Below are 57,671 nucleotides of genomic sequence, written 5' to 3'. Positions count from 1 at the left end.
CAAGGAAATGAATGTGTTATACATATAATAGCGTTCCCTGTATAATCAAGCTCTTCCAAATACATATAACCATCATAAGAATGAACTACTGACGGCGTAAATCCCTTATATATTCCTATATCATGAAGAAGCCCTGCGCAATAGGCGATGTCGCAATCAAGAGTGAATCCCTTTTTTACAACTCGGAAATAATATATTCCGCAGCTCTAGCTACGTTAAGTGAGTGTTTATACCAAGGTCCAACGTTTTGCAGGTAGGCTTGTCCAAGTAATTCAGTAGCATAGATTCTATCCGTAATATAGTTCATATCCCGTTTTTCATAGCGAGTTCATTAAGCAACTGTTTTAATTCGTGGATTTCTTTCATTATTTGATTTGGTTTTGTAATAAATTCAGTGGTTTGATAATCTTCTAACCATTGTACTCCGATTGTGTGAACACCTGCGGACACCCCAGCTGCTATGTCTGCCTCGCTATCTCCTACAAACATCACATCATTTTTGTTTACCTCTAGTTGAGATAAAGCCTTCATTATTCCTTCGGGATGTGGTTTCGGTTTAATTACATCATCACCTGTTATTATTACGTCAAATAGATTGTTCATTTGAAGAGCTTTTAATGAAATCTCTAAACTCCTTCTCGCCTTACCAGTAACGATACCTAGTCGAAGTCCTTTCCCTTTTATAAAACCGAGCAAATCATCCATCTCTCTGTTATGTTCAACTAATTGCATATGCATCTCTAAATACTTCTCATAATATAGTTCAATTGCCTCTTCTTTATTCGAATGAATAAGATTATTACTAATAATCCCTGTTTCTGATGGACCAAACATCGCTCGTATTTCTTCCGCAGAAAGGGTTTTATTATCATATTTTTTAAAGACATTTTGAAATGCATAATAACAGATTGGCAAAGTATTGGCTATAGTTCCGTCAAAATCGAAAATGATTGCTTTCATATTTATTTCCTACCCCCAGATAGTCTCAATTCACTTCAATTTTACCAAATACTCAGAATTAAAAGTACTCTATTTTTCTAAATTAATATAGACTTTTTATTAAGAAACTCTTTTCCCTAAACCAAAAAGCCCATTCTCTCTGCAAATAAAAAGAGAATGGACTTTTCTTTACATCTTTAAATTATCAAAAACCTGTTAACAACATGTATTTTAGTTATTATGCTCAAGAAATTGGTAAATAACCATCATTTCTTGCTTATTCAACTCACGTATACGTTTGAAAATTTGAAGATCCATAATAGGGTCAGAGTCTAGACTTTCGGTACTAACATCACTAACTTTACCAGTTAGCCATGTTTCAACATCTATACCTTCGACAACCTCTTTAAGTCCTTCGTTATTAATACCAGTTTCTTTACAACTTACACAAGGTATCGTTAATTTAAATACACCATCATGGAGGTTATCCTCCGTAATGACTTTCTTTCCATTGCAGAATGGGCATGGATGACTTTTCTTTATTTTATTTATTAAAGTGACAATTTTTTTATACCTCAATGCTTCATAGACATACGTTAGTTTTTTGTATTTTCCAGTGGTGAAGTACTTATCAATGATGTTTTCTCTTGTCTCTGTGATATTAGGAAAATCACAGATCGTAATTCGATTATTCCTGCTGATTTCCTCGATATTGCTGCTAATACTATTCCAAAATGGCAAAGCATTTTGTAAAACAATTTCATAGTGCGCAAAGCTTGCTAACTCTAGTTCGAACATTTTCAAAGCGACTTGTGTTTCTCTAGGTAGTAAGGAGACATCTTCTATCAATGTCATTTTTCCTCCGACAATAGATTTTAATTTAACTAGTTCAGGTAACGCTCCTACTGTTTTCAATACTACTTCAAGCGGTTGCTGTATGATTTCACGAATATCTGTATCGCTAAACTTAAGTTGTTTATGATGCTTCAACACAGATCCTTCGCAAATCGGACAAGTAATCATCTCTTTGGACTCTTTCATATGCTCTTTAATAATCGATTTCGAAATGAACATATACATCCCGATAATATTATTAAAGCCTGTCCAAGTTCTACGTGTCTTTCCTGCTTTATCATAAAAAGACTTTTCCCAATATCCATATAAAAATGTATGCTTTTCTGCATCGGTCATCTCGTTATAGCTTTTACTTATATCTTGACCAAGCTCATTCTTAATCTCTTCAAAAAGGAATTCCAATTTTGGGTATTGATAATGCTTTAATACTTCCATCACATCAGGATGCAATAATCCATCCCAAAACGGTGTATTCTTGTCTTGAATTACGACATCAAAATTGAATTTTTCTATCACCCCTCGTCCTGAGCAGCTTGGACAATGATTGTCTTGATAATAGAAATCGAAGCTTCTAGTATCTCTATTGGTTGAATGTGACGCCACAATGTGATTGATTAATCCACCTATTTCATAGAGAAAAGTATATTGACTATATAGGTGACGTTCAAGATCAATAGCGATAACAGGTGCAATTATGTCCGAATCATATTCACCGTAGATCAAGCGAGCCATTGAAGATAAACTTTTTAAAATACCGCCTTTATAAACATTTTCTGCTTCTTTAAAATAGTTAATATGATTGTCTTTTAAGTAATTAACCCCATTTTGTTGATTGATTGTTGAAGGAATATGCAATGAAGAAACTTGATCCTCACTATGTTGGCTGTGAAAATAATCATCATGACTAACAACGTCAAGCCGTTCTATAGGTTCAAGCTGCCTTTTACCAAAATCGATAATGAAATCAGAGTTCTCTAGCATGTAAGCATTATGTTCAATCATTATCATGGAGACAGATTTATCTTGCAGAATGCCCCTTACACTATCAATAAATTGATTTAGAATGTTTTGTGATAAACCTTTTGAAGGCTCATCAAAAATAAAAAGTGTATGTGGGTTTCTGGAGTTGGTAAAAAGCTCAGAAACTAAATGAACACATTGAAATTCACCCGTCGATAAAGATTGTGTTTTTCTTTCCAGCGTCAAATAACCAAGCCCAAGTTTGATCAATAAACTTAAGCGTTTATGAACAATATCTTCCTTCGGCAGTTCCTCAATAATATCTTCTATCGAGCGCTCGAAAATATCATTAATATCTTCACTATATTTTGTAAGTTTCTTTTTAATATCAAGAAACGTCGCAACTGTAGACCTACTAGTAATCGATTGGTTTCGATCTTGTCCAACCATAACTAGCTTATCTTTGGGATATCGCTTTTGAAAATCTTTCGCTATACACTCATTGACAAGTGTTGATTTGCCACATCCAGACTCTCCGGTGAATGTGACAATTCTGTTTTTAGGAATCTGCATTTCAGCCATTTGAATATTTCGACAGTAAAGGTCATGAAACTGATAGAATTCTATTGGCATTTCCTGATTTAGTTCACCGACAATCGGCTTTGGTCGCGGAGATTCTTCCACGATTTTCCCGCCGTATTTACCACTACCAGGTCCAAAGAACAATTGAGTTTCCGCTGCGTTTAGAACAGTGTCAGAATGGTCTATAACCCAGATTTGATTCTTACATCCTAATTGTTGAATCTCTTCTAAAATTTTTAATAGGGTTTGATGATCCAGACCAACTGAAATCTCATCGATAATTATTACGGTATTTTCACTGGAAGACATAAATTCTGCCAAGTAAAGTCTTGTTAACTCTCCACCTGACAATGTACCCATAATGCGATTTAATGTTAAATAGCCGATATTCATATTAATAATGTTTTTAAGAATATGTTGTTTCGCTTCACTAATATGTAATTCTTCTCCAAGCGAAAGTATTGTTTCGATACTTAAGTTATTGATGTCGGATATACTATGTGGCCTCGTCAATAATTCAATCTTTCTTTGTTCTACTTCAAGATTATAACGCTTGCCCTCACACTTTTTACATTCAACATTTTTGGTTGTGCCGCGTCCTTTACAATCAGGACACCAGCCTAACGCATTATTAAAGGAGAAAACTTCAGGAGACAGATTAAACTTTTCAGCAAGCCTCTCTCGAATCTCTTTAAAAACTCCAGTATGCGTCCCAATCGTCGAACGTGGATTGGAAGAGATAGATGATTTTCCAAGGAAAAGTACTAAAGGAATTTCTTCCATCTTTATGCTACTAAAATTGGTTTCCATAATATCGGGAAATAAATACTGATATTCTGCTTTTGGTAATAAGGAAACGAGACGTTTCTTGGATTCTTCTCCAATTGTCTGACAAAAAGTTGTTTTCCCAGACCCCGACAAACCAGCAATTCCTAATGATTTGTCTACTGGTAGGACTGCATCTAATCTGTTGATATTATTCGCAATTAATTGATTTATCTTCATAGGAACATCCTCTCTATTGTCTAATTTAGTATCGCCATTTTAGTTAAATTTAAATGAGCTGCATGTATACTTTTATTTTTAAAAATGGTTTGCACTATAGGGATAGCGTGTTTTAACAGGTAACCACTATGACTTTCTCTGCTTGCGGACGTTTTCCGTCGGATGAGCGATGAGCCACCCCCCGCCGCTTAGGCATCGTTGGGCTGTCTCATTTGCCCACAGCGGAACAAAGGCTAAGATCGCCACATCGTGTGGCAACGCCTTCGTGACCAACATCTTGTTGGTCTCGGCAGGAGTCGCCTCCAGCAGAGAAAATCAAATAAATGGACTAGGGTAACCAATCGGTTATCGAAAATTACTCGTGAAAGCAACTAATTCATAACTTAGCAAGTTTATTGGGAGAAAACCGATTATGATTTCCCGATTTGATAGGGGCAATGTGCCACAAATTTATTGCTATCCGAGCATAAAGTTCCATCCGTTCAAAATGTTGCGCATCCGGTCTATAATGTTGCGAGTAACGACTGAAATGTTGCGCAATATTGAATGGACCATCTTACACATGTTGATTAAGCAGATACTATAGGGGAAATGCATGGTTATCAATGTCCGCAAGCCTTTCTGTGGAGAATTGGTTGCGCTCGTTGTCGATCTGGTTGCTTTCAAGCGCAAACTGGTTGCGTTGCCTATTGAATTGGTTGCTTTCAAGTGACAATTGGTCTCGCTAAGCCATTTCCTAACTTTTAATGGCTAATAAATACAGATAAAAGCGCCTATTTTGATGGATTGGAGCGAAAAGGGCGGCGACTCCAGTGGGATCAAGTGAGTAAGATGAGACTTCACATCGACCGCCGAAGCGGACGGTGAAGGCTCATCACTCATCCCACGGAAAGCGTCCGTCCTTCAGCGGAAATCCAAGCGGACACTTCCTTAAGACGCATTATCTCAATACTGTGTTTAATGTAAAATAGAGAGGCTTACTTTTATGATTGGAGAATATTATTCGCATAACGCTATTCTTAAAATCTACAAAGCAACGAAAAAGCACAATTCTTACTACGGAATTGCGCCCTATTGTTTATAAATAGTTTAATTGTGTAAAATAATTAAAAGAAATCATAGTATATTTCTATTTAACTGATATTTTTTAGAGAAGCTGACATCCATTACAAAGTAGCTAACAATTTTTCAAGCTTATCATTCATATTAGACCAACCATATTTAGCTCCCTCAATTGCTCCTTTTCGAGCTTTTGTTTCCTCGCTAAATCCTGTTTGATCAAGATGGAGATGAATAGTCCCATCAGAACCCTCACTCAAAGTCCATGTAACGGTAGTGCTTTCTCCAGCACTTAGCCAAGTATAAGATAATTTATGAGGCTCTTCCACTTCAAGAACTTCCCCATTTACAATTCCGTCCCACCATTCGGAAGGCTCTGCTCGAAATTGAAATTTATACCCAACAATTGGTTTAAAATTATTATCCCATATCCATTTCGCAAGCATATCCGAGTCTATTAAAGCATTCCACACCTGTTCGATTGAGCTTGTATATTGAAAATCTAAAGATACGTCTGGTTTCATTTTTCTTCCTCCAATAATAGATTTAATTTAATCATTCTTTCTCTCCAGAATCCTTCATAAAAAGAAACCCAATCTTGAATTTCTCGGAGAGGAGTCGCATTCAACCGATACCTTGTTTCTCTCCCAACTTTTCTAGCAATTACGAGATCAGCTTCTTTAAGAATAACCAAATGCTTAGAAACTGCTGTACGTCCCATTTGAAAATGAACAGTTATTTCATGTAGTGGTAATTCCTCAACGTCTGCCAACAATCGAAGTATTTTACGTCTTGTTGGATCCGCAACTGCACCATAAACATCTCTCACTTGACTATCTTCGTTCAAAATCACCCCCACCTTTTCTTTAATATTTCCTGTTAGGCCAATACTTATACCAATAGGACACCATTTGTTGTCTCATTCATCATACGCAACCAATTGGTGTCCAGTCAAGCATCTTTGCTTTTCTATTTCTCTGAGCAGCAGAATCTACAATAAGGCTAACGAAAAAGGCAATTGGGTATAATCGTTCCATTCTAATGGCATCCTATCTAATCTCTTTAGATGAAGCAATTTACAGTAGAACTAGTTGGGAAGGTAACCGATATTCTTTCTTTTACATATTGTAGAGTGATACATGGAATAAGGAGGATACTTCTAGTGGTTAACCCTATGTATGGACAACGAGTTTCCGTTGAACAGGCAGTACAAATTGCGTTACAAAGAATCCCAGGGCAAGTTATGCATGTAGATTTGGATATGGAAAATGGACTTTTAGTATACGAGGTCTTTATTGCCACTGCTCAAAACAGAGTATATGAAGTGGAAGTTAATGCGAAAACAGGAGCAATAGTCGATATCGATGAGGAAAGCAGTATATTCTAAACACACTCTTACTCCCCCTTCTATTTATTGAAGAGGGAGTATTTTTTATTGAATATAATATTTTAAAGAGTCCAAAAAGCAGCACCTAATAATAGGTGCATATATTCATTTTAAGCTATTTTAATTAAATCACATATAATACCTCGTTAATCGCAATATACAGGCTTTAAAAGATCTAAAAATAGCGTTTAAGACTGTATTTAAACTACAGAAACTCTCACATTTAACATTAATTTATGGTATATTAGTAATAGGAGTTTTATCATTTCATTATAAAATCAATATCAAAAAAGTACCTGGCTCTAGGAGGAATTTAATGACTATAACTATTATTACTCTAGCAATCCTTGCAGTGTTTGTAGGAGCATTGATGAGAACAGTGTTTGGTTTTGGGGAAGCAATCGTGAGTATGCCTTTACTTGCTCTTCTTCCAATCCCTCTTCATACTTCTGTATCTTTGATTGGACTAGCAGGGCTAACCGTTGCAGCACTTACAGTCGTCAGTGGCTGGCGCCATATCGAACGACCTGTTTTGATTCGATTAGCTATTTCTACAGTAATCGGCATTCCAGTTGGGCTAGTAATGCTACACCTAGCCCCTACTATTGTAATTACAACGGCTCTTGGAATTTTCTTGGTTTCTTACGGTGTATACTCATTGCTTAAGAAAAGGATTTTTAAAGCAATTGATCGTCCTTTACTTCTTGCCAAGGGGTGGGTGCTACCTTTTGGCTTTGCCTCGGGTGCTTTAGGCAGTGCCTATAATTTTAACGGGGTACCAATTGTAGTTTATGGTACTTTACGTCAATGGGACCCGAATCGTTTTCGAGGTACATTACAAGCTCACTTTCTTATATCCGGTCTATTAATTGTAACTGGGCATGCACTTGGGGGATTGTGGACGTTTGATTCTTTAAAACTTTATGCGTTTTCTCTACCCGCAATTCTTTTAGCTACAATGATTGGTGTATTCTTCAATAAACGCATCCCTGCTAAAAAATTTGAACATTACTTATTTATCATGATAATTGGACTTGGAATTCTCCTGCTAATACCTAACGGGCAGCATTAACGTTAGATCAACTTTCTTTAGACTCTTCTCTCGAACGGTTAATTTATTTGTAACCGTTGACCTTCTTCCTACATATTGTAAGATGATACTTTCTGTCGAGGAGGATATTTAAATGGTTAACCCTATGTATGGACAACGTATTTCAACAGAACAAGCTGTGCAAATTGCACTTCAACAAGTATCCGGAGAGGTAATGCATATAGATTTAGACATGGAAAATGGTCTCTTAGTCTATGAAGTGTTCATTTTAACACCACCAAATACTATTTATGAAGTAGAAGTTAACGCTAAAACAGGAAAGATAGTAAAAATAGAACAAGAAAATGATTTTGATTAATTCATTTTATAAAGGCAATGGTGCAAAAGTTAAAATTAATCCTTTTAGATAAATTATATCTAAAGGGATTAATTTTTTATAAATAGATTTTAAATTGTTATTTAAAGAAAATCATATGATTTTTTTCTTGTTTGTAATAATTCATCCTGTCTTCTAAAGTGCCAGTATGGAATTCAAATTTATGCCCGTCCGGATCAGTAAAATAAATGGATTTTTTATCTTTTTCGTCTCTAGCACGCCCTTGAAGAATATTTATGTTCATGCCCATTAATTTTTCATATGTATGCTCAAATTCTGCTTCGTCAATGGAAAAAGCTATATGTGTATATGATTCCTTTATTTCATTGCGTGGAATGGCTTTTTCCTCATTTAAAGCAAGCCACATTCCTTGAAGATCAAAATAGGCTGTGCTGTTTCCTCTCATTAAAAGTTGTGCATTGAATACGTTTTGATAAAAGTTGATGGAGTTTTCTAAATCAGAAACAGAAAACAAGAAGTGACTCAAACCTTTAATCGTCATTCAAACATCTCCTGGCTTTCTCTATTTCTATTTATTCTTTTAACTAAAACTAAATCTTTTTCATTAAAAGCAAGTTTGTAAATATCCGGAATTTTAAGCTGTTCCCAAAAGTGCATATTATATTTTCGGTCGAAATGGTTCATTATGAGCACCATGATATTACCATGTGTACCTATCGCAATATTTTGCCCTTTATATTTTTCTATTATCTCCAAGGTTGCGTGAACTCCTCTTGCTTGAGCAAAGTTGTTTGACTCTCCTCCCTCTAAAGAAAGATTGAAATCAGACCATACTTTTAAAATAGCCTCGTTAAAGTTTGCAATAGGATATTTAGATAACATACGCTCCCGAAGATCTTCCACAATTTCTATTTCTTTATTCAGGTTTTTGGCAACCCCTTCGACGGTTTGTATTGCACGTTTATATGGACTAGATATGACATGATGAATATCCTCTAATTTTAATTGTTCTGTAATTAGCTTCGCATCTTCAAAACCTCTCTCGGATAAAGGTCTTTCTAGTTCATCAGGTGTAAATGTAGAATGGGCATGTCGGACAAAATATAAATTCGTAATCAACGCTTTTCAACTCCTAAGTTTTATATTTTCATACACTGCATAAATTATTTTTAGACTTTTGCATTCCTCTTCATACTCTTAGAGCGAATGTTTGCTCTGTGCTTATAATTACTCCCACTCATAAGGTGTTTCCTGGTATACATAATAGTTTAACCAGTTCGAAAATAATAAGTGCGTATGTGAACGCCATGTATTTAAAGGCGATTTAGTTGGATCATCATGCGGAAAATAATTTTTGGGAACATCGATAGCAATCCCTTTATTAATGTCCCGATTATACTCTTCTGCAAGTGTTGTAGCATCATATTCTAAATGTCCAGTAATCATGATATTTTTTTCATCATTTGAGATAACTAAGAAAACTCCCGCATCGTCTGAATAAGAAAGAAGATTAAGTCGTGAATCGTTTTTAATTTTGTCATAGGAAACTGAAGTGTAGCGAGAAACTGGGGCATAAAATTCATCATTAAACCCTCGCACTAGGTTGACGGTTGGATCAGATAATCGATGGTCAAACACCCCAAAACATTTTTCTGACAACTCATTTTTATTAATTCCATAATGATAATATAATGCAGCTTGAGCACCCCAACAAATATGTAAAACGGACGTCACATTGGTTTTCGTCCACTCCATAATCTGAGTCATCTCATCCCAATAATTCACCTTTTCAAATTGTAGATGTTCTATGGGAGCTCCCGTAATAATCATACCGTCATATTTTCGCTGTTTGACCTCTTCAAATGAAGTATAAAATGTGTCTAAATGGGTTCTACTTACATTTTTCGATTCATGTGTTGCAGTATGCATAAAAGTAACATTCACTTGTAATGGGGTATTTCCCAGTAGTCTCAGAAGTTGTAGTTCTGTTTTTTCCTTTTCAGGCATTAAATTCAAAATAATTATATTCAGCGGACGAATGTCTTGTTTACCAGCTCGTTCTTCATCCATCACAAAAATCTTCTCTTCTTTTAATAATTTTGTTGCGGGCAATTGCTTTGGCACATTAATCGGCATTGTCTGTCTCTTCCTTTCTTTATTTTACTATGTAACTTAAAAAAACCTCCTTTCTTAAAGATAAGAAAAGAGGGTTTATTGATAGCTCTCCATTCTTATCTCTCAAGACAAAAAATCTCGTAGGAGTTAGCACCTTTCTGAAATGTCAGAGGTTGCTGAAGCTTCACAGGGCCATTTCCCTCAGCTTCTCTTGATAAGAATATTTAATTTGTGTAGAAACATACTGAATCGACTTAAATCTACTAAATATTATCATGCGAAAAATGGTTGCGCAACTATTAAAAATAATTAGGAAATATACAGTTAAAGATTATTATTCCTTTCTTCTAGTTAGCTTCTTCAACCGTTTCTAAAATTTGATCAGTAGATGCAGCTGTACCTGGCAAAGAGCGCTTAGTTAAATGTTTGGCCGCTTCGATGGTAGACGTTGCTTTTATTTAATCAGGAAACTCTCAACCCTTTTATTGCAAGGATAAATTCATATACAAAGTACCCTCCAAAACCTATTAATATAAATCCAGCAATGATGGATATCCATTTTATAACAGAACGATTCATGACCTTCCTTGTAAGGGCGATAATAGTAAGCAAACCAACATCATGTAATAGAATACCTGCTAATATACCTGCTCCTACTATTAAAAACTTTGTTGGCTGGGTCATATCATATGAATCGGAAAGCACAGCTCCAAAAACGGAGATCCAAAATACAAGATTTCCTGGTGAAATTGCTACAATTAAACCATTAAGATAGGAGCTAAAGAAAGATTTATTTGGTTTTTCTCCTTTTAATGTAATATCCTGATCTGAATTTTTTATAGAATCATAGCCCAAAAATACTAAGAAACATGCACCAATAAGCCACATTGGTATTTGAATGTAAGGAATAGAAAGTATGGATGCTAAACCCATGTATAATGCAATAATTAAAAGAAAATCGATTGTCATTCCACCTAGTCCTACAGCCCATCCATGCATAAACCCGTTTTTTAGGCCTTGCTTTGTCATTTCGACGGTCATTGCCCCCACAGGCATTGCAATTGCAAGACCTGCTAAAAGATACGTAAAAAATAAACTCAACCAAAACACTTCTTTCCCAAAGGATCCCTTCATACGTCCGTTTATATTCATATATTAGCACAAAATTTTTAATAGTTAATCTAATTTTTGCATTTTAATTCAATAGGAGATTATTTTAACGAGTTTGAAGTAATTGTTTCATAGTACGCAATATAGGGATAATGCGTCTTAAGGAAGTGTCCGCTTGGATTTCCGCTGAAGGACGGACGCTTTCCACGGGGTGAGCGATGAGCCTTCACCGCCCGCTCAAGCATTCGATGTGAAGTCTCATTTAACTCACTGGATCCCGTTGGAGTCGCCGTCCTTCAGCTCCAATCCGTCCAAATAGACGTTTTTATCTGTATTTATTAGCCATTAAAAGTTAGGAAATGGCTTAACGAGACCAATTGTCACTTGAAAGCAACCAATTCAATAGGCAACGCAACCAGTTTTAGCTTGAAAGCAACCAGATCGACAACGAGCGCAACCAATTCTTCAAGTAAGGCTTGCGGACATTGATAACCATGCACTTTACTTAAGTTTACGCTTAATTTACATGGATTAGATCGTACATTAAATTTGCGCAACATATCAGACGATACTCGCAACTTTATAGACCGGATGCGCAACATTTTGAATGGATGAAGCTATTATACTCGGATAGCAATAAATTTGTGACACATTGCCCCTATAATGCTGGGAAATCATAATCGGTTTTCTCCCAATATACCTGCTATGTTATGAATTAGTTGCTTCCACGAGTAACTTTCGATAACCGATTGGTTACACTAGTCCATTTATTGGATTTACATACAAAAAAGTGATAATTTTTTTAGCAAGTCGATACTGGGAGATAAGCATTTTCTTTGATTTTCTCTGCCGGAGGCGACTCCTGCCGAGGCCAACAAGATGTTGGTCACGAAGGCGTTGCCACACGATGTGGCGATCTTAGCCTTTGTTCCACTGTGGGCAAATGAGACACCCCAACGACGCCTAAGCGGCGGGGGTGGCTCATCGCCCACCCGGAGGAAAGCGTCCGAAAGCAGAGAAAATCATAGTGGTTACCTGTTAAGACGCACTATCCCTAATCAACGTCCTTTTGATAAAAACTGTTTTTTTATAACTCTTTTTCCATCCATGCTTCCAATAACTTATCTAAAATTTCTTCTTTTTGTTTCTTACTTTCCACCAATCGCTCATAGTTCTCCCAATCATCTTCCTTTTCGATTTGTTGAACTAATAATTTGATTTCTGTTTCTACTATAGCAATTTTCTCATCAATTGCTTCGTCTTGTACTGTTTTTAAATTGGTCGGTTTAAACCGTTCTTTTATTGTAACTAATTCTATTGGATCTAGATCCTTTTTTAATTCCTCCCATTTTTCACGAGCCCATTCATATGGGCCTTCAAAAGTCGTTAATTGTCCTTTTTCTAACCAAGCAGTTCTAGGAAAAAGCTTATTTAGAAAATAGCGGTCATGTGACACCGCTAATATTGTGCCTTGGAAGTCTTCCAGTGCATCCTCCAATACTTCCCTAGAATCTATATCTAGATGGTTGGTCGGTTCATCTAATATTAAAAGATTGATATCTTGATGCATGAGCTGAGCAAGACGGAGACGCATACGTTCCCCACCACTTAGGTCACCAACTCGTTTAAACACATCCGGTCCATAGAACATAAACTTTGCTAAAATATGACGAGCTTCCCCTTCAAATACATTTACTTCACTTCTAAAAACATCAATGAGCCGTGCTTTTGTATCAATCACTTCAAAATGCTGTGATAGAAACCCAACACGGACATTACTACCTAGACGTGCTTTTCCGCTATCCAACGGTATGTCACCGCGAAGCACATTTAATATCGTCGATTTTCCAGTACCATTTCGACCAACGATAGCGAGACGTTCTTTCCAGTACACATTCAAACATGCTTTTTGTAGAAGCACTTTGTCCCCAAATGATTTATACACACCTTCCATCACAACGACTTCTTTTCCACTTCTAGGTGCAACTTCAAAAGACAAACCCATCTTTTTCGGATCTATCAGGGGTTTTCTTACTTTTTCCATTCGCTCCAATGCCCTCTCCATATTTCTTGCTTGACGATGGAGTCCGGCGTTCGGTGGTACAGCTTCGTTTGCCCATATTTTTAATCGTTTGATTGCTTCTTTCATTTTTTTTATCTTCTTTTGTTGTTCTTCATACTCCAGGAACTCACGCATAATTCTTTCTTCTTTTTCAACGGTAAATGAAGAGTAGCTTCCGTGATATAAAGTTAATTCGCCTTCCTCTAAATCAGCAACTTTCGTAACAACTTTATCTAAAAAGTATCGATCGTGAGAAATGATGACTACGGTTCCTCCATAGACCACAAGATACTCTTCTAACCATTCCACAGCAAATAAATCCAAATGATTAGTTGGCTCATCCAGCAGTAATAGATCAGGTTTTGTTAATAATAGCTTACCAAGCATGATCTTAGTCTGTTCCCCACCACTCAAACTTGAAAAAGATTGATGGACAAAGTTTGCTAGTTGAAGTCCTTGAATTACCTTATCGATTTCAGACTCCATTAAATAACCGCCAAGATTTGTGAATTTTTCTTGTATATCACCATAGTTTCGCAATAATATATCCATGTTTTCAGTCTCTGAATTAGATAACTTCATTTCAAGTTGTTTCATCATTGATTGTAATTCGTTTAATGTTTGGAAAGCACTGCCCAACACGTCATATCCCGTGATATCAACTGTAAAAGAAGGTATTTGCGCTAAATAACCAATTTTAGTTCCCTTTTTAAAATGTATGCTTCCTTCGTCTGGAGCTTCAATCCCCGCTATTAGTTTGAAAAGTGTCGTTTTCCCAGAACCGTTTCTTCCAACAATCCCAAGTCTATCTCCAGTTTTGATGGATAAAGAGAGATCTTGAAAAATCGTATTTCCTCCAAGCATTTTGCTAATTTCTTGTATTGTACATATCACTTTAATCGCTTCCTCTCAAGTTAGATACAGCTGGAAGCATTACTTTTCTCCATGAAAAAAAGACTGCCTGAAATGCAGTCTTTTCCATAAAAATATGGTTCAGAAAGAATGACTTTATCAGCTGTGAAATTCATTAATTTTGCTAAAAAAGGGCAGACCTATCCCGTTGGCAGCAATTTCATGAGTAATCGCACAAGATGTGGATAAAAATTCCAGTAAAAATCTACGTGCATTCACAGTGTTTTTCATTCTTTCTTCACCTCCGTTCTTCTTTCTTTAAATTAATTTTATCATCAATTTTCTAATAATTCAATCGTTTTTTACTTTGGTTTCTCAAAACTCGGATCATTTAATAACCCACCAGTATTCGGAACTCCTAAGTCATTTTCTTCATTCACCTCTTCATTACCCGTGTTCGGAACATCCTGGTCTTGACCATTTATTTGCGTCTCGGGATTTGCGGGGTCATTAGAGTTTCGGTTAAAGCCACATGCAGAAAGTACAATTATTACTAGTAAAAGTAATGAAATTCTTTTGGCCATCTATTTTCCTCCTATTTTTTTATTAGATTGCACAGATTTAACAGCTTTATGCACAAGATTAAAACTTCAGTAAAATTACTGAAGTTTTAATCTTTCCTATTCTTCTATATCAAAATAGATCTCATCTTCGTCACTAAACTCATTTCCATTTTCAAATAGGACAGTAGTTCTCAAGATAAGTTTAGATACTTCCTCCGTTCCATCCGGAATCCATCTTTCATCTGGCATAATCTCAAAAGGTATCATTTGCATATCTTTTGAAGCAACTGATCCGACCAATTCAATGGAGTGTTTGGATACCAATTCGGAAACAAGTTCGTTTTTAATTTTAAAAACTTCCAATTTAATATTTTCTACCGATTCATCGTCATGTACACCATCAATATAAATAGTGCCCGAAAGGTTTATTCCATGCTCGATAAACGGATGATCCACTACTGTATCAATTTTAATCGATTGTACTTTTATAGAAGACTCAAACTTCTTGGCCATTACTCTCATTCCACCTTGTTATTTATATGCTCATACTGATTTTCGATATTCGGCTCATACCTATTATAACGCTTTTTAAATAAAGTATAAAAATGGGAAACAATTACCTTAATAATTGCATACCCAGGAATTCCTAATACTACACCTGGTACACCAAATAATGCTCCCGAAGTAATTAATACAAAAATTATCGTAATAGGATGAATATGAAGTGATTTCCCCATAATTTGAGGAGAAATAAATTTTCCTTCGACTAACTGGACAATCGTCCACACGATTGCAAGTTTCACTAACATAAATGGCGATGATACAAGAGCTATAATTGCTGCTGGTGTTATTGCGATAACAGGTCCTAAATAAGGTACAACACTTGTAACCATCGCAATTACTCCTAAAAGCAATGCATAAGGCATCCCAATAATAGTAAAACCGATAAATATCATGAATCCTATACACATAGAAACTAATATTTGTCCTTGAATGTAAGAACTAATCTGATTATCAATATTTCGGAAGACGATAAGAAAATCATCACGCATACGAGGCGGGAAAATTTTAATAACAAACTTCGGTAGTTTTTCTCCATCTTTTAATAAATAAAAGAGAATAAACGGTACCATAATAATCGATAAAACAAAACTTGTTACAGCTCCAACGATAGAAGTAATACCACTTGCAACACTAGCTATCGTATTCTGAAAAAAGTTCCCAATTTGCGCAGGGACACTCTGTAACATAGTCATCACATCTTTTTCGATTTGTACATAATAATCTGCTACAAATGATGTTCTTAGAAAATGATCCAACGAATTCAGTAATTGGATAAGGTAGTCGGGTAATTCTTCGACTAATTTAGTAGACTGCGCCTTTAAAAATGGAACGACTAAAAAAACAAGTAAAGTGATCAGTCCTATCAATGCCAAGAAAATGACCAATATGCCCCATACACGTCGGATTCTTATTTTCTCCATTAGTCGTAATATCGGTCTTAATAAATAATATGCGATGACCGCTAAAATAATAGGTAAAACAACATTGCCTAAAAATACAGTTAACGGCACAAAGATAAACGATATTTTTTCGTATATGATGATAATAAGCCCGATTAATAAAAGCAATATTAGGGTAAAGAACGTATTACGTCCTCCTAAAAATTTTATGTATCTTGTAGAAAAAAAAGAAGGTTTTTCAGGCTCCACTTATATCAAACATCCTTTCTTATATACCTTTATTTTACGAACGATTAAAAAAATTGGCAATGTTAATGCATTATTATTTTTCTAAGAAATCATTAATCGCTGTTTTATTTTTTTCTGTATCAATTTCAATAACCGAGCCGGCATGTTTGTAATTTTTAAAAGTGTATGTGCCTTCTACAGGTACAGTTAACTTCTCCATTTCGAGCTTCCCACTAACTGCAGCATCTATTATACGCTTGGCTTTATCTGCCCGTGAATAATCAGTTTCAATATATCCTTCAGCAGCTCCTAAAAATTTTGGTACATTTGATAAGTTTCCTACTGACAGCAACTCATTTTTCAATGCTTCCATCACAATTTGTTGTCTTTCTACCCTACCAAAATCCCCTTGGGCATCTGCACGAAATCTAGCATAACCAAGTAGTTCTTTACCAGAAAGATGTTGTTTTCCTTTTGTTAAGGAAACACCTATTTTTTCAGACATATCTTTTTCAACATTAATCGGAATTCCTTCAGGAGCAATAATATCTACTAAGGATTCAAAGCTACTAAAATCGATTAATGCATAATGATGAATCGGAAGATCAAACATATTTTGAATTGTATTTTTTAATAATTGTACACTATCTAGATAATAAGCAGTGTTTAGCTTGTACGATTGATAACCTGGTATATCTGCATAAATATCTCTCATAAAAGAGATTATTTTAACGTCATTTTCTTTTTTGTCCCAGGATACAAGCATCATAGTATCCGAACGAGCCTTTGTTTGACCCCTTGAGTCGACTCCTAGTACTAATATATTCTCACGTTCTCCCTCTTTTAAAGGATCTCCTTTAAAATCTATCGTTAAATCGACCTCTTTGTTTGCTAATTTATATCCACTGGAATACTGGGAAACCGTATATATTCCACTAACTAATACAATGAGTACAAGAACTAATGTTAGTACTCGTCCAATTCGCAGACGCTTTTTTCGCGTTCGTCTCATTGGTTGTTGTTCTTCGTCCATCTTCCATCTCTCCTATCTATCTATAATAATAACGTATTTTTGTTCCGTTAGTTTCGGAATTTTGTACATTTTATAAACTCATGGTAAAATACATTTTACTATAATGGGGGGAATGACAATGATAGAAAAAGCAACATTTGCAGGTGGCTGTTTTTGGTGCATGGTAAAGCCATTTGATACATGGGACGGCATACATAAAGTGACTTCCGGCTATATGGGAGGACATCTAGAAAATCCAACATATGAGGATGTAAAAAAAGGTACATCAGGTCATCTAGAAGTAGTCGAAATTCAATATGATCCTTCTATTTTTTCATATAACGAGTTGCTTCAAATTTTTTGGCAACAAATTGACCCGACTGATGCAGGCGGTCAATTCCAAGATCGAGGAGAAAGCTATCGTACAGCTATATTCGTACATACAGAGGAACAACTCCAGCTAGCACAATTATCCAAGGAACAATTAGCTTCAAGTGGAAAGTTCTCTAAACCTATTGTTACCGAAATCCTTCAATCGAAAACGTTCTATGAAGCGGAAGATTACCACCAAGATTTCTATAAAAAAAGTCCAGATCATTATAAGGAAGACCGGGCACAGTCTGGCCGAGACGAATTTATCGATAAGCATTGGAAATAAGCTAGGTATACGTTTTCAAATTTCTTAAAAGTATTAGGAACTTAGGGAGCGTTGTGAAACATAATTTATTTATGTATTCAACATACCAAGTTTCGCTTGTTTCATGCTATAATAAGGGCATTGTGAATTTTAGGAGGTACTACCATGATTGCAGTAAGTAACGTAAGTCTTCGTTTTGGTGATCGTAAATTATTTGAAGACGTAAATATAAAATTTACACCGGGTAACTGTTATGGTTTAATCGGTGCAAATGGGGCAGGTAAATCTACATTTATCAAAATCCTATCGGGAGAAATTGAGGCCCAAGAAGGTAATGTTATTATGAACCCAGATGAGCGTCTGGCAATTCTAAAACAAAATCACTTCGAATACGAAGAATACACAGTTTTAGAAACGGTTATTATGGGACATAAACGCTTGTACGAAGTTATGAATGAAAAAAATGCCATCTATATGAAAGAAGATTTTTCAGATGAAGATGGTATGCGTGCGGCAGAACTTGAAGGTGAATTTGCAGACTTAAATGGTTGGGAAGCAGAGTCAGAGGCTGCCATCCTGCTACAAGGTCTTGGAATACCTGATAGTATGCATCAAAAGAAAATGTCTGAATTAACGGGTTCAGAAAAAGTAAAAGTGTTATTATCACAAGCTCTTTTTGGAAAACCAGATGTTCTTTTACTAGATGAGCCTACCAACCATCTAGATATTAAAGCAATACAATGGTTGGAAGATTTTCTAATCAACTTTGAGAACACTGTTATTGTCGTTTCCCATGACCGCCACTTCCTAAACAAAGTGTGTACACATATTGCGGATTTAGACTTTAGCAAAATCCAAGTATATGTTGGGAACTATGACTTCTGGTATGAATCTAGTCAACTTGCATTGAAGTTAGCATCAGACCAAAACAGTAAAAAAGAAGAAAAGATTAAAGAACTTCAAGCCTTTATCGCACGATTTAGTGCAAATGCTTCCAAGTCAAAACAAGCGACTTCACGTAAAAAAATGTTGGACAAAATTGAGTTAGATGACATTAAACCATCTTCTCGTAAATATCCTTATGTTAATTTCGCAATGAAACGTGAAATTGGGAATGATGTTCTACAAGTACAAGATCTTGGATATACATTCGAAGGTGAAAAACTATTCTCTAAAATGAACTTCACATTAAACAAAGAGGACAAAATAATCCTGCTTGGCGATGAATTAGCAAAATCTGCTCTACTTCGTGTATTAGCGGAAGAAGAAGAACCGCAAGAAGGTTCCATCCGTTGGGGTGTTACTACTACGCGTGCTTACTTCCCTCTAGATAATGCAAAATATTTCGAAGGTAGCGAGCCGTCTCTAGTGGATTGGCTACGTCAATATTCACCTGATGATGAAAGTGAAACATTCCTACGTGGATTCTTAGGCCGTATGTTATTCTCCGGAGAAGAAGTGAAGAAAAAGCCTTCTGTTTTATCTGGTGGGGAAAAAGTTCGTTGCATGCTTTCTAAAATGATGCTGTCCGAGTCAAACGTTCTTTTACTAGATGAGCCTACGAACCATCTAGATTTAGAGTCAATCCAAGCATTGAATAATGGACTTACTGCTTTTAAAGGTGCCATGATTTTTACTTCGCATGACCACCAATTCATCCAAACAATTGCAAATCGTGTAATTGAAATCAGAGAAGATGGCTCCATTTTGGATAAACAACTATCGTATGATGAGTTCTTAGAGTGGAAAGAAGCTCAAAAAATATCTTAATAAAAAAGCGTGAGGCTTGTCCTCACGCTTTTTTATTTGTTTTGATAAAGCGACCTAGAAGTGATCTAGCTGGTAATTTTCCAATTATGGAATCGCTCGTTTCTGCTATTTTCTTTAATGCATTTAGTAATTTTTCGTCTCCCGACCAATGCTCTTCAATAATTTCCGATGAAAATTTATTTAATAGCATATTTACTACGAACGTAGCAACTATAATATCATCGATAAATCCACCAGGACCAACCAATCCCTCTGGTAAGGCATCAATAGGTGATATAAAATATAAAATACTGCTTCCTATAATTGTCTTACTCTTCGTATCAATTCTGTTATCTAATAATGCTTTTATTAATAAATGAAACAAATCAGGCGCAAACAATAAATATGGTGTGAATTTGCTCTCTTTACCTGTTTTGGATTGTACATAATTCGTTATCTTTGATCTTAACTTCACATAAAAGTCTTGCTGCTCCTCATAAGGAGGTAATTCTTTCTTTAGTTCCATATTCAATACAATCTCTCCCCTCTTATAGACACTATACCAAAAATTCGACAAATTGAAACATTATACATTCAATGGCCGTCTAATTCATAACAAAAAAGGAGGAAAACCCAATGAAAAAATATTTATTCGTTTTCATTCCTACTTTATTTCTAATTGCTTGTGGAACAGACTTAAATAAAGAGCAAGGTTCATCTACTGATAGTACGTCTGAAACCGACGTACCATCTAAAATACCTTTAACCGAATTGTTTCTACCAGACAAATCCATTGCTACGTTTAAAGGTGATGGAAATGAATATGCTTCTTTTACGTTAACAACAAAGTATTTGTACGATGTTTATGTCGCCACTTACGAAGATAATGGTGGAACGATAGTCCAAAAAATATATTATATTTCAGATGACAAAATTAGTTTGCTTGCCAATAATGCAGAAGCATATGATGTAGGGTTACCATCACTATCAGAGCTTCAATCCATGCAAGAAATTGATGTATATATGGTTAGCCCACTGAGTGTAGGCACGCAATTCAATGGATGGAAAATCACCTCAACAACCGAGACGGTGGAAACGGATCTTCAAACATTTGAAGATGTCATCACAATAGAAAAAGTTGATGAACAAGGTTCCAAAACTAGAAAGTATTTTGCCAAAAATTACGGTGAAATTAAGCGTGAATATATTATGCCAGAAGGCGACGAACCATTCATTGTTACTTCTACAATTGAAAGTATAAAGTAAAAAAGAAGCCTCTCCTACTTGGAGGGCTTCTTTTTGCCTATTATAGTTTTGTTACATTTGCAGCTTGTGGTCCACGGTTACCTTCTACAACTTCAAATTCAACTTTTTGTCCTTCTTCAAGAGACTTGAAGCCCTCACCTTGGATTGCAGAGAAATGTACGAATACATCATTTTCTCCTTCTACTTCGATAAATCCAAATCCTTTTTCAGCATTAAACCATTTTACAGTACCTTGTTTCATGTTATTACCTCCAAAAAATTAATCAATATGCGAAAAACAAAAATTCACATATTCCATGAAGTACCGACATCACATCGATCACTACATAGGATATGTGAATTACAAATACGGTTTCTCACTTTAAATTGTTAATTAAAGTATACCAGTTGGATAAATATAGTCAACAAGTTTTTTTATTATTCTAAATCGTTTACGTTAAAGCATTCCAAATAACTCCGTGATAGATTTGCAAATCATCATCACAAGATTCACAAAAACATTGTTCTTTCACAGACCAAAACGCCCAATACCTTCCCTCTTTTACTCTTTCTTGAGGAAATTTAACCCGAAATTCTTCTAATGTCTTATTTAAATAAGACAATGCCTCTTCTTCCTGATCAAATATAACTTTTTCTACAATATGTTGCTCCCAGCCTTCAAATGCCCACCAAGGTTCATAATCTGCTTTCATATAAATAATTTCAAACATTTTCATCGCCTCTAACATTTATTGTTAACTCATATTGTACTGCTATCAGCAAAAATGTCTACTTAAATGACTTTTTCAATTTTTATCATGTATATTTCGAAAGTACTAAAAAGCGACTCACGAAGCGAAATTTGAATAGGTTAATGAATTGAAAATGTAAGCAATATCAGTTAAGTTATAGATAATACATTTTAGCCACTGAAAAAGGGGTAGATGAGTTGAAACAGCGAGCGCATATTCATATGTACGGTGATGTAGATGGAGTCGGTTTTCGTTTTCTAGTTAAACAAAAGGCACAATCACTTAGATTAAAAGGATATTGCATGCAAAATGAGAAGAATGATATTGTTATCGAAATAGAAGGCGATACAAAATCATTAGATGAATTTATTGAATATATACAAAAAGGGGTATCGCCCTTATCAAAAGATAATGCTTTTGAAATTGAGATCTTCAATAACCTGAAAGGATATACAACAATGGAATCCGACATTATTTAACTTTGAAGAAAATGAAACCTTCTTCCCTTTCATTCGTATAATATAGTGTAGTAAAAAGGGGGCAACCATTCATGACTGAAGTAGTCCATTCTATTATTCGACATCTTATCAATATACCTATTATGATTATTTCCTGGTTCGTTTTCTTTTTCTCTGTTGAAACTAGTTTCTTCACTAGCTCAGTATTTTCTATTCTGCTATATATCGTTTCGAATTTTGCAATTAAGAAATTACAGCAAAGAAGCATTATGAAAAAATACAATCTAACCATATCTGAGTATTTTCATATTCAGAAACAATTAAAAGAAGCAAAAGCTAAAATTCGAACACTTAATAGCCATTATTTAAAAGTAAGGTCTTTCAGTTCCTTTAAACAATTATTTGACATGAATAGGCTGGCAAAACGGATTATTTCCTTAGTTAAAGAGAATCCTCGTAAATTTTACCAGGCAGAGAATTTTTTCTATGCACATTTAGATTCTGCGGTAGAACTCACGTCAAAATATACGTTATTGGTATCACAGCCGATGAAAAATAATGATTTAAAAATTGCATTGGCAGATACTCGTGATACGTTAGAATCGATGAATTCAATTATGGAAGATGATCTTAAAAGTGTACTAGCTTCCGATATTGAACATCTCAAAATGGAACTAGATTTCGCCAAACTATCTGTACGTAAAAGCGAACAAGGGGCTTTATATTTAGAAGGAGAATCAGAAAATGAGCGAAAAACGAGTAAATATAAGTGATGAATTATTAATGGATGAGTTATTAGCAAGTCCATTTGAACTGAATACAGAGAAACCTCAAACAATAGAGAATTCGGCAAGTGAACCATCACCGGCAAAATTAATCGATCGTTTATCCGAAGTGGAACAACATAAAGCTAGACAACTTGCGGATCAAATTCCTGCTGGTAACTATGAGGCCATTTTAACTTATGGAGCAAATGCCCAAACAGAGTTATCCAGATTCTCTCACCAAATGTTAGATCATGTACAAAAAAAAGACATTGGTCCGATTGGTGATATTTTAGGGGACTTAATGAATAAGCTTTCAGATCTCAATCCCGAAGAGCTTTCTAAACAAAAAAAATCAGGAATCAAAAAGTTATTTAATCGAGTAAATCGTTCCGTTCAAGAAATGATGACAAGATATCAAAAGTTAAGTACGCAAGTTGATCGCATAGGAATACAATTGGAACACTCTAAACGTGGCCTTGTAGAAGATGTACAAATGTTGGATAAACTATATGAGCAAAACAAAACCTATTTTCAAGCACTAAATGTTTATATTGCAGCTGCAGAAGTAAAAAAAGAAGAAATTCTAAATGTTACAATACCAGAATTACGACGTAAAGCGGAAGCTTCGAATGATCAAATGGCCTACCAAGAAGTAAATGATATGGCACAGTTTGTGGATCGTTTAGAAAAACGAATGTATGATTTACAATTGTCTCGCCAAATCACTATTCAAAGTGCACCGCAAATTCGGATGATTCAACAAACCAACCAAACACTTGCAGAAAAAATACAATCATCCATCATGACGTCCATCCCTCTGTGGAAGAACCAAATTGCAATCGCTTTAACTTTAAATCGTCAGCAAAAAGCAGTGGAAGCACAAAAACAAGTGACGAAAACAACAAACGATTTGCTTTTGAAAAACTCAGAGATGTTGAAGGTGAATAGTATTGAAACTGCAAAAGAAAATGAACGTGGTATTGTTGAAATTGATACCTTGAAAAAAACCCAAGAAAATCTGCTTCAAACGATCGAAGAAACAATGCGCATTCAAGCAGATGGACGTGTAAAACGTAAGGCTGCAGAAATTGAGATTGGTCGTATGGAAGAAGAATTAAAACAACGACTTCTATTAATAGCAGATCAATCGAAAAACCGTCCCTCTTAAAAAGAAGGACGGTTTTTTATGTGCTTTTTACTACATGATGGAGCATTTTACGAAGAAGCCGCAAAGTTTCATCAGAAAATTTTTCTAATGACGATGCAACGGCAGTTTTCTTGCCAAATATTAAACGAAACAAATCTAATTGTTCTTCAGTTGCTTCCATATCATTTAAAAATAAATGCAATATGGAGATATCCTTACGTTCTAGCTCTACAACTGCTTCTGCAGTGTCCATAATGCCATTTTGGGCATAACCAAATGCGGATGGTTCTCCGTCAGAAAAAATCAGTAGAAACTTATGTGCTTCTTTGCGCTTTTCTAATCTTTTTCCCATCCACCTTACAGCGAATCCATCCCGGTTATCCTCATGGGCTTCAATAGAAAGTATGTTCATTCCATTATCTTTTTCTCCGTCTTCTAACTTATGAATCCATTCGAATGTATTTGGCTGAGAGGTTTCTGAAGCTTCAAATGCATCCTCGTAATATAACACAATCTCATGATCAATCTTTAAGCGTCTTAACACGTCATGAAACAATAAGACTGCTTTTTTTGTCTCATCTAACTTATCTTGCATAGATGCAGATCCATCTACAAGCAGACCGAATACCGCATTTAACTGAGCGCTCGGTGCATTCTTTTTATAAAATGGTTTTGGTCGTTCTTCTGTCCAAAGTGTTGTTAGGTCGGAAGAAAGTCTTCCTTTCGACAAATTCACCCGTTTGTCTACTTTCTTTTGTTCCATTCGTTTTTTAATTTCTTCCACAAATGCTTTTACAAAAGGTGCTTGCTCCTGGCGATATGATTGAAGTTGAATTTTATTTTGATGGTTAGAGACCCCATCCAATCGCTTTTCTTCATACATTACATGTAAATGCTCTTTACCAAACATTTTTCCCGCTTTTTTCATACCAGTAAATTTTTCATTATTATATTCTGTTAGCAAATTCTCTTGGCTATTCCCTATCGATTGACCTTGACCAATTTCAGTAATTTCATGGCCTTCTCTTCCTTCTTCAGAAGCGATATTCTGTTCAGCTTTCCCATCCCTTCCATGTTCTAGTTCATATTGCAAATGCAGTCCATCTTCCTGCTCATTTTCTCGGTGCCAAGAGCGAAAAACTTCTTCAATCGTTTCCTTCTTCCCCTCTTCACCGACAACTGATTCTTTTACCCCTTTATGGTAAGGATTATCCTTCAATGATAAATTAGAGGCTGAAAGAATCGCGTAATATTCATGAAGAGCGTCTTCATTTACATGCTCCTGTAGAAAATAATAAAGCTGATAGACGACATTGATAGAATCCTTTGTATCGCTGCTATCATAAGCTTTTTGAATAATACTGTTTGCCAATTGGAAGATTTCCGGTCCTTTTACATTCATGGTACCCTCGTAAAGGCAAATATACAAATAACTTATAAAGGCATCCGCCAAAAATCCTTTTTGACTATTTACTGTTAGCTGCTGTTTATGAAAAGTTAAATAGGTTTGAACTCTTGTATTAAAAATCTTAATTGTCCCTACCCTTTTTTTCTGAATCGCTTCTATTATACGAAATTCCTCTAAACAAAATAAAAGCTGATCTAATAACTTTATATGTTTTTCCGGTTTTTCTTTTAAATAATCTACCCATTCATCGACATTAAATAGCTTCCAGAATCCCTCTGTTAGCAAATAGATATCAGATAATCTACCCGCATGCATAATTGCTTCATCTCGATGTCTCCAAAATACACTAATTGAGATTGTTTGCTCAGCAAGTTGAAATTCAATCAGCTTTCTTTCGTTCACGCGAACCATCGTATTTTTTATCAATGCTCTTGCTACATTTTCATAATGCATTAATTGGCGTGCGTCAATTGTCTCGTTATTAAATTGAATAAACCGATTAACAGAGGCCATGTCTATCCCTCACTTAATCCAAGAAGAGGCTAACTCCAAAACAAGTTCTCTCTCTTGCTCATCCTCTAATTTTTCTGCAATTGCATAGTTTATCGCTCTCAATGGTTCTATGTAATGCCCTAGTTCCGTTGCGTCCAGTAAACTTCGAATGGACGCTGCCTCTTCTGAAAGCAATCCTTGTTTTACTTGTCCCATTAAATCTTCTGCTAAATGTAACATCATTTCTATTAGCTGTTTAGATGCTTTTGGGAACATTTCGTTCCAAAGATTTTCAAGCAGCTGACCAGAAATATATGGAACCGAATAAGAAACGAATCGATTTTTTAATGCTTCATTCATCGGTGTCGTTCCAATATACCCCTCATTTATAGCTGCAATGACAGAGAAATCAGGGTGGGCATGGATCACCTCGCCAGTAAAAGGGTTTGTAAGCATCCTTCTATAATCGAGAACACTATGCAATATTGGTAAAGTCTCCGCTTTTGCCATATTAATCTCATCAATGTATAAAATATGACCTTTTTTCATCGCTTCAATTACTGGTCCTTCCACGAATTCAATCATATTAACCCCGTCTTTTATAACAATTGTTTTAAAACCTAATAATGCCTCCGCATCCAGATCAACGGAGCAGTTTATACTTTGTACTGGTTGTGTAAAATAATGAGATACAGTTTCTGCTAGCTTAGTTTTCCCTGCACCTGTTGGCCCTTTTAGCAATACAGGTTTTTTTAAAGAAATAGCGACCAATATGTCTTCGAATAAATGAGCATTCGGAGATAAGTATCCGCCAGATCCTATTAATTGACTGTCTTCTTCATTATGAATTCTACTATTTCGTTTTTGTTGTTCTTTGTTTATTAAGTCATTCATTTTCTAATCTCCTTATGAAAAAAATCCGATGAATATTCATCGGATTTTTATTGAAAATATTCTTTGTAGAAGCCGCCAATTTTTCCAGTGTTGTCGACAACAAATAGAAACTCTTCTGTTTCATTTTTCACTTCATATGATTTCCCTACGGTTAGTACATTACTCACGAGGAATTTCTTTGCGTCCGTTTGAACACATGTAACTGTTTTAAGTGTTGGCTTAGTAGCCCAATTTGTATGTATCATATATACACTTCCTTTTCTTTTAGTATACGATTGATAAGCGCAGATTTCAATAATAGAAGATAAAAATGCAGGCCCTTTTGAATGGGGCCTGCATTTTTATTTATTATGAATTTAGCATTAGATCTTCTGGATTTTCTAGAAGCTCTTTTACCATTTTCAAGAATCCAACTGAATCTTTACCATCAATTACTCGGTGATCATAAGATAATGCCACATACATCATTGGACGAATTTGAATTTCATCTCCAACAGCAATCGGACGTTTTTGGATTGTATGCATTCCAAGAATACCGACTTGTGTACCATTTAAGATTGGTGTTGATAGTAGTGAACCGAATACCCCACCGTTTGTGATTGTAAATGAACCACCAGACATATCAGAAAGAGCTAATTTGTTATCACGAGCTTTTTTGGCAAGTTCTCCAATATTTCCTTCGATTTCAGCAAAGTTTTTACGATCTGCATCACGAACGATTGGCACAACTAGGCCACCTTCTGTTGAAACAGCGATACCAATATCGTAGAAATTATTTTTCACAATATCTGTACCATCGATTTGTGAATTTACATATGGATATTTTTTAAGAGCTGCTACTACAGCTTTTGTAAAGAATGACATAAATCCTAAACGTACATCGTTTTGCTCAAAGAATTGATCTTTTTTACGAGAACGTAATGCCATAACATTTGTCATATCAATTTCATTGAAAGTAGTCAGCATAGCTGTGTTTTGTTTCACTTCTAGAAGGCGGGAAGCGATTGTTTGACGGCGACGTGACATCTTCTCGCGTGTAGTACGACCATCGTCTTCTTTTGGTGCAGTTGCTGCTGGAACGGGAGCCGCTTTAGCAGGTGTTGGTGCTGAACCATGAGCAGCGACATCTTGTACACGAACGCGTCCCATTGGATCTACAGGCGAAATTTCACTTAAATTAATACCTTTTTCACGAGCTAGTTTTCTAGCAGCAGGACTTGCAATTGTACGATCTTGCTCTGAAGTAGATTCCTCTGCAATCGGTGCAGCTTTAGGAGCTTCTGGAGCTTTTTCCTCAACTGGTGTTGTTGGCACTGAGGTAGTCGCAGCACCTGATCCAGCTCCAACAATAGCAATGACTTGACCAACTTGAACAGTGTCGCCTTCTGCTGCAAGTAATTCACTTACAACTCCAGCTTCTTCTGAGATTACTTCTACGTTTACTTTATCTGTTTCAAGTTCAACGATGAACTCACCTTTTTCTACTGTATCACCTGGTTGTTTTAACCATTGTGCAATGGTACCTTCTGTAATCGATTCTGCTAATTCGGGAACAATAATTTCTGCCACTTGAATTTCCTCCTCTTATCTATCCTAGCTTACAAGTCTTAACAAAAACACCTTTGCTGGATTGCATCCAATTTTTGAATTTTATAATATCCACAGAATGAGGCGAACTTAGGTTGTTTACCTCATTCCTTGTAAAAATTGGTGACATCCGCTTCTGGCTTCGAAATAATTTCGCCGGTTAATTTATACCATTCGAATTATTTTAACGCTTCTTCAATAATACGGGCCTGCTCTAATTTATAAGTGTCCCCGTCACCTTCAGCTGGACTTGAACGATGCACACGACCAACATAAGTAATTTCTTTGTCATTCGCCAATTCTAATAAGTATGGAAGTGCAAAGTTCCAAGAGCCCATGTTTTCTGGTTCTTCTTGTGCCCAAGCAAGTTGTTTCACGTTTGGATAACGATCTACAATTGCTTGAATTTTTTCCGATGGGAAAGGATACAACTGTTCAATACGTACAATGTGTAGGTGATCGTAACCTGCTCCATCTTTTACTTTATCCGCCAAATCAATGGCAAGTTTACCACTTGCAAAGACGATTTTCTCCACTTTCTTAGCTTTAAGACCAAGACCTGGTTGTTCAACTACAGTTTCAAATTTACCTGAAGCAAGTTCTGAAACATCCGCTCCAACCAATGGATGACGTAATAATGATTTAGGAGATACGATTATTAATGGGCGAATCGCGTCTTCTTTTAACATTTTAGCCTGTCTGCGTAAAATATGGAAATAGTTTGCCGCACTTGAAAGATTGGCTACTGTCCAGTTATTTTCCGCCGCTAATTGTAAATAACGTTCTAAACGCGCACTAGAATGTTCTGCTCCTTGTCCTTCAGCAGCATGTGGCAATAGCATAACAAGACCAGACTTCAAGCCCCATTTAGATCGTGCAGCACTTATGAAATTATCGAACATAACTTGAGCCATATTTGCAAAATCACCATATTGCGCTTCCCATATGGATAGAGAGTTACTATCTTCTAGATTATAACCAAATTCATATCCTAAGATTGCTGCCTCTGTTAGCGGACTATTATGCACTACAAACGATGCCTTCGCATCACTAATAGAATGGATTGGAGTTAACTCCATACCTGTTTTTTCATCATGCAATACTAAATGTCTATGAGAAAATGTTCCACGTTGTGCATCTTGTCCAGTTAATCGAATAGAATTTCCTTCTTGAAGTATTGTTGCAAAAGCAAGAGTTTCTGCATGACCCCAGTCGACTTTCCCTTTACCATTAAAAGGTTCTTCACGTCGTCTTAAAATTTTCTCAAGCTTTTTAAACGGAGTAAACTCGGAAGGCCAAGTAAGAAGCTCTTCATTAATCTTCGCAAGCTTACTTTCTTCCACCCCTGTTTGAATTTCAGGCATACCGTTTAGTACTGCCTCAGGAATAACAATGTCATGTGCAGTTGTTTGTGGAAGTTCTTTCACACGATCATAAGATTCTTGCATACCCGTGAAAATTTCAGCATCTAATGTTTTTACATCTGTTGATTCAATCAGTTTTTCATCTACTAGCTGCTGTCCATAAAGTTCACGAACTGTTGGATGTTTATGAATAGTATGGTACATGGTTGGATTCGTTACTAAAGGCTCATCCATTTCGTTATGACCATAGCGACGGTATCCTAATAGGTCAATGACAATATCTTTACCAAATTTTTGACGATATTCATGTGCAATCTTAGCAACACCTAATACTGCTTCGGGATCATCTGCATTTACATGGATCACTGGAACTTCATAGCCTTTTGCAGGATCTGAAGAATAGTGTGTCGAACGTGAATCGTAATGTTCTGTAGTAAATCCAATCATATTATTTGCAATAATATGAATCGAACCACCTGTTTGGAATCCACGCACTCTGCTATAGTTTAAAACTTCTGTAACTACACCTTGACCAGGAAATGCTGCATCCCCATGTATTAAAATGGCAAACGCTGCATTTTTATCTTGTACCGGGTAACCAGCTACATCAGTTGTTTCTTGAGCAGCACGAGTTTGCCCAGTCACAATAGGGCTAACAACTTCTAAATGGGAAGGGTTATATGCTAATTTTAAAGTTAAACCAGATTTTGAATGGAAAGAGGCACCTTTATGGTACTTCACATCTCCATACCAGCCTTCAGACATTTCAAGTGAGCCATCCTTTGGTAAAAATGATTCGCTTGGAACATGTGCAAACTCTGCAAACATCATTTCATATGGTTTTTGCAAAACATGTGTTAATACATTTAATCTGCCTCGGTGAGCCATTCCGATATTAACTTGTTTTGTATGTGTTTTTTCAGATTGACGTACTAATTCATCCATTAACACAACTAAAGTATCTAATCCTTCTATAGAAAAACGTTTCGCTCCTACAAATGTACGATGAATGAATTTCTCGAAACCTTCAATCTGAGTTAAACGTTTAAGTAATTCTTTTTTGTGATCTGCCGATAAGTTTTCTACAAAGGCACCTTTTTCAATTTTTTCTTGGAACCATGAACGTTCTTCCGAATTAACAATATGTGCAATTTCAAAAGCAACTTTATTTGTATAAACTGCTTTTAGCTGTTCAATTGCCTGCAAGCCATTCGTAATACTACTAGGTGCATCCGTTATTAAAAAGGAAACCGGTACTTCTCGCAAATCTTGGTCCGTTAAACCATATGTTTTAGGATCAATTTTAGCATTTTCTTTCGGTCCATCCTTCAGTGGATATATATCCGCTGTTAAATGACCATGTGTTCGAATAGCATCCGCTAGTTGAATAGCACGAATAACCTTTTCAAAATTATTCGACTCTACATGAGCAGTAGTGGCATTTGTACTAGATTGTGCTGATGATGCAATTGTTGGTGCACCATACTGCTGAAACAAACTAACTAATTCACTGTCCACTTCGTCCGGAGCTTGCAAAAACAAATCATACTGCTCCATAACGTAACCAAGGTTAGGACCCGAAAAAGCTGACCAAGGTGATTGATTGTTCGACATTTAAGAAAACCTCCAACATTTTGTGCCTTCTAGGCATTGATGAAAAAAATCATTAATAATATAAAATAGAATAAATGCGAATGTAAACATTGTATGGTATACAAAAATTGTACTCATTTATAGTTTACCACTCTTTCAAAAAGACTGAAAGTATCCTCTGAAAGAACAATTTTTCCATATCCATCTTACTACTATAGAAAAAAAAAACAATGCTTTTTAACAAAATAAAGTAGATTTTTAAAAGTTTTTTTCTCGCACAATAATGAATGATTATTCACTTCTGAATTTAGGGAAAGTAATATCAAATTTTGTCCCAATTTTCTCTTCACTTTCTACATGAATTACTCCCTCATATTCCGATACCAACCTTTTTACAATACTTAGACCTAGACCCGATCCACCTTTTGTTTTGGTTCTTGCCTTATCCACTATGAAGAAACGATTAAAAATCTTAGGAAGCAATTCATTTGGAATACCTACTCCATTATCGGAAAGCGATAAGATGGTTTGTCTGGCACTATTTGACACCTCAACTATAATTTGAGGCTGACGTTCATTGTATTTAATCGCATTATCTATTAGGTTACCCATTATTTGTTCTAATACGGTAGATGGGATAGCGATCATGTCATTGTCGTTTCCTTTAAATTGTATATCTACTTCAGGTGATAAAATACGATATTTTTGTTGCAAATCAAATACTATTTTAGAGACTCGTGCTTGAAGCTCCTCATTAGAATGTTCTCTTTTAGCAAGTTTTAGCATTTCTTCTATTAATAATTTCATCTTCTGCACTTCAGTAAGGGCAATGTGTAACGAGTCATCCAGTACTTTTGGATCTTCTTTGCCCCAACGATTTAACAACGACAAATGCCCTTCTACAACTTGTACCGGTGTACGTAGTTCATGAGACACATTATAAATAAATTCATCTTGTCTTGTAATTGTTTCGGATACTTCATTCATAAGCTGTTTATAGATCTTTAATAGTTCACCAATCTCATCATTTGTTGCATATTGAAAGTTCACTTGGTTTAAAAACTTCGTACGTTTTGCTTCCTGCATTTCATTGCGGAGTTCTTTTAAAGGTTTCAGTAAGATCGATGACAATGAATAACCGATCAAAGCCGAAAGTATAAGTGCAACCATTGTAAAAATAGTCATGGCAATTAATATATAGCGCATTAATTGAGAAAAACTTTCTAAGCTATGTGAAATTTGTACATAGCCTTTGAATAAGCCAAAATCAATCTCCGCAACTTTATGAAGGAGAGGCTGATTATTAAGTTTCTCCCTTTCAAAATCATTTGTTAAAGTAGGAGAAAAAGCTGGAAATGGGCTTACATCATTTATACGAAGCACTTCTATTCCATCTGCATTTAAAATACGAACTGATTGTTCTTGATTAACAAGTTGATTGAGCAGTGTTTTATTTCTCTGAATATCTTGTATCGATATAATAGGTCCTTTTGATTCGAAAAAATTCGCTACTTCATTCAATGTATTTTGTGCAATCTTTTCTTCCGAGATAAGCAACCAATTATAAAGAGAAAAATATAAAATGACACACATCATAAGAAAACTTAAGAAAATTGATATGGCTGAAGCGTATGTCCATTTTCTTTGCAACGTCCAATTTTTCATGTGCGCATCACATATCCAACTCCTCGAACTGTCCCTATCATAGCCGCAATTTCTTCCGGCAACTTTTTCCTTAAGTGGCGGACATATACGTCGACCACATTAGTTTCAACCTCTGCCTCATAGCCCCAAACTTTTTCTAAGATGGTATCTCGCGTCAGAACGATATTATTATTTTCTATAAAATAGATCAGCATATCATATTCTGTTTTGGTTAAAAATAGTTCCTCTCCATGAAAGAATACTTGATGTGCTTTTTTGTCGATTGTTAAATTATTTATTGTAAGCTCTTCTGTTGACTGGGGAAGTTCTACTCTTCTTAAGATTGCTCGAATTCTCGCTAAAAGCTCCTCTATTGCAAATGGCTTCACCACATAGTCATCTGCACCCGCTTCGAGACCCGAAACTCTGTCGATGATCGCATCCCTTGCAGTTATCAAAATAATAGGCGTTGATTTCTTTTTTCGAACCCTTCGACATATTTCCAATCCATTTAAATTTGGAAGCATGACATCTATCAACATCAAATCATAGGAATTAGTTAATGCAAGTTCTGCGCCTTCTCTACCATCATGGGAAACAGTGACTAGAAAATTTTCATGCTTCAATTCTAACTCTACAAATTTCGCAATATTTATCTCATCTTCTATTAGTAATATATGACGATCCACATCAGCACTTCCTTCAAAAAATACCGTTCATGTTAGTTATGAACGGCACAAGTATAAATATAATTGTTTTTTCCAAGTTTCTTTGGATCATATAATGTTCGATCCGTCCTATCAAGTAATTCATCTACAGATTGGCCGTCATAAGGATAAAGTGCGATGCCAATCGTGCACGAAGTGTTATCTTCTTTACGCATATAAAACACATATTCATCTGCTAAATCATATAATAATTGGAATTGGTTATGCGTAATAACTGATTGAGGCATCTTCTTAAACAAGCCCCTATCTCATTCTATACTTATATCTTTTTATCATATGTATTTCAAGTTCAACATACAAGTATTTAGACTGTTCCATGCAATTTATTTCTTTACAAACATTTAATAAATTTGACAAGATTTTAGACTATGCAAAAAGGAAAAAACGAAGTATATTATTAATGCAAATAATTTTATAAGGCAAAGTTCACTTTGCCGAGGGAAGGCAAATGGTGCGCCACCAGTTTTGAGCTGGTCCTAGTAGGTTCGATTCCTACCCCGAAATTTTTTATGCAATTCGAAATGAAAAATTTCAGGGACCTAGGATGAGTATGCTCATTTCATGGTTCTTTAGGGGGCGCTTTTTTTGATAAAAAAACGAGATTTGCACGAATGTACTTCTCTTTACGAACTTATGTCCGATCCAACTGTATTGCCGTTTGTACGGCATAAAGCATATTCAGTGGATGAATATTGGTTTTCAACGAAGCAATTAATGGAAGAAGAAGAACTGGGAACAGTCATTTCTCGCACTATTGTAAGTGACTTTGGTCAACCAATTGGCACAATCAATCTTTTCGATGTGGAAAATGGAGCTGGATTTCTAGGCACATGGATTGGCACTCAATTTCAAGGACTTGGATACAATAAAAAAGCTAAGGAACAATTTTTAAAAGAATTGTTTTTTGAGTTAAACATCCACACTGTTTTTTTACGTATTCGAAAAAACAATGTAAAAAGTATCCGAGCTACAGAAAAGCTCCGTTATGCTCTTAAAGCAAATGATTCTCATCCTTCTATCTATGAGGAGATTAACAAACAACAAGACATATATGATTTATACTATATTCCGAAAGATTTGTTCCACTTAGTCATGTTGCAACAAAATAATGAAGAAGAACAAGCAATGTAAAAAAACAGGACAAAAAGACGCCGGGTTCTTTAAAAAACAACAAAGACATACCATAGATTTCCGCTCCGGGTGGACGCTTTTTCGTGAACACGGTCAACCTTTACAAAAATTGATAATTGAAATCAGGATCAGCTAAACAAGCAAGGATTACTTGAAAACGTCCAGATGAAAGTAACGCTTCTTATCTTTTTAAACATAAACTCCCGCCAAATGGTTTATTTGACGGGAGTCTCTTATTTTTTATACGTAAGTAGCAGCTCTGTGAATTGCTCAGGTGTTTTTGAAGAAGAAGCAGAAAATTGTTTATCAATTATTCCTTCTTTATATTTTACCAAATCGGAAAGTGTCTCCATAAAACTAGTAGGCGTCAAATTTTCCTCCTCAATGACGAGCCCATATCCTCTTTTTTCGAAGAAGTTGGCATTCAATACTTGGTCTCCCCTACTTGCATGAATCGATAAAGGGATTAATAACATTGGTTTTTTCAATTCTAGAAACTCAAATATGGAATTGGAACCTGCACGACTGATGACATAGTTAGTTATTTTTAATAAGTGCGGTAACTCATCTGTCACATACTCAAAGGCCTTATAATTAGGTCTGCCTACTAATGTTTTATCTAAATTCCCTTTCCCACATAAATGAATGATTTGAAATCTACTCGTTAAGGCATCAATATTATCTTTTATTACTTCATTTATTTTCGCGGAACCTTGGCTCCCTCCCATAACGATAATTGTCTCTTTTTCCGCTTGAAAACCAGTTAGCTTTTCTGCAGTCTGTTCATTTCCATGAAACAAGTCAGGACGAATGATAGCACCGATAGAGGAAGCTTTTTCTTTTGGTATATAGGTCAATGTTTCATCAAACACAGTAAAAATATGTTCTGCGAATGACGAAGCTATCTTGTTCGCAAGCCCAGGAGTTATATCCGACTCATGAATAACTACTGGAATATTCGCAAGTTTTGCAGCGATCGCTACCGGAACAGAGACAAATCCGCCTTTTGAAAAAACGAGAGCTGGCTTTACTTTTCTAAGCACACTCAATGCCTGTAATGTACCGTATAATACCTTGAATGGGTCTGAGAAATTTTTGATGGAAAAATATCTTCTCAATTTACCATTAGAAATTGAATGGTAAGGTAAAGTTGGAAAATTCTCTTGTATGATTGTTCTTTCAATACCATCATGCGAGCCTATATAATGGATCTTATATCCTTTTTTTATTAACTCGGGTATAATTGCTTCGTTTAATGAAACATGCCCTGCGGTTCCCCCGCCTGTTAATACAATTGTGTTATTATTCATTCATAATCTCCTAACTATTTTAAAAACTAAAAGGATGTCTGCCAAAATGCATGAAACTAAATCACTACCGGAAAAAAGCAAGTATATGATTAAAATTGTAGTGCCTATTTTAATCACACAAGTTGCACTTTATTTAATGACCTTTTTTGATATATTGATGACAAGTAAATATAGTATTGATCATCTAGCAGGTGTCTCTATTGGATCGTCCATTTGGGTTCCTATATATACTGGTCTTACTGGTATATTAATAGGAATTACGCCCATTGTAGCACAATTAGTCGGCGCAAAAAAGAAGGAAGATGTACGTACCTTTGTACAGCAGGGTTTTTACATAGCAATTTTACTAGCGTTACTCGTTTTTATCGGTATTTTTGTTTTTATCGATCCGGTATTAAATTTAATACCCCTTGAGGATAGTGTACGCCTAGTTGCGAAGAAATATTTGTATGTAATGAGTATTGGCCTTATTCCACTATTTTTGTATAGTGTGCTTCGTTCCTTAATCGATGCCCTTGGACGAACGAGAGTTTCCATGGTTATTACTTTATTATCAGCACCGATTAATATCGCTTTAAATTATATATTTATTTATGGAAAGTTTGGATTCCCAGCACTTGGAGGAGTAGGAGCGGGTCTTGGTTCTGCCATAACATATTGGGTTATACTTATCATCGCCGTCGGTATCGTCTATAAAAATAAATCATTCGCTGATTTAGCGATATTTAACTTTTGGAAAAAACCATCGTTTTCAAAAATGGGTAGTTTAACAAAAATCGGTGTGCCTATAGGCTTATCTATCTTTGCTGAAACAACTATTTTCTCGGCAGTAACCATTCTAATGAGCGTATACTCCACACAAGTCATTTCTGCCCATCAAATCGCGATGAATTTTACTTCCTTACTTTATATGGTACCGCTTAGTATTGCGATGGGAGCAACTATACTTGTAGGTCATGAAGTAGGCGCAAAACGTTACAAAGATGCAAGAACGTATAGTTGGTTAAGTGTAGGTACTGCTGTATTTTTCAGTTTTATATCAGCATCTATCCTATTACTTTTCCGTCATTCGATTGCTTCCCTATATACAGATGATTCGCATGTAATCACCTTAACAGTCCAATTTTTCTTCTTTGCCGCGTTATTCCAATTGTCGGATGCGATTCAAGCTCCAGTACAAGGTGCATTACGGGGATACAAAGATGTTACGATTACGTTTATCATGGCTATCATTTCCTATTGGATCATCGGATTGCCGACCGGCTACTTGCTGGCGACCTATACTTCTTTCGAGCGTTTTGGCTACTGGATTGGATTGATTGTCGGCCTTACACTAGGGGCCGTTACGCTCGGCATACGTTTGATATATATACAAAACAAGTGGAAAAAAGTCGATACTACGAAGGTAATGGAATAACAATTGTAAGATTTGTTAGGATGGATTTGTGTCGACTATAAAGTACACTATCAATTTAATACATGTTTAAAAGCCTACCAAATTTTCTTGGTAGGCTTTCGTTTTGTTTAATTATTTTCCTATAAACTGTTGTGTCCAGTAAAATCCACTATCAGATAATCCTACTCCAATATGTGTATAAGCTGGGTTCATAATATTTTCTCTATGTCCTGGTGACTTCATCCATGCATCCATAACTTCTGCTGCAGTGCGTTGTCCCATTGCAATATTTTCACCTGCAGATTTATATGTGATGCCATTTGATTTCATTTGATCAAACGGTGAGCCGAATGTCGGGCTAGTATGAGAAAAGTAGTTTTTGTTTTTCATATCTTGAGATTTTGCTTGAGCTGATTGAGTAAGCTTAGAATCGATTGTTAATGGTTTTAAACCAGCTTTTGCACGTTCTTGATTTGTTAAATCTACTACTTGTTGTATAACAGAAGACACTTGAACATCTCCTGAATTTTCTTTTACCGGTTCTTTTACTACAGGTGGCGTTACAGGAGTAACTGGTTTCTCCACTACTGGTGCTTTTTCAGGTGTAGTTGGTTTTTCAACTACCGGTGTTTTTTCTGGCGTAGTTGGTTTTTCAACTACTGGTGTTTTTTCTGGCGTAGTTGGTTTTTCAACTACCGGTGCTTTTTCAGCTACTGGAGCTTTCTTGATCACTTCTGATTTTTTAGCTGCTTCTATTTCTTTTATCACAAGTGGTTTCAGGTTTTTTAATTCTTCATTTATCAAATCCTGAATATCCGAGTTATTTAAGTTAATATTGTACATTACGTTGTACGGTGATTGCAGTTGATACGTAACGGATGTTTTTGCCTCGGAAGTAGTAGGTGAATTTCCAGTGATCATCGCTGCTTCTGTTGTATTTGCGGAAAGTAATAATCCTCCTGCAAGTATTCCAGTCATTATCGAATGCTTCTTGTTCATGTTCATTTCCTCCTTCTTTTGTGCTCCCCTATTGTAAACACAAAATCAGCGGAAAAATTATTATAAAATATTCCAACGTATCCATTTTGAATGCAAATGTTGATAGAAACTATTATTCTATATAAGCAAATTGGTTAACTTAACCACTAAACTTAAATATTACATTCTATCTTCTGTTGACAGAATCTTATATTCTTCTTTGTAAATTTCTTTTATCAATTGTTTTTGATCTTGTGGCAACTGACTTTGATCAATTCTCTCTAGAGCAAGCGCATATTTCTTTTCGATTGATTGCCTAGCTCTTGGATGTGTATATTCATCTAATAGCTCTGATTGAATGACTTGCCGAACCTGTTCTTCCGTTTGAAGGACATCGATAGACTTACGACCTTTATATAGATGCTGAAATGCTTTAATCATTTACATTACTTCCTAGCATTTTTAATTTGTCGACTTGTTCACCGATAATAACGATTTGTGGGGGCATTTTCATATATTCAGGAATCCACTGGACAGTTCCATAAGCGTATTGAAATAGAACTGGATTTTTATGTCCGTTTAATGGTATATATCCTTTCATCCGATAAATGGTATTTGGCAATTCCTTTAGCCATTCTTCAAACTCCTTTTGATCTATATCTTCATGAAACGTATGTAACCTAGAAGAAAGTGATAATTGCTTTCCGATTGCTGTTTGATAGATGTCTTTTTCATGAAAAGTAGCTTCTAAACCTTTTATCGATTTTAAAGGAAGTTTACTATTTGTAGTCTGTATTATCGGTGCCGTGTCATTTAACGCTTGTAATTGCATTGTAACAGTTAACATTTCTTCATCAGTTAATAAATCGATCTTATTCGCTACTATTAAATGGGCATGTTTAATTTGCTCTAAAAATAGCATTCTCATTTGAGGAGACATCTTGTCACGATCTAGCCACCTTTTGCAATCGGCTACGGTAATAATTCCTTTCATATTTAACCTGCTTGCAAATAAAGGGGAAAATACCGCGTCCATAGCCTCCACAGGATGTGCGGCACCTGTCGTTTCGATTAAGAGTACATCGAAATCCTCTCCTTCTAAAAGCATTTGCAATTGTGCTTCCATTTTTTCTGATCCAGTACAACAGATACAACCTTCTAACATTTCTTTTAAAGGTATACCATCTTCGACCGCCCTACTATCAAAAGCAAGCTTTCCTAACTCATTCATAATAACTGCCGGTTTAAGCCCCTCTACTTTAAATTGCTCGATAATATGAGACAATAGAGAAGTTTTCCCGCTTCCTAAAAATCCGCTTAATAAATAGACATCTTTCATTAGAAATCTTCTCCTTTATACACGTATTGAAAAAGCTGACCAAACAGGCCAGCTTTTTTTATTTATTCAACAACTCTGTTACAACTTCTTTTGCTTTTAATAGTTGTGGATCATCTTTAACTATTTTTTCACGAATTTTATCCATTAAAATGAATGTAGACTCTCCTGTTAGTTCACCAGTAACTTCAAGCTTGTTATCAGATTGGAACTTTTTCACCGCAGCTGTCATCTCTGCATCGAAATTACCGTCCACTTCTCCTACTTTATAGCCAATTGCTTTGAGTATTTCTTCAGCATTTTGAACAGCTTCGGAAGATTGGCTTTCTTTTAATGTAGTTGAAGGGTCTAATGGGGATAACATTGCATAACTTGGATATTCCACTACATAGTCAGGTTTAATTCCTTTGTCATGAATCCAATTTCCTTTTGGAGTTAACCACTTAGCAGTTGTAATTTTAATGTTCGAGCCATCTGGTAAATCATTCACTGTTTGAACAGTACCTTTACCAAATGAATTTAATCCTACTAAAGGAATGTTTGCTGATTCACTTAATGCACCTGCTAATATTTCTGATGCTGAAGCACTTCCTTCATCAATAATTATACTTACTGGGACATTTACCCGTTGACCAGGAGTCGCTGGAGTGACAATTTTATTTCCTTTGTCCTCAATTTGAACAATTGTTTTTCCATCTTCAACAAACAAGTTAGAAATATCAATTGCTGAATTTAAAAGTCCTCCTGGATTCTGTCGAACATCAAGCACCAATGCTTTCATACCTTCACTTTCCATTTCATCAATGGCAGCGAGTAGCTCATCATACGTATTAGTTGAAAAGCTAGAAATAATAATATGTGCAACTTTGTCATCTAACATTTCAGCATAAACCGTTTCAATCGGAATTTCATCTCGTACAATAGTAACATCCATAGCCGCATTTCCACCGCGTTGAATGGAAAGAGTTACTTCAGAACCTTTGTCTCCTCGAATTAACAAAACCGCCTCAGAGGCGCTAAAACCTTTAATATCTTTCCCGTCTACTGCTAAAATCTTATCATTTGGTAAAACTCCTGCTTTTTCTGCGGGTGAGTTTTTTATAGGTGAAACCACAGTTATAATTCCGTCCCGTTCTTGTATTTCCGCCCCAATTCCTTGAAAACTGGAAGAAATACTCTCATTGAATTGAGAGGCTTCACTTTGGTCCATATAATCCGAGTAGGGATCTTCTAACGCATCAATCATTCCGTTTATAGCACCATTGATAATCGTTTCTTCATCTATATCCTTATAGTATTCTGCTTCTAGTTTGTCATATGCCATGTACAACTTTGAGAACTCTGTACGTTCTGTTTGTGGCTTTGTGATACTCGCCACTTTATCTTTTCCCCATGTAGTAGCAAGCATCGTTATAGCCGCTGTTACAATTATTAGAGCGAAAATCGTTAATAGAAAAACAGGTGGTTTCATTTTAATATAAGATGGTGCGGGTTTCCCCTCAGTTAACTGTTCTTCTTCGTTATTTTGCTTTTGTTCGTCCAAATTTTTCACCCTTTTCCCAAAACTGACTACCTTTTAAAAAATAGACTGCCATTTATGACAGTCTATTCTCGCTTTTTTGTTATTCCTGAATAGCTGCCTCTAAAGCAACAACTACCATATCATTGAACGTTGTTTGACGTTCTTCAGAAGAAGTTGCCTCTCCTGTAATAATATGATCACTAACTGTTAATACAGATAGTGCTTGGCGACCAAATTTAGCAGCCAATGTGTAAAGTGCTGCAGATTCCATTTCCACTGCAAGAACACCATAGTCTGCCCATTTTTCATTCTGCGCATTTTCATTATAGAATAGGTCTGCAGTAAATACGTTCCCTACTTTTAAATTTAATCCTGCTTCTTTACCTGCATTATATGCTTTATATAATAGATCGAAATCTGCAGTAGGCGCATAGCTTACATCACTTAACAATACTTTATTCAAACTAGAATCAGTTGAAGCACTTTGAGCAAGAATCACATCACGTACTTTCACGTCTTTTTGAATTGCTCCACAAGTACCTACACGGATTAGTTTTTGGACATCATAATCATTCATTAGTTCGTGAACATAAATAGAAATTGAAGGAACTCCCATTCCAGTACCTTGAACAGAAATTCTTTTCCCTTTATATGTACCAGTATATCCAAACATATTACGAACCTCGTTATATTGAACAACATCTTCTAAAAATGTTTCTGCAATATATTTTGCACGAAGTGGATCCCCTGGAAGCAAAATTGTATCCGCAATTTCACCTTTTTTTGCACTAATATGAATACTCATTTATATGACCTCATTTCTATTACGTATCGGCTTAATAATACCGTTTTTTTAATATAATTGCAACGAACAAGCTACTGATTATCTTCTATATAAGACTCCCACAATTCATCAAAAATGACTGCTGGCATTTCTGGATGTGCCAGCTCCTCAATATATTGTGAAAGAGCGTGAAATGAAATTTCGGCTTTTGGAAAATCATGTTGGCGAAACATGTTTTCCGCAAAAAGAGATTTCTTATCCGACTTTTGTCCCCCTCGATATTTTAATGCATATAAATAAAATGATTGCTTCATATTATTTCTCCTCCTTTAGACATACGTACATAGAAAATTCATAAAAATGTAGATAATTTAACGCAAAACAAGTAAACTTAAAACTATTGATAGGTAACACATCAAGAAGGGGCTGGTTTGATTGATAAAAGGAGTTAAGCAAAAGAAAAAACCAATACAATTACCTAAACAAAAAAGGCGGAAAAAGAACGATAACACATCAAAGAAATTCCCTACTTTCTCCCTCTTTAAACAAACAAAGAAAAGAGAGAAAAGACCTAACAACAATAAAAAATCCAATATGTTTCAATCTATTCGTGGAAGGGTTCTCTTAATATTTTCCGTATTGATTGTCATATTAATTTCTATGTTAGTTTTAACATCTACTAAAATGTTTTCATCTCAGCAGGCATTTGAAAAGTTTACAAATGTAGATATTAAAGAGCAAATGATGGTCAATCAAATCTCCACGGAGATTGGCAAACTTGCAAATGCAGAACAAAGCTATGTCATCACAGGTAAGACAAATTATATGACAACTTACCGACAAAATAAAGACGCGATTGTTACTCATTTAAAAGAATTAAACGAAACATATAAAGATCGTCCTGATGAACTTCAAAAGATTCAATCGATTGATCAATTTTTTATGACATATCTTAAATATTCAGAGCGAGTTATTCAAGTAAGAGATGAACAAGGAATTGAGGCAGCACAAAAGTTAGTAAATACAGGTAATGGTAAAACCGCAATGAGCTATGTGGATGTACATATCGCTGCTATGAATGAACTACTCTCTAAAAAAAATGCAGCACAAATAGCTTTACTTAAAAAGGAAAATAATACATCACTTTATTTATTCATTGCTTTAACAATATTCTCTGTTGTACTAACGTTATCTTTTGGAATTTATTTATTTTATTCTATTAAACGAAGTACATACTCAATTAATCGTTCTATACTTGATATTGCTCAAGCTGGCGGTGACTTAACTCGACGTGTAAAAATACGTACAAAGGATGAATTTTCAGAAATCGCTGAAAGTACAAATATTTTAATAGGGTCGATTGCGAATTTAGTGAAACGGGTAAGTTTGCTAACTGAAAATGTAACTGCAAGCGGGCAAGAACTGATGGCATCATCAGAAGAAACTGCCGTAACGATTCAATCTATCGCTGACACGACAAATGAAATCGCTTCTGGTAGTGAACACACCATGCGAAGTATGACTGTTGCCATTCAAAAAATGAATTCACTTGAAGAAGCTACTCGGTATTTAAATAGCGATGCTCAATCTGTGAAAGTAGCTACTGATCATATGATCGAAGCTGCGCGCAAAGGTAGTGAATCTGTTCAGCATTCTTCGAATGTAATGATGAGCATTGAGGAGACGATGGCTAACACGTCCCAAACTGTGGAAGCATTGGGAACAAAATCGTATGAAATTACATCCATCATTAAAACAATCACTGCTATTGCAGAACAAACAAACCTACTTGCACTCAATGCGGCAATCGAAGCTGCACGAGCAGGAGAACATGGCAGAGGATTTGCAGTAGTAGCAGATGAAGTAAGAAAGCTTGCGGAACAATCTCAAAAAGCTGCAAAAGAAGTAACAGGAATAGTGACTTCCATTCAAACAGAAGTAACTTCTATTGTAAAACAAAATCACGCAGGCGTGGAAAATGTTATTAAAGGCGTTGAAGTGGCAAATGAAACAAACGCATCACTTGAACAGATTATGCAACAGACAAACGATACGATTTCCATCATCGATAAAATGGTTAACCAAATAGAGGAAACTCTCAACTTTAGTCAAGAGGTTGCAGCATCTTTCGTAGAAGTAACACAAATCGCAGAAAACACTGCATCCAATACCGAGACATCTGCTGCAGCGGCACAACAAGGCTCCGCAGCAATGGAAGAAATCAATGCCTCTGCTGTTGAATTATCGAATCAGGCTGACGAGTTAAGAAAGGTAGTAAATGAATTTAAATTGTAAGAAAGAACAGAGAAGGCAAAATGTAATTTAAGAGAAATCGTGCTATTCGGATTAGTACCTACTCGTATACTATATTATTAACGATAGACAATGTTCTAGAGGGTTGGAATTGGCAATGCCACTTTCAACCCTCCTTTTTTTTAGTAATTTTATCGTAACGTTTGTATATCGTGATCTTGGAATATGCGAAAGAGACAGACTGCTTTTGCTTTAGTGAATAAAGAGACTATCTTCTTTTAAAATTGCGATACAATATCCCGTGCACGTCCCCTATTTAGAAAGGTTTTTTAATTTTTTTCACATTATTAAACACGAGAATCTTTGCTTCAAATTAGTTTTTCACTACAGTGGAAAAGTTAGAGCACTTATTAACTATGGGCTATTTTGATAATTTCTCGAATAACCGAAGGAATCTCATTGGCATTTTTGACTATAAACAAATGGTCCACTTCGTCTAGGGTTGGGGCTAGTGCTTCTTCATTCTGCTGACGTGTGAGAACTTCCTCAAAAGTTGTTACTGTTCTTAAAATGGACGTACTACGCTGACTTTTTGTAACCCGCTCCTGAAGAACATATTCAGGTATATCAAAATTTACGATGACACTAGTAAAATTTTTATCTTTGTATGGTTTTAGTAGTTTCAAACGTCCTGTACGGTTCCGATTTGAGTTGCTTAAAATAATGTGGCAATCTGTATCATTAATTGCATGATTTACTATAGTTTGTGTTAGTAAATATTTAATCGTATTATGTCCTTGTTGTGGTATTAATTTTTCGTAATATGTATGTAAAAATACAGCATGGTTGTCTTGATCAATAACAATCGAGTTTAACATATCTTTTTCTAAAGCAAGAGCAAATGTAGTTTTGCCACTATGGGTTTTTCCAACTGTCATTACTACTAATCTATTCAAGAATCCCACTCCATTCGTAAAATTGCTGTTTCTACGTTTCGTATGTTTGCTTTACAAAAGTTTACAATTTAATACATGATCAGCTAGATAACATTAAAAACGTCAAGATGAAATTAACTCTAGTAATAAGGTAAAATTATCTAAGCTAAATGCTTTGCCCAACCACCTAATGAAGTACTACTCAGTTATTGATTTTCGTTACAGGTGGCTACTCTAGCGGGGTTAGGGAGACAGGGGAACCAGCGCAACGTATCCGAATGTGCGCTAATGGTTCATCGCTCCCCCCGGAGAATAGATTCACTTGAAACGGAAATCAAAAGTATTGCTCCCCTAAAGTATCAGAAACCCCGTGTTCAGTACATTGTAATAAACTTTCCTATCTTTTAAACAAGCACAAAAAAGCTTTTGCTCTTTTGTGCTCATTAGAGTTATTAAAATAACTTCAAATACTCTTCATAACCTTCTGCAACTAACTTCTCTTTTGGTATAAATCGCATCGAAGCTGAATTTATACAATAGCGAAGTCCAGTTTCCTCTTTTGGTCCATCCGGGAAAACATGTCCCAAATGGGAGTTTGCTGTTTTGCTCCGCACTTCTACACGTCGCATCCCATGGCTATCGTCAAATTTTTCAATCACTTCTTGATCCTCAATTGGTCTTGTAAAACTTGGCCAACCACACCCTGCGTCATATTTATCCTTTGAGTGAAATAACGCTTTTCCTGAAACAATATCTACATAAATCCCTTCTTCAAAATGCTTATCGTATTCATTTTGAAATGGTGGCTCCGTTCCATTTTGTTGCGTTACATAATATTGCATATCAGTCAGTTTTTCTTTCATTTTAAACCCTCCTTCATTTTCTCTACAAATGCTGCCCTTCCAGAACCAACAAAGTATCTGTTATAATGCGCTGGGTTTTTCTTATAATAGTCTTGATGATAGTCCTCCGCAAGGTAAAACGCTTTAGCCGGCAATATTTTTGTAGCAATCGGTACATTGAATTTTCCCAAGGCATTTAAGGCTCCCTTAGAATTTTCCGCTTTTTCACGTTGTTCTTCTGAATGATAGAAAATCGCTGTTTGATAAGAAGATCCACGATCAAAAAATTGGCCATTATCATCTGTTGGGTCAATATTTGACCAAAAAATTTCTAATAATTCATCATACGAAAACTTTTCAGGATCATATGTAATTTGAACGGCCTCATAATGTCCTGTAGCATTTGAACAAACTTGTTCATACGTAGGATTTTCAACATGTCCACCCGTATAACCCGACTCCACCTTTTCAATTCCTTCATAAGAGTCAAAAGGCTTTACCATACACCAAAAACAGCCTCCTGCAAAAGTAGCTTTTTCCATTGTTTAGCACCTCACTTTGATGGTATTACTATTTCTAAAGTAATAATATCTTTTTCTAAATCTAACTGTTTAGCACGCACATGAACTCCAGAAGACATTGGAATACTTGCTAACTGGATAAGTACTTGCTTTTCTGCGGGCTTTACTACTATCCATTCCGGTAAGTCAATTGAGTCTTGTAGTAATTTTAAAACAGCTTCTGGTTGCAGTTTTGCTTGACCTATCTCCAAGGAAGATTGCTCTAACCGAATATTCCCTCCCTCTTCCACAAATGGCTCAAAATACATCTTAATCGGGAAATTTAATGAGAAGATGGTTAACTCTGAAGACAGTATTATCTGATCATCCACCGTTAGTTGTATAGGGAGAGGTTTACCTTTCATCTCTTTTTGAAGATACGTATTGGCAATTCCTTGAAAATCTTCCTTCGTAGCATTTACTGTTAGAACATGTCCTTCTATATGCGGTATCGGTATTTCTTGTTGAGTCGGTTCTATTGGAGAGGTAATCCAATAGACAACCGCTCCAATACTTCCGAAAATTACAAGCACTAATAAAAAAAATGCAATCTTCCACTTATTCATTCAAACAACTCCTCAAAACAACATTTCCCTATTTCGTTCATCAATTAAACTACATTCTTCTAATGAATTAACTAAAGCTTCTTCTATTAGTTCATATCCTTTACTATTCGGGTGAAAAAAGTCTGTATGGTATACTAAATTCGCATTTGTAATAAACAGTTGATCAATTGGAACAAAACATGCATTTACATCGCTATATGCCATGGATTCAATTGTATTGTTCCAATCCGCTACAATAGAATCTATTTCGCTTTTTTCGTCTGTTACAGCTGTAATAGGATTATAAAGGCCAAGTAAAATAATTGGAGCGCTACTATTAACCTCTCGAATTTCTTCTAATATGCGATCATAGTTTTTTTCAAACTTTACTAATTCCCTTTCAAAGTTTTCCACTTTCAGGTCAAATAAATCTTTTTTTACTACCTTCATCATATCATTGCCACCAATTGTTAACGTAATAATATCTGCTTTACGTAACTGATGATCTATTTCACCAGCTTTTAGCATTTTCAATAGTTGGTCACTTCTACGTCCTCTTTTGGCAGTATTGGTTAAAATAACCTCTTCTATTCCTTTATATTGTGAAATTTCTTTTTGAAGTAGTCCAATATAGCCACCTCTTTTTAATTCATCACCAACTCCCTGAGTTAATGAATCACCAAGTCCAACAAGTTCAATCGTTCTAGGGAAAAACGAAAAAGGGATAACATATTCTTCAAATAGAACAGATTGCCTTTCAGAGAAGTTTACAACCTTCATTTCATTAGACGCACAACCAGAAAGCAAGAGCACGCATAAAAAACTTACAAAATATTTCATTTTAAACCCCTTTATTTATCAATAAAGGCAGGGAATCACCTTCTTCCCTGCCTCTTCACTATTCTGTCATATACATAAATCCAATAGCACCAGGACCTGTATGAGTACTAATTACAGGAGAGGTAAAGGACATTTGAATGTGCTTAAAACCAGATTCCTCTATCAGCTTCTTTAAGGGAGTAGCCATCGAAAAACCATTTGCATGTGATATACCTACAGCTTTCACTATTTTACCTGTAGTATCTTTAATAAATTCATTAAATAGATAATTGACCACTTGTTTATGGCTACGTACTTTCGCAACAGGCGTATATTCACCGTTCGCCAAACTAGCTATTGGTTTAATGGAAAGTAATGAACCTAACATTGCTTTTCCTTTTCCAATTCGTCCACCCTTTACTAAATTATCAAGCGTATCTACCACTACAAATAGGTTAGTATTTGCACAATTTTCTTCGACCTTTTTCAGAATTTCTTCAACCGTTTTACCTTGTTTCGCCATTTTAGCAGCTTCTTCCACCTGAAAACCTAAAGCAAAGGAAATAAACCGAGAATCGACAACCGTCACATCCGATTCAGACATTTCAGCAGCCGCTTGGGCAGACTTAACTGTTCCACTCATGCTTCCTGTCATATGAATAGAAATAATTTGATCTCCATTTGCCCCAAGCTCATCATATAATTCTTTAAAGACCCCAACTGCTGGCTGAGATGACTTTGGCAATTCTTTTGATTTCGCCATTTTTTCTAAAAATTCTTCTGGCTGAAGTGTAACACCATCAATATATGACTCTCCATCTATATGAATTGAAAGCGGGACTACTTGGATATTATATTCGTCTAATAGTTCTTTAGTTAAATCAGCTGTTGAATCTGTTACGATGTGGATTTTATGCACTATATCTCTTCCTTCCTCTAAAGTTCTATTATAAGAAGAAGCAACACTCCTTGTAAACTAATTTAACAGTATGTTGAAAACTGTCATGCAATTTTCTTTCGATCATAAATCAAATACGAATATATAGTTCCCTCTGGAGTTTTCATTTCTTCTGAAGTATCCACTAAATCCCAGTCTTCAAGGTTATATGTTGGAAAGAATGTATCTCCTTCAAACTGCTGTTGTATCAAGGTGACGTATAGTCTATCTGCTATCGGCAACACTTCTCGGAATATTTGCTCGCCGCCGATAATCATCACTTCCGGATGAAATTCTTCTGCCATATTGATCGCATCCGTCAGATTTGTCACCACTTCTGCACCTTCTGCTTTATAGGAAGGGTTTCTTGTTACAATTATATTCTTTCGACCCGGTAAAATACGACCGATGGATTCAAACGTTTTTCTTCCCATCACCATGCCTTTATTCATTGTTTTTTCTTTAAAATACGCTAGGTCACCTGGGATATGCCAAGGCATTTTATTGTTTAACCCAATTACTCGATTTGGATCGTGTGCTACGATTAATGAAATCATGAAATCCCTCCATTATTTTCAGTTATACAGCGATTGGTGCTTTGATGCGGGGATGTGGGTCATATCCTTCCAGCACAATGTCCCCTAATTCATAATCGAATATAGAATTTTTCTCACTCGATAACTTAAGAGTCGGTAACTGACGCGGTGTGCGAGCTAGCTGCGTTTCCACTTGTTCCATATGATTTAAATATAAATGTGCATCTCCAAGCGTATGAACAAACTCTCCAACTTCTAAATTGCACTCTTTTGCTATGAGATGTGTTAATAGAGCATAGGAAGCGATATTAAATGGAACACCTAGAAACACGTCTGCACTTCGTTGATATAGCTGGCAGGATAATTTTCCGTTTGCCACGTAAAATTGCATAAATGCGTGACATGGTGGTAAAGCCATTTCCTCTACTTCAGCAGGATTCCAGGCAGTGATAATATGTCTTCTTGAATCTGGATTTTTCTTGATTTGTTCAATGACGTTTTGTAGTTGATCAATCGTGTCCCCATTTTTGTTTGGCCATGATCTCCATTGTCTACCGTATACAGGACCTAAGTCTCCAAATTGCTTTGCAAATTGGTCATCAGCTAGAATTTTCGAACAAAAGATCTCCATCTGTTCATCCAGCACTGTTTTGAAAGCTGGGTCATTCGCTGCACGAACACCAAAATTAGTCATATCAGGACCAGTGTATTGTTCACTCTTCACCCATTTCTCAAATGCCCAATCGTCCCAGATATGATTGTTTGCCTCTATTAAAGTTTTTACGTTAGTGTCCCCTTTTATAAACCAGAGCAATTCACTTACCACTAAACGAAATGCCGTCTTTTTTGTCGTCAACAAAGGAAATCCATTCGCCAAATCGAAACGCATTTGGTAACCAAACACACTTTTTGTTCCGGTTCCTGTGCGATCTTCTTTAACGACGCCTTGCTCAATAATATATTTACATAAAGATAAATACTGTTCCATTACTATACCCCATTTATACTTTCTATTCTTGCTTTTATTATAACAAAAAATGCCCTCCATATGAGGACATTTGTTTTAATATAACGTTTTCTATTAATCGGCAATACACACATTTTTTCAAAACAACTTTTAGATGTACCATGTTACAGATTGTAAACTTAGCTTGTGAACAAAACACAACGTCACATTAAGGAGATTGAATCAAAAATATCTCTCCTTTTTCATCAAAAGCATTTTTAAAGTCAAATGCAAATGGTGTTGGTCCATGCTGTATATAATAGTTGTATCGATTGAATGCTTCTTCCCAAAAAACATCCTTCACATTTTCTGTCCACCACATTATATAAGAAAGGTGTTTCTCCGGATATTGCTTCATCCATTTATTTCTATCCCGTAATGCTTGCCTATGCTTACCTGAGTAGGTAAAGTGATATAAGGATTCAAGGCTTCTCCATACTGTTAAAGTAAGAATAGGAGATCCGCTACCCCGTATCGATTCTTCAGGGAAAGGAACTCCATCAGAAGAAAAAGTTTCTACAAGCCCTGATTTTTTTGCTTGACGGTATACTTCATCTCCTATTTGAAAAAATTCACGTGAGACAGGATGGTCGTTGGGATGATTAAGCCTACCAACTGTATAAATTGAAACAAATGCCATAAACAGACCTCCTCTAGTCATTATCTATATATATTCAACTAATAGATGAAAAATCCTAGCTTTTGTTATCTGATCCGAATATTGAAATGCCAGCAAATTAGCGAAACACTACTAAATCACTTACTAATCTGAAATGCCCTTTTGACCTATCCTCAAACTACAGTTACTACTAGCATTTGTTGAAAACCATCTCTGAGAGAAATCATTATTATAATTTTGAATCATGTTTTTAATAGTAGTGGTCATCATAGGACTGAACAAAAAGAGGTATCCAAACATTCAACTATTGTGTAGTTACTGAAAAGAAAATTTGAAAAAAAACCATTTTTCGATGGGTGTCAGCATTAATCTAGGATAACCACTTAGGCAGAGTGTTTTTGGACCTGCGTAGTATCCGATCAGCTCGCCTTCTGAGTCGTTGATAGTTTATGCATCAAATCTTTATTTAGCCCATCTTGAAACACAAATTCATCATTCGGATATACTTCATCGACATAAATTGCTTTGTATACCACTAAGTACCGCTAAATCGTTTGACACTTAATATCCAGTTGAAGCTGAACATTCTTCCTTCCTATCAATAATTAAATAAGCTTGTCCAAGATCTGTATTTGGTATTACACCTAGTTGAGCAAATTAGATGATAGCATCTAAGTAAGTCGTCTGGTCACATTCTAATAACTTAGGTGTAATACGTACCGCTGTAAGAGCGATACGTGCGATGCAGTCTGCGTCCATATAGTTTTGGCAATGCTCGTTGAATTTCTGGACCCATGCGCTTTAAAAGCGCATTTATTTGATTATGAATTTTCGTTCTGAAGTAGTATTCGAATATTTATTATATAGTTCTGGTTCCTCTTCTTTTAAGCGTTTCGAATCAAAGCGTGTTACATCATTTGACTTCCAAGTCACTTTCCGAGTAGCTGTAAAAGCTTTTTCGTTCACACCCATAAACGCTTTGATTTGATTTTTATATTCCTTCTCTTTTTTTTGAAGGACAGTCAAATCAACTTTGATTTGTTCTAATGCGTCAATAAGAGTTTCCATTTCAGAAGGTAGATAAATTTCGGTGTCATGATCCGATTCAGGATAAAGTACTTTTAGTAAGTCTACAGATGCATCAGTACCATCAAATGCAGGCGGAATTTGTTTCAACACGTGGTTTTCCCAAAAATCTTTTTCTATATTAATTAGGTATGTGATTAATTCCTCATCACGTTCGATTTTTTTATGGACAAATTTATTTCCTCCAACAAGTACTGCTATATGCCATGCTGTGAAGCCTGTGACCGCCATGTAATGCTGACATTTGAGTATATAAGCGGTTGGTATTTCTTCACAATCCCACTCCCCTTTTAGGTATTCAGAAGTTGTTTTACACTCCAACCCTTCTCGTTTACCAATAACCAAACGATCCACATTAGCTAACATGAAAGGATAATCTGAGTGTCTCAGTATTGCGTTTCTTCTCCGTACCTTTAAACCAGTTCGTACAGTAAATTCTTTAGCAACTATATCTTCCATAACATTGCCCCAGTACGCTGCTTCCCCACTCAAATCCTCATGCGGTGCTTGACCGATCTTATCTAAATAAACTCCAACTGGTGACTTCCACTTGTTTAAGCCTGCAATTGCTGATACATCACTACCACCAATACCAAGCTTTCTTGCCTCTAACCACTCTTCACGGGTCAAATCAACAGTTTTTATTAACGTTTTGGCTTGCACAATACCCCTCCCTGAGATTTCTGATGCCTGCCGATATAATAAAAATATTAATTTAGTTCCAGAGCTTCTTACCAATCCACTACTTCGAATATTAGACTTCTTATGCACTTAGATCGACTGCCTCGCCTTTTTCGATAAGATGTTCACCAATGCATCCTGTAGAGCAATATAAATAACCATAAAGTTCATATCCTTCACCCTCGTACAGCTCTTCTCTACAGTGTTTGTAGATGCATTGACCAACCTTTCTAGGTTCTCGTAATGGCTCTTCGTATCCGTAGCCTGCTACCATTCCATTTTCCAACATGTTTCCACCCTCTTTCTAATAATTGAACCCCTAGAACAAATCTTAGACTTCTTGGCGAGAGCAAATGCTCTCATGTTATAATATTCATACGTATTCAATTTTGCTAATTGACTTTGCCGAGTCAGTTAGCTTTTTAATTGCTCTTTTTCGATTAAAAAGTACCGTACAACTGGCTCTAATGCTATCCAACCGCTCACTTTAATTTTCATGTCTATATCCCTAACAAAGCAAAAAGATTCATCTAATTTTCCTCTTTTCAAGTTATGCTCAATTGCTTTCGAACAATCTAAGATACAAGTAAGTTCCCATAAAGCAGTACGGTAATCTAGTGTTCTGAATAGGTCATATTTCACACACTTCGTTGGAAGACTAATATAGATTTCAAAAACAAAGTAATCCATATTTATAAAATCAAAGATCATTTTAGAACTAGAACTTCTAAAAGAAAAAATAGTTATCGGAAGTTCTCTAGGAATGAATATATCAAAAGAATTTTAGTGGATTTCGAAATCCACAAGGTGATGTTTTTTTGACTTACGTTGGGGAACACTTGGAGAGCGATACTAAAAGGTATAATTGAGCTGATGTGTGAGAGAGAAACATTTCCATTTCACTTCCCATTATTTGTGACATACTTTTGTATCGCTTTACTTTCTTAAAAATATACCGTTTACAACCGTCGCAGCTCTAGTAGCTGACACATTGGAAACAATTTATAAGATACGCTCATTCATTTAACGAAATCGAAAATTAAACATTTCGAGATACAATTTGGGGTAGATTGTTTTTTCATTGAGTAAAATGTAGAAAAAAAAGCTATGTTAAAAGTAAAGGTTAATTTAAAAATTCATAAAAAAAAAAGCTGGAAATGTATCTCCAAACTCTTTTTATTTTGATATTGTTTTTTACTAAAGCACCTGTTAGTTGAATAAGAAAAGATTTTTGGTAACACCAATTTGAAACTGTTCAAAACTGTTTTCCACAAAAATCATCAATGTTTGAGTGAATATAGTATCCAGACACAAGGGCTTTACCACCGCTAAAAAAATGAAAAGCTTTTGTTTCGCCATCACTGTTTTCAAGTACAGCTCGATGTTCAATTTCGAACTCCATTTCTTGTGTACCTTCTCTTTTTGAATTGTTAATTTCCTTAATTACTTTATTAATGGTTTTCAGTTCATCAATTTCAATCGTCTCACCACCTGAACATTCAATAGTAAGTTTGACCATATCACTCTCTATTAAGGGTTCACTGTAATGATTACATGCACCCAAGAAGATAATACAAAAACAATATAGTAACCTTCTTTTCATTAATTCACCTCCTATGGTTTGTTATTCTGAATTACAAGCTTCTTTAACAAACTGCTGCTTTAGTTGAAGTGTAACATTTCACAGTGCATATCCGAGATCAACATAATGTTTTAGACATAAAAATAGACCATCAAAATGATGGCCATATTTTGCTAAAGCACCCGTTAGATTAATAATATTGCTTTTGATTAATGCTGTTTTTATTTATTATGTCGTTTTTTTACTTTTGGAAATTCACTATTATTAATTTTGTTCCAAATTTTTAATGCACTTGGATAACAATTATTAATCGAATGTTTTTCACTCACCGAAAACATTTTATCAAAAACCTCATGTATCAATACAGCTAATTTTTCTACAGATGTTGCGGTTGGTAATTCCAATACAATTAGACTTATTTCTGGATCATATTCATCCTCAGATGTGTAACGTATAAGCTGTTGCGGGTCCCAGTCATTAATTACTTCTTTTACTATTTGGTAGTGGTCTATAATTCTACCCCCTTATTTAGCTCGTCTGCCTAGTTTCTTCAAAAAAAGCCACCCCAGACTTAAAATAAATCCTCTAGTGTTCATTAATTCACATATATGAACTTATTCAACACAATCACAAAAAATCCCCAGGAACTATTGTTATTAATTTGTTTCTTTCTGTTTTTTTCATTAAGCCATATGTTATTGCATAATTTTGATTTTCTTCGATTAAAGCCCATGTACTAAAATTTTCTATATAGATTTTCTTATCATTTGAAGTACTATCCACTGTTCTTCAGAAGATTTATCCTTGCTAATTACTTGAACGTTTAGCTAGTAAATCCAATAACAGTGATTAAATCAATTATAATAATTAACTCAACTTTCGGAGTTAGAAATACCGACTAAAACCTTGTTAAACCAAACTTTATAACCTGTTTTGGTATAAAAAACTGAAAATATGAGGTTGCAATTACTTAACGACACGGTAACGTAGGTGGGTTTCGCTCGCATAGGCAGCTGTTTCTATCCGCTCCAACTTAATACGCTGTCCGAGCCCACCAAATAATGAAATGCCGTCACCCAGCAGCAGGGGTACAACATGTAATTGGATTTCATCCACTAGGCCAAGCTTTAGGCACTGCCGGCAGATGCTACCTCCTAAAAGCACTACACTCTTATCACCGGCGGCTGCTTTGGCCGCTTCGACTGCATGCGTAATGTCATTAACAACAAAAGTATAGGTTATGCCGTCCCTTTCGACCGGTTCATGAGCCTCATGAGTCATTTCGTATACCGGAATCTTCAACATACCACCGTACGGTATCTCACCTTCCTCGATGGTCTGCGTATTGTTAGCGCCACCGACTACGGCGCCTAATTCTTTCATAACATTACTGACGACCGCTTCATCTTCGTCTACAGACGAAAAGCCGAACATCCAATCAATGCCTCCGTTAGTATCAGCCATAAAGCCATCAAGTGTTATGGTCGCATGAATAATAACTTTCCCCATTTTACTACCTCCCTCTTCCTTTATTTGCCTTATCTTTTTCATTCATTACTAATGCGGAAACGAAACAGTCTGTTTTGGTGGTTCATATTCCATCTAACATCACCTCATATACTAGATTCGCCAACCTCCAGTAAACTCCTTCTTCAACTAAATTGCTTCGTTAGTTTAAGTGAAAACTTTCACAATCTTACTCAAATATTAATGTTATCATCCAATTTGGCACCATTTATTTTTTAATAAAATTAATATTTGTAAGATCAGATCTCCTGATATCATTTTCTCCAACTCTATTTGCTTAATTTTCAGTCGTTTTCGCGTTAATCCTTCTTTCGTTAACTTCTTGCCAATATGGCAAAGATATACTTAAAGCGACTGCTTTTTCGAAAAAAAATAAAGCATAAAACTTCCTAAAATAAAATAAAGCATAAACTTTCCAAACGGAAAATTTATGCTTTACGTCACATTTTCATAAATTGCACCTTTTCGGGTAGCCCTTACATATGGTCGATCGATGTACATTAAAACATAAGGACGGTTGTATCGATCTATCAATTTAATAGCCTAAATATTTTCCATCTGGACATTTTTCAACCTATCTGTAACAACTAAAATACCTATAGGTAAATTATTCCACTGCCTAATATGTTCCGTGCTCAGTCATATTGCTGATAATCCAATCAGCCATACTCCATTTACTACCTGGGTAATGCAAAATTCTTGGTACAGCCAACTTTATTTCCTCCTTCCAGTTTAAAAACTTATCGAAATGTATAAGCTTTATACCCTAGAGTTAATATCAGTCGGGAAAGTCTGGTATTAGCCCTTTTTATTTTTTTTCTAATTCGAACGAGGTGGAACTTATGGAAACTAAAGGATTCTTTCATGTTGCTACAGCAATACTTTTGATTTCTTTGGTATATAGCGCAATTGTTTATTTTATTTTCGTCAAAGAATACAGTAAGAAAAGATGAGCTCCAGTTGGGCTACAATATTCCAGCATTTCACCCCACACTATTTTAGACATACGTTTGTATCAATTCAGATTTCTAAAATAAAAAATAAGCGAATTTGGGGTACATGCTTTTATATAGGATTTTACAATAGGATGGATGATACTAAGGTTAGAGCTTAAAATTAACACAAACGTTGGTATATCAATACTTCGGAAAAGAAAAACACTCGTGATTTACACGAGTGTTCAGATTGTAGACAAAAGGGTTTCGAAATGGTCGTATTTCGAAACCCTTTCTATTTTTTAT

The 57,671-nt window shown here is 35.6% G+C and carries 59 protein-coding genes, 2 pseudogenes and 1 riboswitch (1 of these 62 running past the window's edge); of the genes and pseudogenes, 12 read left to right on the top strand and 49 right to left on the bottom strand.

Features of this window, described 5'->3' with window-relative positions:
• The 5 genes and pseudogenes from FS486_RS02830 to FS486_RS02810 all read right to left on the bottom strand — a co-directional run.
• Nucleotides 1-307, bottom strand: a pseudogene (locus FS486_RS02830) (HD domain-containing protein); it reaches 334 nt to the left of the window's first position.
• Nucleotides 304-960 (bottom strand): HAD family hydrolase, encoded by a 657-nt coding sequence (locus tag FS486_RS02825; protein ID WP_144509749.1) that lies wholly within the window; start codon nucleotides 958-960, stop codon nucleotides 304-306. Before FS486_RS02825 ends, FS486_RS02830 begins: the two are co-directional and overlap by 4 nt.
• A 210-nt stretch (nucleotides 961-1,170) precedes the next feature.
• Complete coding sequence (locus FS486_RS02820; protein WP_144509748.1) at nucleotides 1,171-4,341, bottom strand: ATP-binding cassette domain-containing protein; 3,171 nt, start codon at nucleotides 4,339-4,341, stop codon at nucleotides 1,171-1,173.
• Between the two features lie 1,166 nt (nucleotides 4,342-5,507).
• The gene (locus FS486_RS02815) at nucleotides 5,508-5,924 is read right to left on the bottom strand and encodes an SRPBCC family protein (RefSeq protein ID WP_144509747.1); all 417 of its coding nucleotides are present in this window, start codon (nucleotides 5,922-5,924) and stop codon (nucleotides 5,508-5,510) included.
• On the bottom strand, nucleotides 5,921-6,247 hold the full coding sequence (locus FS486_RS02810; RefSeq protein ID WP_144509746.1) for an ArsR/SmtB family transcription factor: 327 nt from the start codon (nucleotides 6,245-6,247) through the stop codon (nucleotides 5,921-5,923). Before FS486_RS02810 ends, FS486_RS02815 begins: the two co-directional genes overlap by 4 nt.
• 315 nt (nucleotides 6,248-6,562) lie before the next feature.
• Between FS486_RS02810 and FS486_RS02805 the strand changes: the two genes are divergently transcribed.
• The 3 genes from FS486_RS02805 to FS486_RS02795 all read left to right on the top strand — a co-directional run bounded on the left by FS486_RS02805 (nucleotide 6,563) and on the right by FS486_RS02795 (nucleotide 8,196).
• Nucleotides 6,563-6,787 carry a PepSY domain-containing protein gene (locus FS486_RS02805; protein WP_313956966.1) on the top strand — a complete coding sequence of 75 codons (225 nt, stop codon included), beginning with the start codon at nucleotides 6,563-6,565 and terminating at the stop codon, nucleotides 6,785-6,787.
• Nucleotides 6,788-7,103: 316 nt separating this feature from the next.
• Nucleotides 7,104-7,859 (top strand): sulfite exporter TauE/SafE family protein, encoded by a 756-nt coding sequence (locus tag FS486_RS02800; protein ID WP_144509745.1) that lies wholly within the window; start codon nucleotides 7,104-7,106, stop codon nucleotides 7,857-7,859.
• A gap of 112 nt (nucleotides 7,860-7,971) precedes the next feature.
• Nucleotides 7,972-8,196: a PepSY domain-containing protein gene (locus FS486_RS02795; RefSeq protein WP_144509744.1), complete on the top strand. Its 225-nt coding sequence runs from the start codon at nucleotides 7,972-7,974 to the stop codon at nucleotides 8,194-8,196.
• A gap of 97 nt (nucleotides 8,197-8,293) precedes the next feature.
• On the opposite strand, the gene fosB is transcribed toward FS486_RS02795, so the two are convergent.
• The 10 genes from fosB to FS486_RS02750 form a co-directional block, all read right to left on the bottom strand.
• Complete coding sequence (gene fosB / locus FS486_RS02790) at nucleotides 8,294-8,716, bottom strand: metallothiol transferase FosB (protein WP_144509743.1); 423 nt, start codon at nucleotides 8,714-8,716, stop codon at nucleotides 8,294-8,296.
• The gene (locus tag FS486_RS02785; protein ID WP_144510207.1) at nucleotides 8,713-9,291 is read right to left on the bottom strand and encodes a histidine phosphatase family protein; all 579 of its coding nucleotides are present in this window, start codon (nucleotides 9,289-9,291) and stop codon (nucleotides 8,713-8,715) included. The genes fosB and FS486_RS02785 overlap by 4 nt, the downstream gene beginning before the upstream one ends.
• A 111-nt stretch (nucleotides 9,292-9,402) precedes the next feature.
• On the bottom strand, nucleotides 9,403-10,311 hold the full coding sequence (gene metA, locus FS486_RS02780) for a homoserine O-acetyltransferase MetA (RefSeq protein ID WP_144509742.1): 909 nt from the start codon (nucleotides 10,309-10,311) through the stop codon (nucleotides 9,403-9,405).
• 92 nt (nucleotides 10,312-10,403) lie between these two features.
• A riboswitch (SAM riboswitch) is annotated at nucleotides 10,404-10,511 on the bottom strand.
• Nucleotides 10,512-10,752: 241 nt separating this feature from the next.
• Nucleotides 10,753-11,391, bottom strand: a complete 639-nt coding sequence (locus tag FS486_RS02775) for a LysE family translocator (protein WP_144509741.1) — start codon at nucleotides 11,389-11,391, stop codon at nucleotides 10,753-10,755.
• Between the two features lie 1,096 nt (nucleotides 11,392-12,487).
• Nucleotides 12,488-14,326: a ribosomal protection-like ABC-F family protein gene (gene abc-f / locus FS486_RS02770; protein WP_186321362.1), complete on the bottom strand. Its 1,839-nt coding sequence runs from the start codon at nucleotides 14,324-14,326 to the stop codon at nucleotides 12,488-12,490.
• A 147-nt stretch (nucleotides 14,327-14,473) separates the two neighbouring features.
• A complete protein-coding gene (locus FS486_RS20550; protein WP_313956965.1) occupies nucleotides 14,474-14,605 on the bottom strand; it encodes an RAxF-45 family protein in 132 nt (43 codons plus the stop codon).
• A gap of 71 nt (nucleotides 14,606-14,676) precedes the next feature.
• A complete protein-coding gene (locus FS486_RS02765) occupies nucleotides 14,677-14,898 on the bottom strand; it encodes a hypothetical protein (protein ID WP_144509739.1) in 222 nt (73 codons plus the stop codon).
• Between the two features lie 96 nt (nucleotides 14,899-14,994).
• Nucleotides 14,995-15,390, bottom strand: coding sequence for a sporulation protein (locus FS486_RS02760; RefSeq protein ID WP_260857999.1), 396 nt, complete (start codon nucleotides 15,388-15,390; stop codon nucleotides 14,995-14,997).
• A gap of 5 nt (nucleotides 15,391-15,395) precedes the next feature.
• Nucleotides 15,396-16,589, bottom strand: coding sequence for an AI-2E family transporter (locus tag FS486_RS02755; protein ID WP_144509737.1), 1,194 nt, complete (start codon nucleotides 16,587-16,589; stop codon nucleotides 15,396-15,398).
• 73 nt (nucleotides 16,590-16,662) lie between these two features.
• Nucleotides 16,663-17,601 carry an LCP family protein gene (locus tag FS486_RS02750; protein WP_144509736.1) on the bottom strand — a complete coding sequence of 313 codons (939 nt, stop codon included), beginning with the start codon at nucleotides 17,599-17,601 and terminating at the stop codon, nucleotides 16,663-16,665.
• 118 nt (nucleotides 17,602-17,719) lie between these two features.
• Between FS486_RS02750 and msrA (FS486_RS02745) the strand changes: the two genes are divergently transcribed.
• Nucleotides 17,720-18,238, top strand: coding sequence for a peptide-methionine (S)-S-oxide reductase MsrA (gene msrA, locus FS486_RS02745; RefSeq protein ID WP_144509735.1), 519 nt, complete (start codon nucleotides 17,720-17,722; stop codon nucleotides 18,236-18,238).
• Between the two features lie 144 nt (nucleotides 18,239-18,382).
• Nucleotides 18,383-19,987, top strand: coding sequence for an ABC-F family ATP-binding cassette domain-containing protein (locus FS486_RS02740; RefSeq protein ID WP_144509734.1), 1,605 nt, complete (start codon nucleotides 18,383-18,385; stop codon nucleotides 19,985-19,987).
• A 22-nt stretch (nucleotides 19,988-20,009) separates the two neighbouring features.
• On the opposite strand, the gene FS486_RS02735 is transcribed toward FS486_RS02740, so the two are convergent.
• Nucleotides 20,010-20,492 carry a YkvA family protein gene (locus tag FS486_RS02735; protein ID WP_144510206.1) on the bottom strand — a complete coding sequence of 161 codons (483 nt, stop codon included), beginning with the start codon at nucleotides 20,490-20,492 and terminating at the stop codon, nucleotides 20,010-20,012.
• A 110-nt stretch (nucleotides 20,493-20,602) separates the two neighbouring features.
• On the opposite strand from FS486_RS02735, the gene FS486_RS02730 reads away from it, so the two are divergent.
• Nucleotides 20,603-21,232 carry a hypothetical protein gene (locus FS486_RS02730; RefSeq protein WP_144509733.1) on the top strand — a complete coding sequence of 210 codons (630 nt, stop codon included), beginning with the start codon at nucleotides 20,603-20,605 and terminating at the stop codon, nucleotides 21,230-21,232.
• Between the two features lie 40 nt (nucleotides 21,233-21,272).
• Here the strand turns inward: FS486_RS02730 and FS486_RS02725 are convergent, their stop codons facing one another.
• Nucleotides 21,273-21,473, bottom strand: a complete 201-nt coding sequence (locus FS486_RS02725; RefSeq protein ID WP_090561394.1) for a cold-shock protein — start codon at nucleotides 21,471-21,473, stop codon at nucleotides 21,273-21,275.
• Between the two features lie 190 nt (nucleotides 21,474-21,663).
• Entirely contained in the window at nucleotides 21,664-21,942 is a 279-nt protein-coding gene (locus tag FS486_RS02720) for a DUF1033 family protein (protein WP_144509732.1), read from the bottom strand.
• Nucleotides 21,943-22,160: 218 nt separating this feature from the next.
• On the opposite strand from FS486_RS02720, the gene FS486_RS02715 reads away from it, so the two are divergent.
• From FS486_RS02715 to FS486_RS02705, 3 genes are all read left to right on the top strand, one after another.
• Nucleotides 22,161-22,442 carry an acylphosphatase gene (locus FS486_RS02715; protein WP_144509731.1) on the top strand — a complete coding sequence of 94 codons (282 nt, stop codon included), beginning with the start codon at nucleotides 22,161-22,163 and terminating at the stop codon, nucleotides 22,440-22,442.
• 71 nt (nucleotides 22,443-22,513) lie between these two features.
• Nucleotides 22,514-23,194: a 5-bromo-4-chloroindolyl phosphate hydrolysis family protein gene (locus tag FS486_RS02710; protein WP_144509730.1), complete on the top strand. Its 681-nt coding sequence runs from the start codon at nucleotides 22,514-22,516 to the stop codon at nucleotides 23,192-23,194.
• A complete protein-coding gene (locus FS486_RS02705; protein ID WP_144509729.1) occupies nucleotides 23,166-24,356 on the top strand; it encodes a toxic anion resistance protein in 1,191 nt (396 codons plus the stop codon). The genes FS486_RS02710 and FS486_RS02705 overlap by 29 nt, the downstream gene beginning before the upstream one ends.
• 16 nt (nucleotides 24,357-24,372) lie before the next feature.
• Here FS486_RS02705 and FS486_RS02700 read toward each other — a convergent pair whose 3' ends face one another.
• The 8 genes from FS486_RS02700 to FS486_RS02665 form a co-directional block, all read right to left on the bottom strand.
• The gene (locus FS486_RS02700) at nucleotides 24,373-26,256 is read right to left on the bottom strand and encodes a vWA domain-containing protein (protein WP_144509728.1); all 1,884 of its coding nucleotides are present in this window, start codon (nucleotides 26,254-26,256) and stop codon (nucleotides 24,373-24,375) included.
• Nucleotides 26,257-26,265: 9 nt separating this feature from the next.
• A complete protein-coding gene (locus FS486_RS02695; protein ID WP_144509727.1) occupies nucleotides 26,266-27,129 on the bottom strand; it encodes an ATP-binding protein in 864 nt (287 codons plus the stop codon).
• Nucleotides 27,130-27,176: 47 nt separating this feature from the next.
• Complete coding sequence (locus FS486_RS02690; RefSeq protein ID WP_144509726.1) at nucleotides 27,177-27,374, bottom strand: DUF6501 family protein; 198 nt, start codon at nucleotides 27,372-27,374, stop codon at nucleotides 27,177-27,179.
• Nucleotides 27,375-27,477: 103 nt separating this feature from the next.
• Nucleotides 27,478-28,698: a 2-oxoglutarate dehydrogenase complex dihydrolipoyllysine-residue succinyltransferase gene (gene odhB, locus FS486_RS02685; RefSeq protein WP_144509725.1), complete on the bottom strand. Its 1,221-nt coding sequence runs from the start codon at nucleotides 28,696-28,698 to the stop codon at nucleotides 27,478-27,480.
• Between the two features lie 197 nt (nucleotides 28,699-28,895).
• Nucleotides 28,896-31,694 carry a 2-oxoglutarate dehydrogenase E1 component gene (locus tag FS486_RS02680; protein ID WP_144509724.1) on the bottom strand — a complete coding sequence of 933 codons (2,799 nt, stop codon included), beginning with the start codon at nucleotides 31,692-31,694 and terminating at the stop codon, nucleotides 28,896-28,898.
• 270 nt (nucleotides 31,695-31,964) lie between these two features.
• On the bottom strand, nucleotides 31,965-33,338 hold the full coding sequence (locus tag FS486_RS02675; RefSeq protein ID WP_144509723.1) for a sensor histidine kinase: 1,374 nt from the start codon (nucleotides 33,336-33,338) through the stop codon (nucleotides 31,965-31,967).
• Nucleotides 33,335-34,006, bottom strand: coding sequence for a response regulator transcription factor (locus FS486_RS02670; protein ID WP_144509722.1), 672 nt, complete (start codon nucleotides 34,004-34,006; stop codon nucleotides 33,335-33,337). The genes FS486_RS02675 and FS486_RS02670 overlap by 4 nt, the downstream gene beginning before the upstream one ends.
• A gap of 32 nt (nucleotides 34,007-34,038) precedes the next feature.
• Entirely contained in the window at nucleotides 34,039-34,284 is a 246-nt protein-coding gene (locus FS486_RS02665; RefSeq protein ID WP_144509721.1) for a diguanylate cyclase domain-containing protein, read from the bottom strand.
• 346 nt (nucleotides 34,285-34,630) lie between these two features.
• On the opposite strand from FS486_RS02665, the gene FS486_RS02660 reads away from it, so the two are divergent.
• The gene (locus FS486_RS02660; RefSeq protein WP_144509720.1) at nucleotides 34,631-35,176 is read left to right on the top strand and encodes a GNAT family N-acetyltransferase; all 546 of its coding nucleotides are present in this window, start codon (nucleotides 34,631-34,633) and stop codon (nucleotides 35,174-35,176) included.
• Between the two features lie 233 nt (nucleotides 35,177-35,409).
• Here the strand turns inward: FS486_RS02660 and FS486_RS02655 are convergent, their stop codons facing one another.
• Nucleotides 35,410-36,486, bottom strand: a complete 1,077-nt coding sequence (locus tag FS486_RS02655; protein ID WP_144509719.1) for an undecaprenyldiphospho-muramoylpentapeptide beta-N-acetylglucosaminyltransferase — start codon at nucleotides 36,484-36,486, stop codon at nucleotides 35,410-35,412.
• 46 nt (nucleotides 36,487-36,532) lie between these two features.
• On the opposite strand from FS486_RS02655, the gene FS486_RS02650 reads away from it, so the two are divergent.
• The gene (locus FS486_RS02650; protein WP_144509718.1) at nucleotides 36,533-37,903 is read left to right on the top strand and encodes an MATE family efflux transporter; all 1,371 of its coding nucleotides are present in this window, start codon (nucleotides 36,533-36,535) and stop codon (nucleotides 37,901-37,903) included.
• Nucleotides 37,904-38,014: 111 nt separating this feature from the next.
• On the opposite strand, the gene FS486_RS02645 is transcribed toward FS486_RS02650, so the two are convergent.
• From FS486_RS02645 to FS486_RS02620, 6 genes are all read right to left on the bottom strand, one after another.
• Nucleotides 38,015-38,881 (bottom strand): CAP domain-containing protein, encoded by an 867-nt coding sequence (locus FS486_RS02645; RefSeq protein ID WP_395940825.1) that lies wholly within the window; start codon nucleotides 38,879-38,881, stop codon nucleotides 38,015-38,017.
• 159 nt (nucleotides 38,882-39,040) lie between these two features.
• Entirely contained in the window at nucleotides 39,041-39,301 is a 261-nt protein-coding gene (locus FS486_RS02640) for a hypothetical protein (protein ID WP_144509717.1), read from the bottom strand.
• On the bottom strand, nucleotides 39,294-40,199 hold the full coding sequence (locus FS486_RS02635; protein ID WP_144509716.1) for a CobW family GTP-binding protein: 906 nt from the start codon (nucleotides 40,197-40,199) through the stop codon (nucleotides 39,294-39,296). The genes FS486_RS02640 and FS486_RS02635 overlap by 8 nt, the downstream gene beginning before the upstream one ends.
• Before the next feature lie 58 nt (nucleotides 40,200-40,257).
• Complete coding sequence (locus tag FS486_RS02630; protein WP_144509715.1) at nucleotides 40,258-41,739, bottom strand: lmo1851 family serine protease; 1,482 nt, start codon at nucleotides 41,737-41,739, stop codon at nucleotides 40,258-40,260.
• A gap of 79 nt (nucleotides 41,740-41,818) precedes the next feature.
• A complete protein-coding gene (gene deoD / locus FS486_RS02625; protein ID WP_144509714.1) occupies nucleotides 41,819-42,523 on the bottom strand; it encodes a purine-nucleoside phosphorylase in 705 nt (234 codons plus the stop codon).
• Nucleotides 42,524-42,594: 71 nt separating this feature from the next.
• Nucleotides 42,595-42,816 carry a YozE family protein gene (locus FS486_RS02620; protein ID WP_144509713.1) on the bottom strand — a complete coding sequence of 74 codons (222 nt, stop codon included), beginning with the start codon at nucleotides 42,814-42,816 and terminating at the stop codon, nucleotides 42,595-42,597.
• Nucleotides 42,817-43,096: 280 nt separating this feature from the next.
• Between FS486_RS02620 and FS486_RS02615 the strand changes: the two genes are divergently transcribed.
• On the top strand, nucleotides 43,097-44,797 hold the full coding sequence (locus FS486_RS02615; protein ID WP_395940830.1) for a methyl-accepting chemotaxis protein: 1,701 nt from the start codon (nucleotides 43,097-43,099) through the stop codon (nucleotides 44,795-44,797).
• A gap of 368 nt (nucleotides 44,798-45,165) precedes the next feature.
• Here the strand turns inward: FS486_RS02615 and FS486_RS02610 are convergent, their stop codons facing one another.
• From FS486_RS02610 to FS486_RS20630, 16 genes and pseudogenes are all read right to left on the bottom strand, one after another.
• The gene (locus FS486_RS02610) at nucleotides 45,166-45,720 is read right to left on the bottom strand and encodes an ATP-binding protein (protein ID WP_395940824.1); all 555 of its coding nucleotides are present in this window, start codon (nucleotides 45,718-45,720) and stop codon (nucleotides 45,166-45,168) included.
• A 422-nt stretch (nucleotides 45,721-46,142) separates the two neighbouring features.
• Entirely contained in the window at nucleotides 46,143-46,553 is a 411-nt protein-coding gene (gene msrB, locus FS486_RS02605; protein ID WP_144509712.1) for a peptide-methionine (R)-S-oxide reductase MsrB, read from the bottom strand.
• Nucleotides 46,550-47,074, bottom strand: a complete 525-nt coding sequence (gene msrA / locus FS486_RS02600) for a peptide-methionine (S)-S-oxide reductase MsrA (protein ID WP_144509711.1) — start codon at nucleotides 47,072-47,074, stop codon at nucleotides 46,550-46,552. The genes msrB and msrA (FS486_RS02600) overlap by 4 nt, the downstream gene beginning before the upstream one ends.
• Nucleotides 47,075-47,085: 11 nt before the next feature.
• On the bottom strand, nucleotides 47,086-47,658 hold the full coding sequence (locus FS486_RS02595; protein WP_144509710.1) for a YpmS family protein: 573 nt from the start codon (nucleotides 47,656-47,658) through the stop codon (nucleotides 47,086-47,088).
• 12 nt (nucleotides 47,659-47,670) lie between these two features.
• Nucleotides 47,671-48,477: a GDSL-type esterase/lipase family protein gene (locus FS486_RS02590; RefSeq protein ID WP_144509709.1), complete on the bottom strand. Its 807-nt coding sequence runs from the start codon at nucleotides 48,475-48,477 to the stop codon at nucleotides 47,671-47,673.
• Between the two features lie 58 nt (nucleotides 48,478-48,535).
• A complete protein-coding gene (locus tag FS486_RS02585; protein WP_144509708.1) occupies nucleotides 48,536-49,375 on the bottom strand; it encodes a DegV family protein in 840 nt (279 codons plus the stop codon).
• An 83-nt stretch (nucleotides 49,376-49,458) separates the two neighbouring features.
• Complete coding sequence (locus FS486_RS02580) at nucleotides 49,459-49,950, bottom strand: dihydrofolate reductase (RefSeq protein ID WP_144509707.1); 492 nt, start codon at nucleotides 49,948-49,950, stop codon at nucleotides 49,459-49,461.
• A gap of 22 nt (nucleotides 49,951-49,972) precedes the next feature.
• Nucleotides 49,973-50,917 carry a thymidylate synthase gene (locus tag FS486_RS02575; protein ID WP_144509706.1) on the bottom strand — a complete coding sequence of 315 codons (945 nt, stop codon included), beginning with the start codon at nucleotides 50,915-50,917 and terminating at the stop codon, nucleotides 49,973-49,975.
• Nucleotides 50,918-51,104: 187 nt separating this feature from the next.
• Nucleotides 51,105-51,575, bottom strand: a complete 471-nt coding sequence (locus FS486_RS02570) for a DUF3291 domain-containing protein (protein WP_144509705.1) — start codon at nucleotides 51,573-51,575, stop codon at nucleotides 51,105-51,107.
• A gap of 792 nt (nucleotides 51,576-52,367) precedes the next feature.
• Nucleotides 52,368-53,303, bottom strand: coding sequence for a YqaJ viral recombinase family nuclease (locus FS486_RS02565; protein ID WP_144509704.1), 936 nt, complete (start codon nucleotides 53,301-53,303; stop codon nucleotides 52,368-52,370).
• Nucleotides 53,304-53,403: 100 nt separating this feature from the next.
• The gene (locus FS486_RS02560; protein WP_144509703.1) at nucleotides 53,404-53,610 is read right to left on the bottom strand and encodes a hypothetical protein; all 207 of its coding nucleotides are present in this window, start codon (nucleotides 53,608-53,610) and stop codon (nucleotides 53,404-53,406) included.
• A 125-nt stretch (nucleotides 53,611-53,735) separates the two neighbouring features.
• On the bottom strand, nucleotides 53,736-54,032 hold the full coding sequence (locus FS486_RS02555) for a hypothetical protein (RefSeq protein ID WP_144509702.1): 297 nt from the start codon (nucleotides 54,030-54,032) through the stop codon (nucleotides 53,736-53,738).
• A 544-nt stretch (nucleotides 54,033-54,576) separates the two neighbouring features.
• Nucleotides 54,577-54,924, bottom strand: a complete 348-nt coding sequence (locus FS486_RS02550; protein ID WP_144509701.1) for a hypothetical protein — start codon at nucleotides 54,922-54,924, stop codon at nucleotides 54,577-54,579.
• Between the two features lie 200 nt (nucleotides 54,925-55,124).
• A complete protein-coding gene (locus FS486_RS20635; RefSeq protein ID WP_395940829.1) occupies nucleotides 55,125-55,385 on the bottom strand; it encodes a hypothetical protein in 261 nt (86 codons plus the stop codon).
• A 484-nt stretch (nucleotides 55,386-55,869) separates the two neighbouring features.
• The gene (locus FS486_RS02540) at nucleotides 55,870-56,412 is read right to left on the bottom strand and encodes a dihydrofolate reductase family protein (protein ID WP_144509700.1); all 543 of its coding nucleotides are present in this window, start codon (nucleotides 56,410-56,412) and stop codon (nucleotides 55,870-55,872) included.
• 640 nt (nucleotides 56,413-57,052) lie between these two features.
• Nucleotides 57,053-57,142: pseudogene (locus FS486_RS20630) on the bottom strand (DNA adenine methylase); the annotation flags it as partial.
• Nucleotides 57,143-57,671 lie beyond the last annotated feature (529 nt).

It is taken from the genome of Bacillus sp. FJAT-22090 (assembly GCF_007676755.1).
Classification (GTDB): Bacteria; Bacillota; Bacilli; order Bacillales_A; family Planococcaceae; genus Psychrobacillus.
This window is presented reverse-complemented; position numbering and strand designations above follow the sequence as displayed.

Excerpts from the sequence above, each read along its gene's own strand:
- FS486_RS02825 (WP_144509749.1), bottom strand. The coding sequence starts at position 960 with ATGAAAGCAATCATTTTCGATTTTGACGGAACTATAGCCAATACTTTG.
- FS486_RS02820 (WP_144509748.1), bottom strand. The coding sequence starts at position 4,341 with ATGAAGATAAATCAATTAATTGCGAATAATATCAACAGATTAGATGCA.
- FS486_RS02815 (WP_144509747.1), bottom strand. The coding sequence starts at position 5,924 with ATGAAACCAGACGTATCTTTAGATTTTCAATATACAAGCTCAATCGAA.
- FS486_RS02800 (WP_144509745.1), top strand. The coding sequence starts at position 7,104 with ATGACTATAACTATTATTACTCTAGCAATCCTTGCAGTGTTTGTAGGA.
- FS486_RS02795 (WP_144509744.1), top strand. The coding sequence starts at position 7,972 with ATGGTTAACCCTATGTATGGACAACGTATTTCAACAGAACAAGCTGTG.
- fosB (WP_144509743.1), bottom strand. The coding sequence starts at position 8,716 with ATGACGATTAAAGGTTTGAGTCACTTCTTGTTTTCTGTTTCTGATTTA.
- metA (WP_144509742.1), bottom strand. The coding sequence starts at position 10,311 with ATGCCGATTAATGTGCCAAAGCAATTGCCCGCAACAAAATTATTAAAA.
- abc-f (WP_186321362.1), bottom strand. The coding sequence starts at position 14,326 with ATGCTTGGAGGAAATACGATTTTTCAAGATCTCTCTTTATCCATCAAA.
- FS486_RS20550 (WP_313956965.1), bottom strand. The coding sequence starts at position 14,605 with ATGAAAAACACTGTGAATGCACGTAGATTTTTACTGGAATTTTTATCC.
- FS486_RS02765 (WP_144509739.1), bottom strand. The coding sequence starts at position 14,898 with ATGGCCAAAAGAATTTCATTACTTTTACTAGTAATAATTGTACTTTCT.
- FS486_RS02760 (WP_260857999.1), bottom strand. The coding sequence starts at position 15,390 with ATGGCCAAGAAGTTTGAGTCTTCTATAAAAGTACAATCGATTAAAATT.
- FS486_RS02750 (WP_144509736.1), bottom strand. The coding sequence starts at position 17,601 with ATGGACGAAGAACAACAACCAATGAGACGAACGCGAAAAAAGCGTCTG.
- msrA (WP_144509735.1), top strand. The coding sequence starts at position 17,720 with ATGATAGAAAAAGCAACATTTGCAGGTGGCTGTTTTTGGTGCATGGTA.
- FS486_RS02740 (WP_144509734.1), top strand. The coding sequence starts at position 18,383 with ATGATTGCAGTAAGTAACGTAAGTCTTCGTTTTGGTGATCGTAAATTA.
- FS486_RS02735 (WP_144510206.1), bottom strand. The coding sequence starts at position 20,492 with ATGGAACTAAAGAAAGAATTACCTCCTTATGAGGAGCAGCAAGACTTT.
- FS486_RS02730 (WP_144509733.1), top strand. The coding sequence starts at position 20,603 with ATGAAAAAATATTTATTCGTTTTCATTCCTACTTTATTTCTAATTGCT.
- FS486_RS02725 (WP_090561394.1), bottom strand. The coding sequence starts at position 21,473 with ATGAAACAAGGTACTGTAAAATGGTTTAATGCTGAAAAAGGATTTGGA.
- FS486_RS02720 (WP_144509732.1), bottom strand. The coding sequence starts at position 21,942 with ATGTTTGAAATTATTTATATGAAAGCAGATTATGAACCTTGGTGGGCA.
- FS486_RS02710 (WP_144509730.1), top strand. The coding sequence starts at position 22,514 with ATGACTGAAGTAGTCCATTCTATTATTCGACATCTTATCAATATACCT.
- FS486_RS02705 (WP_144509729.1), top strand. The coding sequence starts at position 23,166 with ATGAGCGAAAAACGAGTAAATATAAGTGATGAATTATTAATGGATGAG.
- FS486_RS02700 (WP_144509728.1), bottom strand. The coding sequence starts at position 26,256 with ATGGCCTCTGTTAATCGGTTTATTCAATTTAATAACGAGACAATTGAC.
- FS486_RS02695 (WP_144509727.1), bottom strand. The coding sequence starts at position 27,129 with ATGAATGACTTAATAAACAAAGAACAACAAAAACGAAATAGTAGAATT.
- FS486_RS02690 (WP_144509726.1), bottom strand. The coding sequence starts at position 27,374 with ATGATACATACAAATTGGGCTACTAAGCCAACACTTAAAACAGTTACA.
- FS486_RS02680 (WP_144509724.1), bottom strand. The coding sequence starts at position 31,694 with ATGTCGAACAATCAATCACCTTGGTCAGCTTTTTCGGGTCCTAACCTT.
- FS486_RS02675 (WP_144509723.1), bottom strand. The coding sequence starts at position 33,338 with ATGAAAAATTGGACGTTGCAAAGAAAATGGACATACGCTTCAGCCATA.
- FS486_RS02655 (WP_144509719.1), bottom strand. The coding sequence starts at position 36,486 with ATGAATAATAACACAATTGTATTAACAGGCGGGGGAACCGCAGGGCAT.
- FS486_RS02650 (WP_144509718.1), top strand. The coding sequence starts at position 36,533 with ATGCATGAAACTAAATCACTACCGGAAAAAAGCAAGTATATGATTAAA.
- FS486_RS02645 (WP_395940825.1), bottom strand. The coding sequence starts at position 38,881 with ATGAACAAGAAGCATTCGATAATGACTGGAATACTTGCAGGAGGATTA.
- FS486_RS02640 (WP_144509717.1), bottom strand. The coding sequence starts at position 39,301 with ATGATTAAAGCATTTCAGCATCTATATAAAGGTCGTAAGTCTATCGAT.
- FS486_RS02635 (WP_144509716.1), bottom strand. The coding sequence starts at position 40,199 with ATGAAAGATGTCTATTTATTAAGCGGATTTTTAGGAAGCGGGAAAACT.
- deoD (WP_144509714.1), bottom strand. The coding sequence starts at position 42,523 with ATGAGTATTCATATTAGTGCAAAAAAAGGTGAAATTGCGGATACAATT.
- FS486_RS02620 (WP_144509713.1), bottom strand. The coding sequence starts at position 42,816 with ATGAAGCAATCATTTTATTTATATGCATTAAAATATCGAGGGGGACAA.
- FS486_RS02615 (WP_395940830.1), top strand. The coding sequence starts at position 43,097 with ATGTTTCAATCTATTCGTGGAAGGGTTCTCTTAATATTTTCCGTATTG.
- msrB (WP_144509712.1), bottom strand. The coding sequence starts at position 46,553 with ATGAAAGAAAAACTGACTGATATGCAATATTATGTAACGCAACAAAAT.
- msrA (WP_144509711.1), bottom strand. The coding sequence starts at position 47,074 with ATGGAAAAAGCTACTTTTGCAGGAGGCTGTTTTTGGTGTATGGTAAAG.
- FS486_RS02595 (WP_144509710.1), bottom strand. The coding sequence starts at position 47,658 with ATGAATAAGTGGAAGATTGCATTTTTTTTATTAGTGCTTGTAATTTTC.
- FS486_RS02590 (WP_144509709.1), bottom strand. The coding sequence starts at position 48,477 with ATGAAATATTTTGTAAGTTTTTTATGCGTGCTCTTGCTTTCTGGTTGT.
- FS486_RS02580 (WP_144509707.1), bottom strand. The coding sequence starts at position 49,950 with ATGATTTCATTAATCGTAGCACACGATCCAAATCGAGTAATTGGGTTA.
- FS486_RS02575 (WP_144509706.1), bottom strand. The coding sequence starts at position 50,917 with ATGGAACAGTATTTATCTTTATGTAAATATATTATTGAGCAAGGCGTC.
- FS486_RS02570 (WP_144509705.1), bottom strand. The coding sequence starts at position 51,575 with ATGGCATTTGTTTCAATTTATACAGTTGGTAGGCTTAATCATCCCAAC.
- FS486_RS02560 (WP_144509703.1), bottom strand. The coding sequence starts at position 53,610 with ATGTTGGAAAATGGAATGGTAGCAGGCTACGGATACGAAGAGCCATTA.
- FS486_RS02555 (WP_144509702.1), bottom strand. The coding sequence starts at position 54,032 with ATGATCTTTGATTTTATAAATATGGATTACTTTGTTTTTGAAATCTAT.
- FS486_RS02550 (WP_144509701.1), bottom strand. The coding sequence starts at position 54,924 with ATGAAAAGAAGGTTACTATATTGTTTTTGTATTATCTTCTTGGGTGCA.
- FS486_RS02540 (WP_144509700.1), bottom strand. The coding sequence starts at position 56,412 with ATGGGGAAAGTTATTATTCATGCGACCATAACACTTGATGGCTTTATG.